Genomic DNA, 57160 nt, shown 5'->3' on the forward strand with positions numbered 1-57160 from the left:
CGACCTCTACCACTACGCCCGCTCCGCCGGCCTCGACGCCGTCGTCGCTGGCATATCATTCTATCGACTCTGATAACCCCACTGGTAAAAGCCCGCGGCATGCGTTCAGCGGTCTTTTTCTCCCAACCCTTTCAGCACTTCTGCTGTCGCTGCCAGAAGGATCATCACGGCACCCCCTGCCTGCATCGGACCAAAAGGCTCGTCGAGAAACAGGACACCGGATAGGACGCCTGAAAGGATCTCGGCGGTCAGCAGAAATGAAATCGTCGCCGGTGGCAGACGTTGTGCACTCCAGAGCGTCAGAACCATGATCGGCAACACATAGACCACACCTGCCAGCGCCCCGATGCTGCTGCCCCAAGTGGTCGCATTGCCGGAAAATACCGTGCCGGCGCCCAGCACGATAAAGCCCGCGCCGATCAGCGTGGCGCTCAGACATGTCACCAGCGTCAGCACCGAGGGGCTGGCGCGGTCACCGGTGAAAATCAACGCAGCGCCGCCAGCCCAGGTCATCCCCGAGAGCACCGCCAGAAAATCTCCGGCACCTATGCCCGACAGCGACAATTCCCCGCCCAGCACGAGCCAAGCCCCAATGAGCGAAGCTGCGACGGTGAAGGTTGAGGCCCAGTGCCAGCCTCGCCCCATGAAGGCCCATTCGATGATCTTGCCCCAGCCTGGCGCCAGGTAGAAAAGCAGGATCACCCGCACCACATCGGCCATGGTGATCGCCACCGAATAGGTCGAGACCGCGACGCCGACCAGCGCCGCCCCAAGTAAGCCGCTCAGGCCAATCTGGAATGTTGAGCGGGTGATAAGCACCCAGAGGATGGCAAAGAGCGCCGCACCGACGTTCATCGCCACACTGCCCCACGCCCCGTCCATGCCGAGGGTTTCCAGATAGCGTATCGGGATCCACCAGATGCCCCAAAGTGCCGCCGCCAGAAAGGCCATGATGACGGGTGTCATTGGCCGTTCGGCAATCGTGGTCATAGGCCGAGCGCCTGCCGGCGTTCCTCGGCAAAGCCCTGCACCAGACGGTCGGCCACGAGCGCCAGAATGGCCATGGCCGCGCCCGAGGCGATGCCAAGGCCAACATCCGCCTGTGCCAGTGCACCATAGATCGACTGCCCGAGCCCGGTGGTGCCGATGAGCGCAGCGATCACCAGCATGGCGAAGGCGTAGAGGATGGTCTGGTTGAGGCCCAGCAGGATCGTGGGCGCGGCATAGGGCGCGCGCACCTCGACCATCGTCTGCCATTCGGTCGCTCCGGACGACACAGCTGCCTCGATCATTTCTTCGGGCGTATTGATCAGCCCGTGCCTTGTGTACCGGATCATCGGCACAATGGCGTAGAGGCAAATGGCAAGGAAGGCAGAAAATTCTCCAATCTGGAAGAACATCAAGACCGGGATCAGAAAGACGAAGAGCGGGATGGTTTGCAGCATGTCGCAGATCGGCAGCACGAAGCGCCATGCCAGCGGGCTGACGGCACAGAGCAGCCCGATCCCGCCGCCGACGATAGCGCAGGTAAAGACCGCCGCGCCGGACATATAAAGCGACAGGAGCGCCCGTTCCCAGAGACCGCTGAAAAGCACAAGCGCCAGCATGACAACCGCAAAGGTCGCCAGTTTGCGTCCGCCCGACACCCAGCCGATAGCGCCTGCGCCCACCAGCACGAAAGGCCAGGGTAACTCGGCCAGGCCGGTTTCGATAATGCCCACCACGATCACCAGCACGATGCCCAGCGTCGCCTTACCGCGCAGCGCCAACGCAAGGCCCGCAGCAGCGGCGGTCGCGTAGAGCGCCGTGCTCATGCCGCCCGTCCATTGGAACCCCCAGGTGAACGGTAACACCGCGCCGTCAAGGCCGATCTTGAGCGGCAGAAGACCATAAAACATTGCCCCATTTTTGAGCCCATCCAGCCCGGCGCCGTTTTCGCGCAGAAACCCGGTGAGACCCGCATCCAGCCAATCCGAGACCGGATCAAGCAGCGTAATCGCCGACGGATCAGGCAAGGACTGCCACGAGGCCACGGCCACGATCACACCGATCATGGCAATCGCGACCGCAACGCGCAGGCTGTGACGTATGCGGTCCGAGGCCAGTTTGCTGGAATAGCGGTCGATGATCATGGCGAAGATCACGATCACCATGCCCGCCATCAGGCTGGGACCGAAATAGGCCTTGCGCATGGTCAGCAGAACCTCCCAACCGATATCCTTGAACCCGCCGATCACCGCGGCGATGATCACCATGCTGAGCGCCGCCATCAGGCATTGGTTCACACCAACCATGATCTGGGTCTTGGCCGAGGGGATCTCGATCAGGAAAAGTTGTTGCAAGCGAGTCCCACCCGACATCACGGCTGCCTCCTTGATGTCGCTTTCAACCCGTTCCAGCCCCAGGATCATATTGCGCGCCATCGGCGGTGCGGCATAGATCGCACTGGCGATCAAGCCCACCACCGGGCCAAAGCCGAACAGGAACAAAAGCGGCGTGAGATAAGCAAATGTCGGTACCGTCTGCATCACGTCGAGCACGGTCTGAATGGCGGATTTGAAGCGCGGAAACTCGTTAGCCAGAATGCCGATTGCCGCTCCCATGAACAACGCCAGGGGGACCGATACCGCCACCAGCGCCAGTGTGGCCATGCCTTCCAACCAGTATCCTGTCGCCAGCACGAACCCCAGCCCGACAAGACCCAGCGCCGCCATTGGCAACCCGCCGATATACCAGCCCAGCGCCGTGACGAAGCCGATCATCAGCGGCCAGGGCATACCGGTAAAGAGCGTGTTGGCCGAATCCATCGGATAGGCCATCAGGGCTGAGAATACCCGCATCGCGGGTTTGATCAGGTCCAGAAACCAGGTGAGCGAGATACCGATCCACTCCGCCGCCGGTAACGCCCAGGCATCGGGAAATTTGACCAGCCAGGGCACCAGCGGGGTTAGCGCAATGCACACCGCTCCGGTCAAAAGCGCGATCAGCGCAGCCGTTGCGCCGGTGCTGAGCGCGATCCCGCCGCGAGCGGTGGGCAGTTCGCTGTCGGCTATCATGTCTCTTCCGCCTGAAGGGCTGCGGCCAGATCGGCGGGATCAACTACGCCAACCACATGCCCCTCACCGCACAAAACCGGCACGGGGTCGTAATGCGAAATGCACGACGCAAGCGCCGCCTCCAGCGTCATGTCCTGCCTGAGGCCCGGACCGCTTGAGTTGACGCCCTCGGCGGGTTTCATCACCGAGGCGACCTTGGCATGGCGCCCCTTGACGACATCCTTGGAAAACTCGCGCACGTAGTCGTCGACCGGCTTCAGCACGATCTCGGTCGGAGTCCCGATCTGCACGATCTTGCCGTCGCGCATGATCGCGATGCGGTCGGCTATCTTCAAAGCTTCGGCAATGTCATGGGTGATGAACACGATGGATTTCTTCAGCGTTGCCTGAATGTTGATGAACTCGTCCTGCAACTGGCGGCGAATGAGCGGATCTAGCGCTGAAAACGGTTCATCCAGAAACCAGATATCGGGGTTCACCGCCAGGGATCGCGCGATCCCCACCCGCTGACGCTGCCCGCCCGACATCTCGCGCGGGAAGCTGTCTTCGCGGCCCTTGAGGCCCACCAGATCGATCACCTCAAGCGCGCGTTTCATCCGTTCGGCTTTGCCCTGCCCCTGCATTTTCAGCGGGAAGGCCACGTTTTCAGTGACCGTCATGTGGGGAAACAGGCCGAAATGCTGGAATACCATGCCTAGCTTGCGACGCCTAAGTTCGATCAGCCGTGCCTTGGAGGCGTCGACAAGGTTCTCGCCTTCGATCAGAATTTCACCACCAGTCGCCTGCAACAACTGCGATATACAGCGCACGATGGTGGATTTACCGGAACCCGACAGCCCCATGATCACGAACAATTCGCCGGGATGGACATCGAAGGTCGCGTCCTGCACGGCGGGGATCAGCCCCTGATCGCGCAGATCACGGGCGGCGGCATCGCTGTCGCCGCCCGCTTTGGCCAGTGCATCGGCCAGTTTGGTTTTCGCATTGGGGCCAAAGACCTGCCAGACATTCCGGCAACTGATGGCTGGCTCCCCCGAGCCTGTCTGAGAGGTCATTGCTGCGCCCGACGCTTAGTTGGTGGCCGCGTCGACGACGGGTTTCCAGGTGGCCTCATTCTCGGCCATCCATGCGGCGACAACCTCTTCCACCGACATGCCATCAACATCGACTTTGCCCATCAGCGGCTGCTGATCTTCGACCGACAGTTGGTAGTTGGTCAGGATCTCGGTTGCGGCAGGCCATTTGTCGGCCATGCCGGACCAGCCGGCCTTGAAGATGCGGGTCGGCGCGAAATCGCAGTCGTTGACAGCGTTCGGGTTCGGACCCCAAGCCGGGTCTTCGAAACAGGCGGCCTCGCCTACCGGAAGATCAACGAACTGCACGTCATAGGCCGACATCGCCCAATGCGGTTGCCAGAAGGTAATCAGCAGCGGCGATTTCTTGTCTGTTGAGGCGCGTAATTCGGCAATCAATGCGCCCTCGGAACCCGCTGGCACCGCCTTGAACGGCAGCTCCAGGCCGGTCATGCGGTCGGCGCCCGGCGTGCCCCAGTCTGCGGGATAGTCCACCAAACGACCCGCTGGCAGAGTTTCAGCCGTGGCGAAATTCTGGGCGCAGTCTTTCAGCGCTTCCCAGGCCGGCAGGCCCGGGCACATCTCGGCCACATGGGCGGGATAAGCGATGCCTTCCTTGGCATCGAGGCCCAGATCGCCCAGTTCGGCCACGCCGCCAGCCTCGACCTGCTTGGCGTACTCGTCCGAGACATTCGAAGACCAGATTTCCATCGCGCCGTGGATCTCGCCATCTGCCATCGCCTGGTACATGTTCATGTATCCGGCGGTCACATATTCCACCTTGTAGCCTGCGGCCTTGAGCATTTCGCCCGCGATATGCGTGCTGACATGCTGACCGGTCCATTCATTCACCGCCAGCTTGATCGGCTCATCGACGGCGCCCATTTCGGCGGCGCCAGCGATACCTGCCATACATGCAAAGGCCACGCCTAATGCTGTTGATTTCATGTTAGTCTCTCCCTGGTTTTTTATTGACTGGAGAGTCAATATAATCTTCGCACTCAAAGCGCAACAGATTTTGAGGATATCCGCGTCCTGCAAATCAGCCTGTCAAAACCTCTGCAGAAGATCAAACACAAGTCGTGTCATCTTGCCACTGACATGTCCCACTTGCGCGCCGATGCGGCCTGGGTTTAGGTGGCAGCAATCAGCCCGCGACCAAAGGCATTCCTATGTCCACTCCACAAAGAATCATCGTCATCGGCGCAGGTATTAACGGCGTTTCAACCGCAATCTGGTTGCGCCGCGCCGGACATGAGGTGACGTTGCTGGATAAGGACGGTCCCGGTGCAGGCGCGTCCTTTGGTAATGCCGGGTTGCTGGCGCAATGGGCGATCATACCGGTCAACACGCCGGGGCTGATGAAGACCGGGCTAAAGTACCTGCTGAACCCGAAATCACCACTGTTCCTGCAGTGGAGCTATGCTCCGCGCCTGCTGCCCTGGCTGATAAAGTTCCTGTCCAATGCAAACGAAGATGGTGCACGCCACATGATCGAGGGCCTAGCCCCGATCCTCACCGACAGCGTCACCCAGCATCAGGCCCTGACCCGTGGGACCAGCGCCGCCGACTTCATAGGGCTGAGCGATTTCAGCTATGCCTACGAGACCCGCGCGGCGTTCGACGCGGACAGCTATGGCTGGCAATTCCGCAGCGCCACCGGCATGGCGCCTGAACTGATCGAAGGGCCCGCCGTGCGTGAGGCCGAGCCGATCCTTGGGCGCCGCATTCAATGTCTGGCCGTTACAAAAGACCACGGACATATCCTTAATCCCGGCGGGTATCTCAAGGCGCTGGCACAGGTGTTTATCGAGGAGGGCGGCACGCTGAGGCGGGCTGATGTCTGGGATCTGACCCTCGCAGACGGGCGCATTACGAGTGTTGAAACCGATCAGGGGAGTCTGCCTTGTGATCAGGCCGTATTGGCGGCGGGTATCTGGTCTAAGCCGCTGATGCGAAAACTGGGACTGAACGTGCCGATGGAGGCCGAACGCGGGCATCACCTGCATCTGAAAAACCCGTCGCAGATGCCCCGTAATCCGCTGATGGTCACCACCGGGAAATTCGGGGTGACGCCGATGAATGACGGTCTGCGCTGCGCCGGAACGGTCGAGCTGGGCAGCATAGAAAAAGGCCCCTCGCGCAAACCGCTGGAGCTGATCCGGCACTATATTGCCCAGACATTCCCAGACCTTACCTATGATAGCGCCGAGGAATGGCTGGGCTTTCGGCCCTCGACACCGGACAGCCTGCCGCTGATTGGTGAGATCGGCCAGACAGGCGTACACGCGGCGTTTGGCCATCAGCATATAGGGCTGACTGCAGGGCCCAAGACCGGTCGCTTGGTAGCAGACATGATCGCGGGCCGCCGCCCGAATATCGACATGGCGCCCTACAACGCCAACCGGTTCCACTAACCCAAGCGTGTAAGTGGTACTGACCAAGCTGATTAGCCGTCCAAAAGGCGCATTAGCTGCCTGCGATCCACTTTAGACCTGTGGCGCCTGTCTAACGGTATTTTCTGCACGGATATAACCCGCGGAACGCCAATGTCGCGCGCAAGCTTCTCCCAGGTGGGCTGATATTCCGGGTCGCCCTGAATGCATAACGCCGGATGACCATTGAGCCTCACAAGGGCACTCTGCTCGATGCCCGGCCAATGTCTTGCAGTTACTTCCACGGTGAAGGGGAAGATGCGGCCGCTGTCGCTCGTCACATCGCTGCCCAAACGCCCCCAGAGCCAGAGCCGTCCCTGATCATCGAGTGCACCCGCATCACCAGTTCGGTGCCACGTGGTCGGTCCATCGATTATCTTGTTGTCCTTCGCGTGGGCAGGATCAAGATATCCGTCATTTACATGCGGCCCGGCCACCTGCACCTCGTCGTCGAGGATACGCAATTTGATCTGCGGCACAGGATGTCCAACCAAAAGTCCCTTACCTACCTTCATCCAGTGCTGATCCTCAACCGATATGTCGCGTGCATCAAGATGGGCAATCGGCTCTGCTTCCGTCGATCCATAAACGCAGATCACGTCCAGATCAGTTTTGCGTCGCAGCTTATCGACCAGATCGGGAAAGACCGGACCGCCGCCCGTAAAAACGGTGTGCAAGGGCTCAGTTTGACCGCACAAGGCCAGTTTTTCGCACAGGGAGGGCGGAATAAGCAGCCGCGTGGCCTTTTGTTGTGTAATCCACGCCGAAAGCAGAGCGGGTGCAAGTTTGTGAAGCCTGGTCATTTTCCAGTTAGGCAATATGGTCGTGCGCCCGGCGGCAAGGTTGATCAACGTAAAAACCGGAAACGCCACCAGATCACGCTCGGCCTCGGTGCTGTCAAGAAGCGGAGCAATCGCATCATGTTGCGCCATGAGGAACCCGTGACTGCGCGGAATGGCTTTGGGCAGACCAGTAGTGCCGGATGTAAACGAGATCAGAGCGGTATCATTATCCCGCACGGTTTTCACCGGCTGGTCAACCCGCGCACCGCGGGGTAACAACAAGCGCAGCGCCCAAAGTTCCGGCACCAAAAACTTGAGCGGGGCATAAACGCCTGATGCACAAAACGCCTTTGGCCGGGTCACTCGCGCCGCATGGCGCAATCCGGCAAGCCCCATTGCCGGTTCTGGCAGCACCACCGTCGCCCCCAAAGACCATAGGGCGGCCAGGCTTGCGTAAAGATCCGCGTTGACCGGCATCGCCAGCAAGACGCGATCACCCGGTCTGATCCCTTTATCGTGCCACTTAGCGGCAAATCCCTGCGCGCGTTTTTGCAACTGCTTGAAACTGATTTCGCGACCCTTGCCGTCAACGATTGCGATCCTGTCAGGATGCCTATCGACAGCGGTCGCGAATTGGTCCAGCAGGTTAGCCATCCGGCCGCAGCCCCAACAGACTATACCGCCGGAACACGGTTGCGCCTTCTGCCGTGCTGCGATCAGCGGATTGGTTATCGTCATGTATCAGCGCATGGATCGCATCATCGAATCCAAGGTCCAGCGCGGATTTGTGAAACATGCTGGCCAGATGCCGGCCCGCTCCACGCTCCAGACTTGCATAGGTCTTGAGGATGGCCGTTTTCGTTTTCGGTCCCTCGGCATAGTTGGGAATGCCAAACAGGAAGCCTGCCAACGTGCCATCCGGACGACGGGCGAAAAAGATCAACTCCTTTTTGATCATCGGCACCATTGGCATATACATGGCTAGGAAATCCGCTTCGGAAATAGGTTTGTAAAAGGCATTTCCGGCAAAGGCCTGAACTGACATGTCGAAAACCTGCTGGAACAGCCTTTCGGGTTCTCTACCATCCCATGTTTCGATCACAAAAGCATCGGTCGGAGGCGGCGCAGATTTTGCAGCGTGAACCAGTGGCACACGAGCCGAAAAATAACGACTGATCTCGGAAAACCCAGCTGAGTAAAAAACCTCGGGTTCATGGGATTTGTTTGTAGGCTCCATCAGGAAGGACGCTGATCCATCGCTTTCCGACACAAACCGGTATTTGTGCCAAGTGTCGCCCGACATCGGTCCGATGATCCGGTCAACACCTGAACGCCGAACCCATTCGATGGCCTCCGCCAGAATTTCCGCTCCCGCATCGGGCGTCTTGCACGAAAAGTCACCGAATGCCGCGGCCGGTACTCCGTCCCACTCCGGGCCGTTCGGATAGACCGTCAGTTTGGCATTTTCGGTTTTGAATATCTTTGTCGTCATGACGTGGCTCCAGCGGCAAGTCGTTCCCCCCAGGACCCTGCCACGGACCACAGATAGTACGCCAGTGGAAGCGCCAATGCCACCAGCGTCAATCTGAGCACTCTGTCCTTGATGAACAGCTGCGGTGCAAATTGCGGCAGACCGGCGGTGACCGTTAGCGTCAGGGCCGACAAGACCATCAATGGTTCGGCCCAGTTAGACGCCTCGGGATTCAGATTAACTACCCAGGACCGGATCGCGAACAGGGCACCCGCGATAACAGCCACGATAAGCAGGTTACCGCGCCAAGCCAGAACGCTGAGCCCCATCGCCAGCCCCATCGCGCTGATCCCGTAAAACGACACCGCGTTCCAGCCGGTCGCGTTTCCCAATGCCAGCCAGCCAAAACTGAATAGGCCCAAGGAAGCGACGATATCCAGATCGGAATACTTGCTATCACAGGGATTTGCCGTGCGCGCCCATATGTGTGCAGCAAGGACCATCATCGGCAGAACGGCGTTGTGAATGGCCGCGACGGCCATCACCAGAAAGATAGCAACAACATAAACGCGCGCGGCATGCCGGGTCAGCCCCAGCTTTGGTCCGAGCTTACGAAAGCTGACAATAGCGGCAAAGAACGTAACCGCCAGCAGCACCAATTCCGTCAGTGAGCTGGTGCTGTGTACGAACAAAAAAATCAACAGACCCAGCGGCAGGAAGAGGTTATCAAAACCGCGCCAGCTTTGCGCCTCGACCAATGTCCCGAAGGCCGCGACCATCAAGCAAAGCACCAGCATGTTAATCGGTGGCAGATCCGACATCACAAGGAAACAGGTGATCGCAATCAGCAGCGTGACCACGAAAAATACCACCGATCCTTCGACACTTTTTTCGCCATCCTCCACCACGAAATGCTTGGTGCCATAGGCAGTACCGGCAAGTGCGGCCGCGGCGTCGGCCAATGTAAGTACCGCGATTGGCAGGACGTAAAACAGCGTCACCTCACCCGCCAGCAGGAAACAAAGGCCAACGGACAGCGCCAAAAGGAAATCGCCATAGGATTTGCGTTCGACCCCATGCAGGGTTGCTCCAAGACCGTTGGAAAACCGGGGCAGACGCAGAATGAGCATGACGATCAATGTCACCGCAATCAGCATGTACACAGGCCAGCGATCGGGAAAAAGCCAGGGTAGCAGCAATGCGTATAGGCCGGTGCCTACATGGATGAGCTTTCGCTGCACCTCGGCGTTCAAACCAACCGTTTTGGCCAAACTTCTGACGATCATCACCAGTCCCAGCAACACCAGAACTGACCCAAAGGCGAGCACGATCTGAAGCGGAACGCTCACGCCCGCACCTGTTCGACCACGAAATCCGAGTAGAAAAACGCCATGTCCCTGGTTTTCAAACGGGTTTCGATGTCGGTCAGGGTTTTCATTCGTTCCTTGTTCTGTTCGGGCACCCTTCGCGGCACCATCATGTTCCAGTAGACCAGTCTCGCCCCGGGGGCGGCGGCGGACAGGATCGAGCCATAGACCTGCGCAAAAACCTCGGGCGACATGTATTCGAAAATGTCGGAAAGATTGAAACCATCGGCTTTTTCACCCGTCGATACGAACGCTTCCAGTGATCCGGGGCGAATATCAAGGCGATCCAACCGTGACACTATCGTGTCATAATGCTCGGCGCGCCAGGCCATTGGCAGCGCATTTCCATGCGTGCCTTTCAGAATCCAATGCAGATAGGGGTTCTGCGACGGATCGGTATCCACGCCCGCGTGGCGGATGCGACGGGCCACATGCTGCGCCGGGCTGCCCTCGACATGATCGAAGAACGCCTTGTCGCGGCCCATGCGGCCCATGACAAAACGTGAAAAAAACACGTTCAGCAGCAGGCGCCACCGGAACGTGTTAAACCGTGTATCAAAGAAGGCCTCGCGCGCGTGCGGGTCTCGCGACACGAACACGTCGTCTATAGTTCGGCGCGAATGCACCAGCGGCAAAAGCCAGGTCCGGAATATTCGGAAATACCGCTCGAATTTCCCGACACCTCCGATACCATACCGATCCACATCCGGGGCCAGCGCATTCCAGAATGCGCGCGTCTCGGCGTCGGTTTCTTCCAGCGCGCGGGACAGAAGCGAGAGGCGGCGTTTGCAGCTGCGCGATCCGGTGAGTTCGATGAATTCCGGATGAGAAAGCGTTCGGTACGCTGCGATCCGCAGTTTGAGGCAGGCAATCTGCGCGGGTGACAGATCGACGACCACGACCTTGGCCGGATCAAGGGTCAGCATGGCCAGCGCATTGTCCCCGGCAGAGCAGATCGACACCAAAGTTCCTCCGGCACAGGCGCCCAGGGCGTCAGTCAGAACATCCGCATCCTCCCATAGCTGCGCATATCGGATGTGATCAAAATCTGCCTTTGCCTCGATTTCGCTGCTAGGCATCGCATCGTTCCACTGCACCGCTCGCGCCGTCAACCGACAGCATCTCACCGTCCTTGATCCATTGCGTGGCACCTTTCAGCCCCACCACACAGGGAATGCCCAGCTCACGCGCGACGATGGCCGAGTGCGACAAAAGTGAGCCGCGTTCCACCACTATGGCGGACGCGTTCGAAAACACCGCAATCCAGCCGGGGTCGGTATGGCGCGCCACCAGAATATCACCCGGGTCCAATGCCTCGGTCCGGGGATCGCGGATGACCCGCGCGCGGGCGGTGACCTGCCCGGCCGAACAGCCGGTCGCTGTTTTCATTCTTGCATCGTCGGGTTTGGCATCCGTGGCCTCCGCCCAAACGGGCGCAATGGCCGGGCCGCGTATTTCAATACGCTCTGGCGGGTCCGGACGCCGGGAGGATGCTGCATCTTCGCCTTGGCGCTGCGCCACGATCCCCTTGAGATCAGGTGACAGGCTAAAGCCTTCCACCGCGCCAAGCACCTCGTGGGTCGTCAGGTGAAACACGTCACGTGGCTCACTCAACAACCCACGCGCGGCAAACTCGCGCCCGATGCCCAGAAAAACGCGGCGGGCATGGCCAAATATCCTTGTCCGCTCAAACCTCAGGTTTTCGCGGTCGCGCACGCGCGCCTTGGTCCAGCCAATGATCCATTTTGCCAGATAGCGTTTCATCGGGTTGGTGGGAAACAGCACTTTCCAGTCAGGTTCGATAACCTCGTGCTGGGCACCTTCTGGGCGCGCAGCACTTGCCGCAACAGCCATCAGCAGGCTTGTCGGGTCATCCCGCAACGAGATGCTTTCAAGCTTCAGCTCCTCAACACACCGATCCCCGAACCTGTCCAGATAGGCATCTACTTCGGCCTCGATTTCCCGATGTCCTGCGAGGGTTGGCATTTGAGGGTCTGCGCGCAACTGATCCGCCATCCCTGCATCGCGCACCATGCGGCCCATCCGGGCAATCCGCTGCGCGGGTTCCGCCGAAACAATATCACCTTGCCCGATCATCACATCGTTATGCAGCAGCACCCCGTCGTCACCCAGCCATTTCTTCAGCAGATTGAGCGAGCCACCGAAGGCGATCATGCACAGGAAATCATTGATCAGCGGCGCATCCCAACGATCCAGAAGCGTGCTTTCGATATGCCGGTATTCAGCAGCAAGCTCGGTCGCGTTGGCTGCATCGATATCCAGCCTGCTGACCAGCACATCGTTCAGCCTTGCATAGAAATTGCGCCGTGTGCGCGGTAGGCTGGCGGCCTGCCAGATCAGACCCCCTGCGACTTTTGCCAGCTTTGCGTATTCCAGCCCCTTGCGCATCCCCTTGGCTGGGGGCGGGCCAATGGCATCCGTGATCTCTCGCGGCATCGGTTCGGAAACGCCCATCATCGTTTCCATATATTCCCGGTTAAGTGAAAATCCCGGTAGCAACGCCAGAGCACGATACCAGTTGACCAGATTATAGTAGACGCGCCCGTCAATCCGGCCGAGCATATTGTCAAAGAGTGCTGCGTTCTGCCCGATCGTTTTATCGGACACGCCCAAAAGCCGCACGAAGGCACGATACACCCGGGAATACACGTGCAGCGCAAAGGAATAGGTCAGTGGGCTGACCATGCCGGGATAGCTTTCAACGATGTTGGAGTTATCAAAAATGGTCAACGCCGTATCGGGCATGGCCACAGGGCGCAGTGCGGTGGTGATCGGCCGCGCCTGAAGGATGTGCAGACCGTCGGCATCAAAGGCCCATTCGATGTCCTGCGGTGCCCCAAACGCAACTTCTGCCTTGCGCGCAAGGCTGGCAATCTGCCGAGCGGCGTCCGGCGTCAACACCTTCGGCGTTTCAGGCGCGTTTTTGGGCGTGCCGTTTTGATCAATAACCCAGTCTTCGCCATCGGCCTCACCCGAAACCAAGGCCTCGCCCAGCCCCGCGATGGCCGAGATGACCGTGACACCGCGTTGCCCACTGACCGGGTCGGCAGAGAAGGCGACACCTGCCGCCGTTGCGTCGATCATACGTTGCACGATGATCGAAGGAGCCTCGGCCTCGCCACGCGACGTAACCGCGCGATAAGCCTCAACCGTGTCCGAAAACCCGGATTGCCAGACCTGCTTTGCGGCCTGCAAGACATCGTTACGCGCGACATTCAGAACCGTGTCAAACTGCCCGGCATGGCTATGTTCGACCCCATCTTCGGCCCGGCCCGAACTGCGCACGGCATAAGGCCCCGGCCCCAGGGCGTTAAGTGCCGCGGTCAGCGCGGATTTCAAACCCTTGGTTGCAACAGGGCCGGATTTTCCCATCCGGAACGCGCTGTCGGTGATGACGAAAAAAGCAGGAGGTTCGAACCCGAAACCGGCAAGCTGTGCCAGTGCCGCCGCCTTGCCGCCGACCACAGCTATATCGGTCGCGTCGGATTGAGGGACAATGAGGCTCATGTGAGGGCTCCGATCAACAGCGGCAAAAAGCCTGCCGTGGCATAGCAGAAAAACACCCACAACCCCGAAATCGTATCCATCCGCTCCTGCGCTTCGGCGGTGGGCGCCCGCACGTAGCTTTGCGCCCCAAGCATACACGGGACAAGGACAAAAGCCCCGATCGACATGCTGATCCAGCCGACACCGGTTGCGAAAGCAGTGCCAACCAGCAGCGCATAGGACAGCAAAAGACAACATAGCCAGATGGTCGTTGCCTTGCGCGGCCCCCAAAGCGCCGAATAAGTATCGACACCTTCTATTTCATTCTCAGGCGCCCAGAGCTTGCGACCGATCTCAAGCACACACCCGTTTACAAACGACAGCGCCAGAAACAACCAGAGCTGCGAAGGAGCTCCCCCTGCCGGGAGCCATTCGATACTGGTGAGCAATAGGTCAATCAACGGCATGATCGCCATATGGCTGAGCAGATAGAGGATGGGCCGCGTCTTGAGCCAGGATGGCATCCCGAATTCGGCCGTCATGGCCGAAAGCCACACCCAGACGATCAGCAGACACCACAGGACCGGCGGGTACCACAACCAAGCAGCGGCGACCGCAATTGGCAGTGTCAGCAAGCCCAGCCCCAGCACCTCAGCCGGGGAAACCAGGCCGCGGGGAATGGGGCGTTCCGGCCTATAGCGGCGATCATCCTCGGCGTCTTTGAATTCGTCACAGACTCGCATCTGGAAAAACAGGCACATGGCAAGCACAAAACCCACAACAAAGGCAGGCCAGTCCGGCAACGGGCGCTCGGCAAGACGTGCTGAAACGCAGATGCTTGCTGCTGAGAAAACCAGCAGTAACGGGACGGTCTTTTTCAGCGGGAAGCGTTCAGACTGGTAGATCCAGAACCGGTTCATAAGACTCATCTGTGACGTGCCAGGCTTTCATGGGCGCGGGTGAAATGGCCCGCCGCGATTGCCGCAACGATGGATATTTCGCCGCACAGACAGGTGGCCGCAGCAACTTCGGCCAGGGCGGTGCCATGCCCATTACCTTTCAGGCCCAGAATATTCAGGGCAGCGGTCTGGCTTGGCAAGCCGGTGCCACCCCCCACCGATCCGACAAGGATATTGGGCAGCGTCACGGAGCAGAAAATGTCCTCGCCTCGCGACTCCATTCTTGTCACGCCCATAGCGCTTTCGGCCACGCAGGCCGCATCCTGCCCGGTCGCGATGTAAAACGCCGCCAGACCATTGGCGTAATGTGCCTGCGCGCCCAATTGGCCCGAAAGATGCGCGCCAAGATTGGCAACCTGACCATAGGCCAGCATGGCATCAACCGTGGTGCCCAGTGTTTTCTCGACGATTTTCGCAGACAGAATAACCGAGGCGCTGACCTTGCGCCCGCGCCCCGTCACCAGACCAAGCGCCGATGCCTTTTTATCGCCCGAGAAGTTGCCCTCGATATACCAGTTCTCGATCGGGATAGGGCAGTCGTCGGCAATGGCGCGACACAGCGCATCGGTGGCGATCGTCACCATATTCTGACCGGCGGCATCCCCGGTCGTATATCGACAGATCAGAAACACCACATTCGTGTCGATGAACGGCTCTAGCGAGACAAGTTCACCATGCCTCGTCGTCGACTCGGCTGCGGCTTTGAGCATGTCGATATTGCTGACAACCCAATCCACAAATTGCCCGGCTTGCAGCAGGCTTTCGAACACGAAGGCTGGCGTACGAAGCACCCCTTCGTAGAGCACGGCGGTGCTGATACCGCCTGACTGCGTCGCAGCATAGGCGCCCCGCCCGTAAGACGCGACCAACGCGGCCTCGGTCGTCGCAAGTGGCACATGAAAATCGCCATTGGCGTTCATGCCGTTCAACCGCAGGGGCCCGATGATGCCCACCGGCAGTTTGACGGTACCGATGAAATTTTCGATGTTGGCGCCATAGATTTCGGCCACCTGAACGGTCGCTGGATCGGCTATCTGCAATTGATCCGCTTCGCTTGCCCTTGGCTTCAATCGCTCCCAAAACCGGGCGACCGTCTCAGGACTCGCCTTGCGCGATGGGCGCGTCGCCGTAAAGTCATCGTCACTCGGCGCCAGTTGTTGCGGCGTCTTTTCGGCATCGTACCGGAGTTTGATGCGGCGCAGCATTTCCCGAACGTGAAATGGAATAATCAAGAAATCCTGCTCCGTGTATGCTCTTTACGAAACATAGTGTAATTAGCCTTTAACCTGATCACACACACGCAAAATAGCAAGAGATATCCTGTGCAGCGCCCGCCGCGCCGCCAGCGTTTGCTTTGCATCCTACAGGTTTTGTAGTGCGGCTCCCAAGCGCAATTGCCCCCTCGCCCCGGACCGTGCTACCCTGCGCCCCAATGAGGCAGAGCAGGCCCGCAACTCGATGACGGCACTCGAAAAATATCAGCGGCTCGAGGCGACCGGCCTTTGGCGCGCGACGCCCGATGCACAGCGCAGCGAGGTGATCGTGTCGATTGGTGACGCCACTCTGATCATCACCGATTTGCAGGAAAGACCGCTGGCGCATTGGTCAATTCCGGCGATCGAGCGCCTTAACCCGGGTCGACGGCCCGCGATATATCACCCCGATGGCGATCCCGGCGAAACGCTGGAACTCCCTGAAACTGAGCGGGAAATGGTCACCGCGCTCGAAAAACTTCGTGGCGCGGTCGAGCGACGACGCCCGCATCCGGGACGCCTGCGGCTGGTGCTGTTTCTTGCGTCGATGGCAGCGGTTGTGGTGCTCTTGCTGTTCTGGTTGCCCACGGCGATACGCACCCACGCTGTGTCAGTTGTACCCGAGGTCAAACGTGCTGAAACCGGACAGTCGCTGCTTGACATCATGCAGCGTATCACCGGCCCTTCCTGCGACGAGGCCGACGGGTCTGCGGCGTTGGTGCGGCTGGCAAACCGCCTGCCAGCCCCCGAAGGCCCCGGCCGGATCCTGGTTGTGCGCAGCGGTGTCCTCCGCGCCACACACCTGCCTGGCGGCACCGTCCTCATCAACCGTGCCCTTGTCGAAGACCACGAGGCGCCGGATGTCGTGGCTGGCTACATCGTCGCCGAACGATTGCGTGCAGAAATGCAGGACCCGCTGGGCAAACTCCTGAAACACGGAGGATTTTGGGCCAGCTTCAGCCTGTTGACGACCGGCACGGTAAAGCGGGATGTCCTGCATTCCTACGCCCGCCATCTGCTGACCGAGCCGAGAGAGCCTCTACCGGAGAGCACCTTGTTGGCCGGTTTCAGATCGTGGTCGGTCAGCTCCACCCCATACGCCTACGCTCTCGATATCTCCGGTGAAACAACACTTGGCCTGATCGAGGCCGATCCGTTTTCGGGCAGGTCACCCACGCCGGTATTGAGCGACGCCAACTGGCTTAGATTGCAGGGAATTTGCGGCGGCTAAGGAGCCCCGTCAGTTATTTCCGCAGGCGCGGTTCCCGGTATCCTGCGGCCCGGACGCGGCGCACCGCATCGTCAAGCTGGGCCTGGGTCGAAAACGGTCCGGCAAGCACCGAAAGATATCCCCGGCCTTTATGCCGGACTTTGGCCATGCTTGCAGGAAGGCCCGCTTTGGCGATACGCTTTGCAGCAGCCCGGGCTTTGGCATCGGTCGAAAACAAACCTGCCTGAACGTAGCGATGGCTGGCGGTCGTCGCCCCGGCTGTCGTTGAACGAGTCGACAGTACCACCGATGTTCCGGAGGAATTGGCGGCGACATAGGGTGTCGAGCCGGTATGCCCCGTCGCTTGGCCCACCGGACGGATGATCAGTTTGCGTGGCACCGTGTTTGTCCACACCTGCTCCATCTGCGCCTTGCCGGTCAAAGTCTGATGCGCACGACTCGGATTCAGCCGGTCGTCATTCCAGGATGGTTCATACCCTTTCGGCATACTAATGCCCTGCCTACTGGCGACCTGGTTTTCATAGACATGGCGCGGCACAACACGCGGCTCGGCAACGCGGGCGGTTCCACGATATTTGCCCTGTGCGCCTCGGTCATCATCACGGCGGATATAGGCGGCAAACGAGCCTTTTTGCGGGCCACAGCGCACGTTTTGGCCAACCCGTCCAACATATTGCTGGGACACCGCGTTCGCTCCGCGACATGCCGCTTGACCCCCGCTGGCGGCAGGCTCGGCTGGTTGAGAGACCACTGATCTTACCGCAGTGCGCCTTACTGGTTTGGCTTTCGAGGCCGGCACCTTCGCCGTAGCGGCAGGGGCCGTCACGGGCTGCGCTGCGGCATTACCAGCAGGTGCCTTTCGGGCGAAAGTGGGCTGGAACCCGCAGATCACCTTGCGGCTTCGGGTCACGCGTGGCACCCACGTGACGTTGCCGTCGATCCCGGCGCGGATAAAGACGCACCCCTGACTGTCGACATATTGTCGCCCCTGATATGACCCGGGCGGAAATTCGGCCGGAACCAGGCTATCTGACAATCCCTGCGCCTCGGCGCCACTAAAGCTGAAAGTTGCGGCGATGGCAGCGGCCGCAAACACTCTCGATAGGCTCATTTTATCCCCGCAACAATTGAGGAAAGAATGCCCTACTTTACCGATCTAGTAAACAGTATATAGCTTATTTAGTGCCAAACATTCGATCACCCGCATCACCTAGTCCCGGCAGGATATATCCAACATCGTTCAGTTTCTCGTCCAGAGCGGCGGTGACAATGGGAACATCAGGATGCGCTTCCTTCATCCGGGCCACGCCTTCGGGCGCGGCCAGAAGGCAGAGGAAGCGGATGTTGCGGGCACCTGCCTGTTTCATCAGGTCAATCGCCGCGGCGGAGGAATTGCCCGTTGCCAGCATCGGGTCGACAACAATGACCATACGCTCTTCAAGATGGTCCGGCACCTTGAAATAGTACTGGACCGGCTTCAAGGTTTCTTCATCCCGGTAAAGTCCAACAAAGCCGACCCGGGCAGATGGGATAAGCTCCAGCATCCCGTCCAACAATCCGTTACCCGCCCGCAGAATCGAAATCAGCGCCAGCTTGCGCCCAGCAAGCACTGGCGCATCCATCTCCTTCAGCGGGGTCTCGATGCGACGCGTCGTCATTGGTAGCTTATCTGTGACCTCATATGCCAATAGCTGGCTGATCTCGCGCAGCAATTGTCGGAAAACAGCGGTCGAGGTGCTCTGCTCCCGCATCAGGGTCAGCTTGTGCTGAATCAACGGATGGTTCACCACTGTCAGATGCTGGGTCATGGTATCTCCTGTCTTTACGGATGCGCGGCAGCTTTCCTGTCTTCCCAGAAAGTACGGATAAGAGCAATGCCCAAGCGTCCCGCCGAGACAATTCCCGATTGCGCCTGCAAGCCCCTATATGCAAGCTTGTCCGGACACACTCGCAAAATATGTCGATTTCACATTGGCGAGAAATAGTTTAATACTAAACTAAATAACGGGAGAGTGATATGAACGACAGCCAGAAGGAAACCCTACGCCAGGCATCGCTGCTCTATCACGAATTCCCCAAGCCCGGAAAACTCGAAATCCGGGCCACGAAACCGCTGGCCAACGGTCGCGACCTGTCCCGCGCCTATTCGCCGGGCGTGGCCGAAGCCTGCCTGGAAATCAAAGCCAACCCCGCGGATGCCAGTCGCTATACGACCCGCGGAAATCTCGTGGGGGTTGTCACCAATGGCACTGCGGTTCTGGGGCTTGGCAATATCGGCGCGCTGGCCAGTAAGCCGGTGATGGAAGGCAAGGCTGTCCTGTTCAAGAAATTTGCCAACATCGACTGTTTCGACATCGAGGTCGATGAAAGCGATCCCGAAAAACTGGCAGATATCGTCTGCGCCCTTGGCCCCACGTTTGGGGCGATCAATCTGGAGGACATCAAGGCGCCCGATTGCTTCATCGTCGAAAAGATCTGTCGTGAGCGCATGAGCATCCCCGTTTTCCACGACGATCAACACGGCACCGCCATCGTCGTGGGGGCAGCAGCTTACAACGCCCTCCATGTGGCGGGCAAGAAATTCGAGGATATCAAGATCGCATCGACCGGCGGCGGCGCAGCGGGGATAGCCTGCCTCAACATGCTGTTGAAACTAGGCGTCAAACGTGAAAACATCTGGCTGTGTGACATCCACGGGGTCGTCTACAAAGGCCGTACCGAGGATATGAACCCGCAGAAAGAAGCCTTTGCGCAGGATACGGACAAGCGCACGCTGGAAGAGGTGATCGAGGGCGCCGATCTGTTCCTCGGACTCTCGGGGCCCAATGTCCTGAAGCCTGAAATGGTAGCGAAAATGGCCGACCGCCCGATCATCTTCGCGCTCGCCAACCCCACACCCGAGATCATGCCGGAAGAGGCGCGCAAGGTCGCCCCGGACGCGATCATTGCCACGGGCCGCAGCGACTTTCCCAATCAGGTCAACAATGTCCTCTGCTTCCCCTTCATCTTCCGGGGTGCGCTGGATGTCGGCGCCACGCAGATCAATGACGCGATGCAGGTAGCCTGTGTCGAAGGCATCGCCGCCCTTGCCCGTGCCACGACCAGTGCCGAGGCGGCGGCCGCTTATCAAGGCGAGCAACTGACCTTCGGTGCCGACTACCTGATCCCCAAACCCTTTGATCCACGACTGTCCGGCATCGTCTCGACCGCCGTGGCGCGCGCCGCCATGGAAACCGGCGTGGCAACACGCCCGGTCGAAGACCTTGAGGCTTATAAGGAAAAGCTGGACGCTTCGGTCTACAAATCCGCGCTCTTCATGCGCCCCGTTTTCGAGGCGGCAGCACAGGTCTCACGCCGCATTGTCTTTGCCGAAGGTGAAGATGAAAGAGTGTTGCGGGCCGCGCAGGCCATCCTTGAGGAAACCCGTGAACAACCGATCCTGATCGGGCGGCCCAAGGTGATCGAACAACGCTGCGAAAAACTGGGGCTGGAAATCCGCCCGGACCGCGACTTCAGCATCGTCAACCCCGAGGATGATCCGCGTTACCGCGACTATTGGGGCAGCTATCACGAGATCATGCAGCGCCGGGGTGTCACACCTGATCTGGCGCGCGCGGTGATGCGGACAAATTCGACCGCAATTGCGGCTGTCATGGTGCATCGCGACGAAGCCGACAGTCTGATCTGCGGCACATTCGGGGAATATCGCTGGCATCTGAATTACATCACCCAAGTGCTCGGCAATGACAAATGCCACCCACAGGGCGCGCTGTCGATGATGATCCTGGAAGACGGGCCACTGTTTATCGCCGACACGCATGTACGCACCTTCCCCGACCCTGACTTTCTGACCGAGGCCGCGATCGGCGCGGCCCGGCATGTGCGGCGCTTTGGTGTTGAACCCAAGATCGCCTTCTGCTCGAAATCCCAGTTTGGCAATCAGGGCGAGGATTCGGGCAAGCGCCTGCGCGCCGCGCTGGCCCTGCTTGACAGCGAACCGCGCGATTTCTGCTACGAGGGCGAGATGAATGTCGATGCCGCGCTTGATCCTGAACTGCGGGAGCGCCTGCTGCCCGACAACCGGATGGAGGGCGCTGCGAACGTGCTGATCTTCTCGAACGCGGATGCCGCATCGGGTGTGCGCAACATTCTGAAGATGAAAGGTGGCGGGCTTGAGGTTGGCCCCATTCTGATGGGCATGGGTAACAGGGCGCATATCGTCACGCCGTCGATTACGCCGCGCGGCTTGCTGAACATGGCCGCGATCGCGGGCACCCCTGTGGCGCATTACGAATAGCATGGATATGGAATGATTCTGCCCGTGGAATTTGCATCAGAAAGTTTGCAAGTTTGCAAAACATGTGGGTATTACCCCTAAAAAGCACTGTTTCGATACGGTTTGCAAAAATATTCAGGATGCTCCTTCCGGTTTCTGCAAATATCCGCGCCAAAGCGCCGCTGCTAACGGTAACTGTCTTGCCGCCGCACCTGACGATCCCGTAACAGTGGGGCAAGGGATTACCGGAGGAGAACAGCATGGGCTACAAGGACGTCTACGAGGGGTGGAAAGCGGACCCGGAAGGGTTCTGGATGAAGGCCGCCGAGGCGGTCGATTGGATCGACAAGCCTAGCAGAGCCTTGTTCGACGAAAATGCTCCGATCTACGAGTGGTTCAGCGATGGGATGGTCAACACCTGCTATAATGCCGTGGATCGCCATGTCGAAGCCGGCCACGGAGATCGGACGGCGATCATCTATGACAGCCCGATCACCGGCCGGAAAGACAAGGTCAGCTATGCCAATCTGCAGACCCGCGTGGCCTCGCTCGCCGGGGCGCTGCGCGACAAGGGTGTGACCAAGGGCGACCGCGTAATTATCTATATGCCGATGGTACCGCAGGCGCTTGAGGCGATGCTGGCCTGTTCCCGTCTGGGCGCCATCCATTCTGTCGTGTTCGGCGGCTTTGCGGCCAATGAGCTTGCCGTGCGGATTGATGATGCGCAGCCCAAGGCGATCATCGCGGCCTCTTGCGGGTTGGAACCGGGCCGGGTGGTCGACTACAAACCCTTGCTGGATGGCGCCATTGAATTGGCCAGCCACAAACCGGATTTCTGCGTCATTTTTCAACGCGAAGAAAAACCGGCCGAGCTGATCGCAGGCCGCGATCACGATTGGTTTGCCGCGCAAGAGGGTGTCAGCCCTGCCGAATGCGTGCCGGTCGAAGGAAATCACCCGGCTTATATCCTCTATACCTCTGGCACGACCGGCGCGCCCAAGGGTGTGGTCCGCCCCACCGGCGGCCATCTGGTGGCGCTGAACTGGACGATGAAAAATATCTACAACGCCGATCCTGGCGATGTGTTCTGGGCCGCGTCGGATGTGGGTTGGGTCGTGGGACACAGCTATATTTGTTACGGGCCGCTCATTCACGGCAATACCACCATTGTGTTCGAGGGCAAACCCGTCGGTACGCCGGACGCCGGCACCTTCTGGCGGGTGATCAGCGAACATAACGTGCGCTGCTTCTTCACCGCGCCCACGGCGTTCCGCGCAATCAAGCGCGACGACCCCACGGGCGAGCTGATCAAGGAGCACGACATTTCATGCCTGCGGGCGCTCTATCTGGCAGGTGAACGCGCCGACCCGGATACCATTGAGTGGGCACAGGACGTGATGAAAGTGCCGGTCTATGACCACTGGTGGCAGACCGAAACCGGTTATACCATTGTCGGCAATCCGGCGGGGATCGAGGCACTGCCGGTCAAGATCGGCTCTCCTACCGTGCCGATGCCGGGATATGATGTGCAGATCCTGGATGAAGGCGGCAATCCGATGGGCCCCAACGAATTGGGCGCGATCGCGATCAAGCTACCCCTGCCCCCCGGCACCCTGCCAACCCTTTGGAATGCCGAGGAAAGATACCTCAAATCATACCTGAAAACCTTCCCCGGCTATTATGAAACCGGCGATGCGGGCATGATCGACGAGGACGGCTATCTTTATATCATGGCGCGCACCGACGACGTGATCAACGTGGCCGGGCACCGCCTGTCGACGGGCGCGATGGAGGAAGTTCTGGCCAGCCACCCCGAGGTTGCCGAATGCGCGGTTATCGGCGTCAGCGATCAGCTGAAAGGCCAGTTGCCGGTCGGCTTCCTGTGTCTCAACAAGGGATCCGGATCAAGCAACGAGGATGTGGTTCAGGAGTGCGTCCAGCTGATGCGCAACAAGATCGGCCCGGTCGCCGCGTTCAAATTGGCCGTTGTGGTCGACAGATTGCCCAAAACCCGGTCCGGCAAGATCTTACGCGGCACCATGGTCAGCATTGCCGACAGCAAGGACTACAAGATGCCCGCCACGATCGACGATCCGACCATTCTGGACGAGATCAAAGACTCCCTGCAAGGTATCGGGTACGCGCGCGGCTGAATTCGCGCGACAACGCGAAAATAAATACCCCCGCGCGGTAAAGCGCGGGGGTAGCTGCCCGATTTACAAGTACACGCGGCTACGGCGTGAAAAGGTCGTGCACCCCATGCAGGATAGTCTGAGACAGATTTACAGCCGTACTCTGTAAGAACTCGAACACGGAACCATGGCTGTCAGCTGCATCAGATGGTATGACCGAACTGACAAAAATCAGCACCGATAACGTCACGGCCTTTATATTATTATTCCGGCGCATCACCCCACCCATCATTTGATTCGTAGCCTAGATTTCACAATTCATCGGGTAGCAGCAGTTTGCCCGCAGCCCGCCCGGACAGACAATAACAAGGCGTTGTTATCCAATAACAACGCCTCAAGGCACTGTTTCATAACAACTATTAAAAATGGAAGCCTCTTGGACGCTCAAACAAACTGTTCGCTGATCAGACGCTCTTCAAGACCGTGGCCGGGATCGAAGAGAATTCGGTGGGCGATGCTGGGCTCGGACCTGATTTCAACCCACAGCACGTTCCTGACCGAGCGGCTATCGGCATCCGCCATCACCGGGCGCTTGTCGGAATCGATTACGTCAAAACGCACAGTCGCTGTCTTGGGCAGAAGCGCTCCGCGCCAGCGCCGCGGCCGGAATGCCGCCACCGCCGTCAGCGCCAATACGTCCGAGCCGATGGGCAGAATGGGGCCATGCGCACTGTAATTATAAGCGGTCGAACCGGCAGGGGTAGCCAACAACGCCCCGTCGCACACCAACTCTTCCAACCGTAAATGACCGTCGATCGTGATTTTTAGCTTTGCAGCCTGCGGCCCCCCTCGCAAAAGCGAGACTTCATTGATCGCCAGCGCGTCGTGCATGGTGCCATCGACACTTTTGGCGGTCATCGATAGCGGATTAATCACCTCTTCCACCGCCGCTTCCAGCCGCTCGGACAGGTCATCACTGCTAAATTCGTTCATCAGAAACCCAACCGTGCCACGGTTCATCCCGTAGACGGGCACATCCAGCCCCTGCGTCCGGTGTAACGTCTGCAACATCAGCCCATCACCACCAAGTGCGACAATAACATCCGCCTGCTCTTCCGACACGTCACCATATTGCCTGGCCAGCAGAGCCAGCGATTTTTGCGCCGACGGTACATCGCTGGCGACGAAGGCTATTTTTCTGGCCATTTATGCGTATCCTGTTTCCGAAGCGCATCGCGTGGTTCCGATCGAAGCACAAGTTGGCACCATGTGCCAGTATTGACGGACCTGCTGGCGTAAATGTCGCTTTATAGGCTTACAACCCTGCCATGTTTCCTATAGGAAATCTCGCAACCGCAACCCAATTCGGAGCTACCCCATGTCTGATTCCGGTTTTTTCACAGAATCTCTCGCCTCGCGCGACCCCGAGCTTTATGGTTCGATCACAGATGAACTTGGCCGCCAGCGCGATGAAATCGAGCTGATCGCCAGCGAAAACATCGTCTCTGCCGCTGTCATGGAAGCTCAGGGCAGCGTGATGACCAACAAATACGCCGAAGGCTATCCCGGTCGCCGTTACTATGGCGGATGCCAGTATGTGGACGTGGCCGAAAACCTGGCGATCGACCGGGCCAAGCAACTTTTCGGTTGTGATTATGTCAACGTACAGCCGAACTCGGGTTCTCAGGCGAACCAGGGTGTCATGCAGGCGCTGATCCAGCCGGGTGATACCATTTTGGGCATGAACCTGGCCTCAGGCGGGCACCTGACCCACGGCGCCGCGCCCAACCAGTCGGGCAAATGGTTCAACCCTGTGCAATACGGCGTACGTCAGCAGGACAACCTGATTGACTACGACCAGATCGAGGAGCTGGCGAAAGAACATAACCCCAAGATCATCATCGCCGGTGGCTCTGCCATTCCACGCGTCATCGATTTCGCCCGCATGCGCAAAATTGCAGATATGGTCGGCGCCTATCTGCATGTCGACATGGCACATTTTGCCGGTCTGGTTGCCGCAGGAGAGCATCCTTCACCTTTCCCACACGCGCATGTGGCCACGACCACCACCCACAAGACCCTGCGTGGCCCGCGTGGCGGCATGATCCTGACCAATGACGAGGCGATCGCCAAAAAGGTCAATTCGGCCATCTTCCCCGGCATTCAGGGCGGCCCGCTGATGCATGTGATCGCCGCCAAGGCAGTTGCCTTCGGCGAGGCGCTGCGTCCTGAATTCAAGGACTACATCAAACAGGTCAAGGCCAACGCCAACGCGCTGGCGGATCAGCTGATCAAAGGTGGGTTGGATATCGTCACCGGTGGCACCGACACTCACGTGATGCTGGTCGATCTGCGCCCCAAGAAGGTCACCGGCAACATCACCGACGCTGCCCTGGGCCGCGCGCATATTACCACCAACAAGAACGGCATCCCGTTTGACCCGGAAAAGCCGACCGTGACTTCGGGCATCCGTCTGGGCACACCTGCCGGCACCACGCGCGGCTTCAAAGAGGCCGAATTCCGCCAGATCGCGGACTGGATCGTCGAAGTAGTCGACGGTCTGGCCGCCAACGGCCCGGATAACAATGGCGCTGTCGAAGACAAGGTTCGTGGCGAGGTAGCCGCGCTTTGCGCACGCTTCCCGCTGTATCCAAACCACTGATCCAGTCAGGGCGGTTAAATAATCCCGCGCAGCCAGCCTGCGCGGGGTTTTCTTTTATCTTGCTGTAATTCCGAACGCGCGGAGTGGCCGTTTCACAAAAAAAAGTGCCGCCTCGCCCTCACACCAGGTCAGATCACGCCCTGCCAATAGAGTAGTGCAATGACAGCGCCCATTAACAAGATCAGGTTGAACACCATGCCCCCCAGCAGACCCAGCACCTTGCCTCTGCGCCGGTCGGCCGGGTCGATGGTTTTCAGGAAGGTCGCCACATCGGCAAACGCGGCGTCCAGGGTGCTTGGGTCATAAAGCCGCGCCAGCCGTGGATTTGCCACGGCACTCTCAGCCTCGGCGATAATCCGTCCGGCCTTGCGAATGCGCTTGGGTAACAGCCGCCCAGCCCGCTTGAAACGCGCCGAGACGGACTTGCCACGCACCCCCAGCTTTGCCTGCATCAAGGTGTCCAGCGTCTCAACCTGGTTGCGAAATTTTTCGATTTCAATCACTTGGCAATCTCCCGTCGGCCAGTCTACCTGCTTGCGAAAGTAGCCTCAATGGGGCTGGTGATTGACGTACCCGGGCGCTATCTATTCCCCATGTTGAACATGATCACACATGGGAGCCCGACCGACAAACCGGGGCTTCTTATCGCTCACGGGCTCTATGGGTCAGCGCGCAATTGGGGTGTGATCGCCAAGCGATTGTCGGACGACCGTCAGGTTGTCGCCGTCGACATGCGCAACCACGGCCAAAGCGATTGGAAAAAAACCCATTCCTATCATGATCTTGCCGATGACATGGCAGAGGTGCTCATCCATCTGGGCGGTCCCTTTGACGTGATGGGCCATTCAATGGGTGGCAAGGCCTCGATGCTCTTGGCAATCGACCAACCACAGTTAGTCAATCGTCTGATCGTGGCGGATATCGCGCCCATTGGGTACAGCCACACCCAGGCCCAGCATATCGAAGCCATGCGATCCGTTGACCTGAGCCGCGTCGAAAAACGTTCGGACGCAAGCGACTTACTGTCGCCGCTGGTGGGGGATTCACAACTGGTGTCGTTTTTCCTTCAATCCCTCGATGTGAAGAACCGGCGATGGATCCTCAATCTGGATGTGCTGGAAAAGGAAATGGCCAGGATCATCGGCTTTCCGGATATCGCGGGCCAGTATGACGGGCGCACCCTGTTTCTGTCGGGGGCTGCCTCGGATTATGTCAAACGCGAGCACCGGCCGGAAATCAAGCGCCTCTTCCCCCACGCCCAGTTCGCAAAAATCCCTGGCGCGGAACACTGGCTCCATGCCCAAAAACCCCGAGAGTTCGAGGCCGCGGTTCGAACCTGGCTGGCCTGAGACCAATCGCGGACTGGCGTTACCCCTGCCACAGCTTGCGGGCGACGGCCCAGCTAACCGGAAACGCCGCGAGGAAACCCAGGGCGGCGGCGATTAGGATCGGAAACAATGTGTCATGTCCCGACGCAAGCGCGGCAATGACAGCCGACCCTGAGAGGGTTGACCCGATGAACACATGCAGGATCAGGGCAAGACGGAACATGGAACCTCCTGGATATCCAAGCGCGCATTTCACGTTGAAGTTTATCCGCCGCGCGTCGCCGCTACCTTGATCTAGGTCAGGCTCGTCGGCGCTGTGCCTTACACGCCACTAGTTGTAGACAGATCGCATCTATCTTGCGGAAGCTACCAAATATACCGCGACATATTGTTGATTTACAGCGCTGCGACGTGTAGGACTGGACCCACAGGTGCATAGACGCGGTAGCATCCACTGACGGCGGGGTCCGGTTTGCCAATGGCAGCGGGCCCCGTTTGCTGTTGCGGTGATGCGGATGAAAAACCACCGGAATCGGATAAGGCGCCAGGTGCTCAGACGCGGTCCTTGCATTGAGGCCGAAACCCCACCCTGACGCCTACCCGAACATGCCAGCCCCGAGGGACGGCAGCCCGTGAAGAGGTAAACCCGAAGGCCCACCCTGCCTCACCAAATCCGAAGAGTTGGATCGGCAAACCTCCCCTTGCCCGAAAGCTTGGTTCGGCGACCCTTTCCATGCCCGAAAGCCTGGATCGGGGTGCTTCGACCCGGAAGTATCAGGTGCATTCCGCCACCCCGAAGGACAACCAAATCCGACCTGATCCCGCCTGGACCCCGACGAAAGGGCGATAGTCCGAAGACCCGCATCCCACCGCCAGTGCCCCGAGGGGCCGTTGCGTATCGCGCTGGTTTGTGAAAACCGTTGCGATGGATTTAAGGTGATCCAGCGATGCCCGCCGCGCAAGAAAAAACTGCGGCGCCTCGCAAATTTCTTGGGGATAAGATATTGGATTAATTGGGGAAATCCATGTGGATAAGTCGATTTTCCGGTGCGTTTCGGCGCAGTTACGTGAGTGGTGGATAAAACCCGCACACACGCACCGGAAATCGGGCTTTCAGGGCTCTGACACCCCTGCGACAGCGCGGTCAACGGCGCGCGGCCAGCATTTCACGCGGTCATTCGGGCCCTTCTGGCCGTCACGATTCGGTTACCTGATCAGGATTGATCCAGGTAATAGACGATCCGCGCACGTTTCGGTTTGAGCGTAGCTTCATCCAGGTGCGGCGCCATTTCAGGTTGATCCATTCCGGGAAGGGAGGGCTGGCGCCGGTCTGCATTCAGCGCCAGAAGACGGCGCTCGCGTGCGAGCGCAAAATAGTCAACATTCATAATCGTTACATGTCCCAGTAATAAGTACGTTTACAGCCGGGACAGTTTGTGTCGAAATTGCGGCAAATATAATAGACTTTGTTTGAAACTATGCGTTTCCCGATCTGAATAAATCACCAGATCTGGAAAAGTTTTCAAATAAAAACAAACCATTACCAAACCAAGAAATAATCGGCGACGACGCTCCCCGCGACACCGGGTACCCGGATAACTCGGAAAACCCCGAAATGTGGCAAGAATGTGGTATCATCAGATAGCTTTTTCAGCAGGGCGTTATCGCCTTTCGACAGGCGGCGCGACTGTGTTATGAGCATCAAAGTGACACGAAATAAGGAGAGCGCCATGATCCGTTTACTGACTATCCTGTCGCTGTTTGCGCTTACCGCCTGCGAAACGGTCGAGGGCTTTGGCCGCGATCTCAAGAAGGCGGGGGACAAGATCGAAGAAGAAGCGTCAGAAGGGTAACAACCCCTGCCGTTAACAATAGACTATCGAGGAGAGCTTTTATGACATCGAAAATCTGGATCGCCCTGGGCGTTCTCATTGCATCCATCGGCCTGTCGGGCTGTGCGCCGGTGGTGCTTGCAGGCGCGGGTGCTGCCGCTGTGGTCGCGGTCGACAAAGCCGCCGAAGAAGACGGCGACGACGGAATATTCTAAAGCAACCCAAACGGTGGGGTAACACCCCACGCTATCTGCATTCACAACCGCCCAGAGTCAGTCCGGGCGGTTGTCATCACGCGTCTTATTCCAGCCCAAGCATCCCCTTGGCCCTGGCCAATATCTCGACCGAAGCGGCGTGATCGCCACTCTCGTGCAGGCTTTCGCCCTCGTCGCGCAGCGCCTTGACCTCGGCCACTTCCGCGTCCGACAGCGACGTACCCGCCGCCAATGCTGCGTCGATTGCGGCCATGTCAGCCGGGCATTGCGCGGCCATCGCGGGCGCGGCGGCAAGCAGGAATGCAAGGGTCAGAGAAAGTAGTTTCATGGATCAATCCTCCTGTTGAAATACACGGGATGATAGCATGAGGGATGAATCTCTCGCAGGGGTATTGCGCGGGGGTGGCGATAGGGAGCGGTTGTTTGCTCAGGCATGCTGTGGGTTGGTACCAACCCTGCGCTAGCTTGCTGCGAAATTTGACACCCCTAAAAACCCGAATGCCAAGGTCTCTTATTACGGTAACCTAGTTCAACAATTGGCTCGGAGAAACGCTCGTCCATTTCTTGCATGACTTCCCTAACTGGATCGGGAATAGAAAATGTACAAGACATCACGCTAACCTGCTGACCTGGCCTTGCGAGCATTTTTATGAACCCCCTATTGTAGAGCGTTGACGCGAGATCGCCATCCACCGAGGCAACAAAGGTCTTCTCTTTATTTTGGTAAAGATACGCAAGGATTTCCCATTCTTTTTCTACCAAGAATGGAACGTAGTCCCGAAAAATCTGCCTTTGTTCTTCGGCTTTTTTTTCTTTGTTGGCTTCCAGAACTCTTTTTTGATTCCAAGATTGAATTCGTTTTGCAAGGGCTTCTGCTGCAGAAACCAGCGCCAAAGCGAACGTGACGAGAATGGCTAACGGTAAGCCATACACTATTAGCGGGAGATCTATTTTTGGTAGAAACTCAAACTGAAGTAGCAGCCAGAAGCCCGTAAGAGCAATGCTGATTGCAAATAGCTGCCAACCACTGGCTTTAAGAACCTCGAGCCAACGCGGGTCCATTACTCACCCATCCATCTTCAGCGCTGAGATAAACGCCTCCTGAGGAATATCGACCTTGCCAAACTGGCGCATTTTTTTCTTCCCGGCCTTCTGCTTCTCCAGCAGTTTCTTCTTCCGGGTAGCGTCGCCGCCGTAGCATTTGGCGGTCACGTCCTTGCGCATCGCACTCAGCGTCTCGCGGGCGATGACCTTGCCGCCGATGGCCGCTTGGATCGGGATCTTGAACATGTGGCGCGGGATCAGGTCTTTGAGCTTTTCGACCATCGCCCGGCCGCGCGCCTCGGCCCGGTCGCGGTGGACCATCATGGAAAGCGCATCGACGGGCTCTTCGTTCACCAGCACCGACATCTTGACCAGATTATCCTCGCGATAGCCGGTCAGTTGGTAATCAAACGACGCATAGCCCTTGGTGACCGATTTCAGGCGGTCGTAGAAATCGAACACCACCTCGTTCAGGGGCAGGTCATAGACCGCCATCGCGCGGCTGCCCGCATAGGTCAGGTCAAGCTGGATTCCGCGACGGTCCTGGCAGAGTTTCAGCACGTCGCCGAGGAATTCGTCGGGCACAAGGATGGTGGCCTTGATCCGGGGTTCTTCGAGATGGTCGACGATGCTCAGGTCGGGCATGTCGGCGGGGTTATGCAGCTCGATCTGCGAACCGTCGCGCATATAGACGTGATAGACCACGCTGGGCGCGGTAGTGATCAGCTCGATATCGTATTCGCGTTCGATCCGGTCGCGGATAACCTCGAGGTGCAAGAGGCCAAGGAAACCGCAGCGGAAGCCAAAGCCAAGCGCGGCGGAGGTTTCCATTTCATAGGAAAAGCTGGCGTCATTGAGGGCTAACTTGTCGATGGCATCGCGCAGGTCTTCGAATTCGGCGCTGTCCACGGGAAAGAGACCGCAGAACACGACGGGTTGTGAGGGGTTGAAGCCCGGCAGCGCCTCGATCGCGCCCTTCTTTTCGTGGGTAATGGTATCGCCCACGCGGGTGTCACGCACCTGCTTGATCGAGGCGGTCAGAAAGCCGATTTCGCCGGGGCCAAGCTCGGCAATGTCGGCGCGTTCAGGTTTGAAGACGCCGATGCGGTCGACATGGTGCACGGTGCCGTTCGACATCATCTTGACCCGGTCGCCCTTTTTCAGGACGCCGTCCATGATCCGGACAAGGACGATCACGCCAAGGTAGGCGTCATACCAGCTGTCAACCAGCATCGCCTTGAGCGGCGCGTCACGCTCGCCCTTGGGCGCGGGGAGTTCGTTGACAATCGCCTCCAGCGTTTCGTGGATGCCGACGCCGGTCTTCGCGCTGACCTGAATGGCGCCGGTGGCGTCGATGCCGATCACGTCCTCGATCTGCTCGGCCACGCGGTCGCAATCGCTGGCGGGCAGGTCGATCTTGTTCAGGACCGGCACGATGTCATGATCGGCGTCGATGGCCTGATAGACATTGGCGAGCGTCTGCGCCTCGACCCCTTGGGTGCTGTCCACCACCAGCAACGAGCCTTCGACCGCGCGCATAGAGCGGCTGACTTCGTAGGCGAAATCCACATGGCCGGGCGTGTCGATGAGGTTGAGCACATATTTCTCGCCGTTGTCGGCGGTATAGTCGATCCGGACGGTGTTGGCCTTGATGGTAATGCCGCGCTCGCGCTCGATATCCATGCTGTCGAGCAACTGCTCTTTCATGTCCCGATCCGCCACCGTGTTGGTGGACTGGATCAGGCGGTCAGCCAGCGTAGATTTCCCGTGGTCGATATGCGCCACGATCGAGAAATTGCGGATATGAGTGAGGTCTGTCATGGGTTGGGGATATGTCTGGGAAATGGGGGTTGGTCAAGGTGGGTTGAAGGGGTTGGTGCGGCAGCTATGCTGATACAAATTTAGTGAGAGAAGTGCTTTGCCGGCTGATACACCTGAAGAACTTGAGAGCTGGCTAAAACGAACGCCGCATAAAACCGCTGTGTTTTTCTTGGCGCGGACGGCACTAAGGGTATTTCCGCTCATAACGGCGGGATCGGGCAGAAATGATACTATCGCGGCCTCACACAGGATCGTGGCTGCAAGGGCAATTCTGACCGCAATAGTGGCAAACAGAGTATCAAGTAGCGAGGTTGATGCAGCCATACGAAGGGCAGCTTCTGCCTTGGAAGCCGCATCCTGGGATCCACATTGCGCCCATGCCTGTTCTGTTGCCGCCTATCGCATCGACGCCGCGCAGCTAAGAGATGCAGTTGTCGCCTATCGCACCTCAGAAAATGCCTTTATCGACGATGCCCATGTTGCACTTGATAGTGATGATAGTCGCCACCGAGTTGACGACGAATCAATGCGCTCGACCACGGCGATGTCAGCTGATGTTGGAATCAATTCAACAAATTTGGCCCTTACTCCACTTTGGCATGATCGAGGCGAGCCTGATTGGTACCCTTTTCCAAACGCGACGCAACACAACCTTCGGGACTACAATGACGAATGGTCTTTCTGGCGCGAGTGGTATCAGGGGTTTCTGGACGGCAATCCCATGAACTGGGAACTCCAACGGCGAGTGGCGTTGATTGACAATGCTATCTGGAAGGCCGGTCCCGACGCGGTAGCTGAAGAAATTGAGCGGATCAGGGCACATTACGCGCTTGAACTGGAGATCGCAGAACTAAAGGAAAAGTTGCGCAAATCCGAGGTGCTCCAAGCGTCGGCGCAGCGGCTCCACAATCAGCCTCCAGAAGCGATTGAGAACCAGGCCGCAGCCATTCGACAGGAAATTACGCTGGTCTGGGACGAACTCGTGGAGCTTGAGGCGGAAATCGCCAAGCCAAAGCCGTCACCGTCCAAACTCAACAAAATTGCCCAAGCACTCTGGGATATTTCTGTACGCATCGGCAAATACTGCGGGTCCAAGGTCGACTTAGCTCTGGATGAATCCGCCAAAGTCATTGGCAAAACCGGAACACAGGTAGCAATCGCGTATGTTACCACCACAACTGCCGCGCAGAATGAAGGCATTCAATCAGTGGTCAAGGCGGTCTGGGAGTTTGTGAAGACGTTGCCACCGGGGTGACCCTACCCTCCGGAAAGGTGCGAAAGCCACGCGGTGGCCTGACCGCGGGGTGGCGAGCCAACGTGAGTGAATGGCAGGTTATCTCCGTTAAATACCTGTGATTTCGATAGCTTGCACTACCTCTCTAAATCGCCAGCCATCGCGCCAAAGGTGCGCCACTCATGGTTGGCACGCCTCTGGCGTGACCGGGCGGTCTGGTAATCGCGCGGCGGCCTTCGACCTTGATTCTGCGCGGGGAGCTTGAACGGTCAGGGAAATACGAAAAATAACCTGTTTGGCGAGTTCCAGTTATGGTTTTCTCGCAAAGTCGAAGGTTTTTGACGCCAAACGTACGACATGCTTACCTATGTTACGCGAAATTGGCACCGGGGCCCGACATGGACGATTTTCACCACAAGCTGACGCAGATGCGGCACGCCTTTCACCGCGACCCCGAATTGGGGTTTCAGGAGGTGCGGACCAAGGCGAAGGTCGCGGCTGCCTTACGCGATCTGGGCCTTGAAGTGCATGAAGGTGCGGGCGTAGTGGGGGTTCTGCGCGCGGGCGGTGGCAATCGGGCGATCGGGCTTCGTGCCGATATGGACGCATTGCCGATCACCGAGGCCAGCAGCCACGGTTACGTCTCGGAAAATCCCGGCGTGATGCATGCCTGCGGCCATGACGGCCATACCACGATGCTTTTGGGCGCTGCCGAGACCCTCACCAGGAACCCGGATTTCGACGGCACGGTCGTGTTCCTGTTTCAGCCCAACGAAGAACACGGGCTGGGCGCGCGGGCGATGATCGACGAAGGCGTGCTGGAGCAATTTCCGATCGACGAGGTCTATGCCATTCACAACCTTCCGGGCGCGCCGGTAGGGCAGGTCTCGACCCGGGTGGGACAGATCTGCGCCAGCGAAAGCCTGTTTGAAATCGAGATCGCCGGTCAGGGCGGCCATGCGTCGATGCCGCATGTCGGGGTGGACGCAATCACGGTGGGCGCCGAGATGGTGCTGGCCTTGCAAACCATCGTCTCGCGCAAGATGGCGCCCAGTTGCGGGACCGTCGTTTCAGTCACAGAATTCCTGACCGACGGGCAGCGCAATGTACTGCCGGGCCACGCGGTGCTGAAGGGTGATGCCCGGTCGCGCGAACCCGAAGACCGGCAGGCAGTCGAAAAATTCATGCGCCAGATCGTGAACGGCATTGCGGCAGCCCACGGGGTAAGCGCGAAGGTGAGTTTCAATACCGAGTTTATCGAGGTGATCAATTCTGCCGCCCCAACAGACGCGGCGGCGCGCGTAGCCCGGACTGAGGGGCTTGAGACCCTGCCAAACCGCCCACCGATGAGCTTTTCCGAGGATTTCGCGCATTTCTGCGCGGCGGTGCCGGGCTGTTTCCTGCTGCTTGGAAACGGCGAAACCGGCCCGCACAGCCAACCGCTGCATGCGGCGGATTACGATTTCAACGATGCGCTTTTGCCCATCGGTGCTGCCTTCTGGGCGGCGCTGGTGCGTGATCGCCTTCCAGCCAGACAGGATACATGATGACAAACCTTCTTCCCCCTGCCCGTCTCGGGCATATTGCCGCCAATCGGGCGACCGGCGACGCCGCGTACCGGGTCTTGCCGCCTGAGGATTTCGCGATTGCCAGAACCGAGATTACCGCGTGGGATGGCTATGCCGAAACGCCGCTGGAGTCGCTGGCAGCGCTTGCGGGCCACATCGGGGTAGGTGAAGTCCTCTACAAAGATGAAGGCCCGCGTTTTGGCCTTGGCAGTTTCAAGGCTCTGGGCGGATCTTACGCCGCGCAACGGGTGTTACAGCGCGAAGTGTCAAAGGCGGTCGGGGCATGTGTCACGCTCGCTGATATCCGCACCGGAAAATACGCTGATGAATGCGCCAGGATCACGCTGGTGTCGGCCACAGACGGCAATCACGGCCGGTCGCTGGCCTGGGGTTGCCAGCGTTTCGGTGCCCCCTGCCGGATCTACATCCATGCCGAGGTCAGCGAAGGCCGCGCCCAGGCGATGCGCGATCTCGGCGCCGAGGTGATCCGGATCGAAGGTGACTATGACGAGTCGGTACGACTGGCCAAAAGCGAGGCCGAAGAAAACGGCTGGTTCGTCGTCTCCGACACGTCATGGCCCGGCTATTCGCTGCCGCCGCGCGACGTAATGTCGGGCTATGGGGTCATGACGCAGGAGATTAACGAGGCGCTGGACCGTGCCCCAACCCATGTCTTCCTGCAGGGCGGCGTGGGCGGGTTGGCCGCTGGCGTGGTTGCCGGGCTTCGGCAATATTGGGGCGACGCTATGCCCCGCGTGATCGTGGTTGAACCCGAACTGGCGGCCTGCCTGTTTGAGAGCGCCAAGACCGGGACCGCAACAACCGTCGCGATCGACGAAGAAACCCTGATGGCGGGCCTGTCTTGTGGCGAGCCATCGGAACTTGCCTGGGAAATACTGGCGGAAGGGGTCAGCGACTTTCTTACCATCCCCGAAGCCATAGTCGCCCCCAGCGTCCGCCTGCTGGCCCGTCCGCTGGATGGTGACATGGCGATCGAGGCAGGCGAAAGCGCCATTGCCGGGCTGGCAGCACTGATCGCTATCCGGCAGGATGCAGTGCTGTCGCAAAAGCTTGGCATAGACGGGCAATCCCGGATCCTTCTTATCGGCTCGGAAGGCGTTACTGACCCCGAAATATTCGCCACGATTATGCGCGAAGAAGTTGCCGCCTGAAATCGCCAGAGCGCCGTTCGTGACCTGCGTAACATGAACGGCGCCCAACGCTCCCGACCTTGTGCAATTTTCTCGCTTTTCTCTCTTTGACAAAGAGGTAGGCGATAAATTTTGTTGTACATTGCAAAAATTGCGACTTTTATCGGATCATGGATGATAAAGACCTGCAGATTCTGAAACTCGTGCAGTCGAATGCCCGCCTGACCGCCGATGCGCTCAGCCTTGAGGTTGGGTTGTCACCGCCCGCCATCCAGAAACGGCTGCGAAAGCTGCGGGATACCGGCGTTATCGAAAACGAAATTGCCGTATTGTCGCCCGCGAAGCTGGGGCGCGAGTTGACGGTGATCGTCCAGGTGGTGCTAGAGCGTGAGAACCGGATGTATCTGGACACCTTCAAGCGCACGATGCGCAACGCGCCGCAGGTTCAGCAGTGTTACTATACCACCGGTGAGGCGGATTTCGTTCTGGTGATGACGGTCAAGAACATCAAGGAATACGAGGAATTCACCCAAGAGTATTTCTTCGATCAGTCGAATGTCAGCCGCTTCACGACCTCGGTGGTCATGGACCGGGTAAAGGTGTCACTGGATATTCTCTGATCAGGGTCTGCTTATGCATCCTAGAACAGACGCAGGAACAGCACCACGAAAACAACCGGCACCAGCAGAGCGTGCAACACGTGGTCGAACCAATTGCTGCTGCCCCATCCCAGAACCCACAGCGCCTGACCCAACACCGCCAGCAGAGGGATGAAAAGACTACCGGTCAGCCACCCGTAGGCGCATAGCATCAGCACCATGATCGCCACAGGCACCGGCGCATAGCCGAAACGATACATATCGACCGGGATCACACCCATCGAGGCGGCCAGAAAGGCGATATAGACCAGCAGGAACACCAGCAATTCGACCGAACCGAACGGATTAACCGGCACCCCTGCCGCCGCTGCCATGTGGCGCAGCGCCAAAAGCGGCAGAACAAGGCTCATCGGGCCGAGAACGGCCACGAAACCATGAAACGCCATGGTATCTCTTAGTAGAAACACGCTGATGAACCCGTTCAGGCAGGCCGCGATCAAAGCCACCGAGGCCGGAAGAAAAAGCCCCGCCAGCGCATAGGTAACCCATCCCAGCAGGATCGCAACCGACGCATAGGTAACAACCCCGATCATTGCGTCGCCACCCAGGCATCATTCAGCACATAAGCCCGGATGCCTCGTTTCGTGCTGTGCGAATAGGTCAGCAGAATGCCACCCGATGGCAGTCGCCGCAGCATCGGATAACGCGCATCACCGGCATCGTCCTCGAACCGGTGGATCATCCGCCAGCTCGCGCCGCCATCCTCAGACACTGACATGCGCAGTTCGTGCCGGCGCTCTGCATCATCATTCATCACCGCAAGGATGCGATCCCCTCCCAGCGACAACGCCGCCACCGGGGCACTTGAATTGGGAATGTCAGTCGGTTCCACTTCGGACCAATCCCGCCCGCCATTGCCGGTGCGGCTGATCCAGAGCTTCCAGCTTGGGTCGAAATCGCGAAGGAACGCCACTGCGCGGTTTTCATCCAGCGGCACGATCATCGGCTGGATCGCCTTGACGTTCGTCGCTGGCATCCTGCGCGTCTCGGTCACGCGGCCCTGTTCATCCAGGCGCGCCAACAACGAATAGGCGCTGCCCATTTCGAAATAGACGGGCAACGCGTGGCTACCATCGGCGTATTCAACCATCGGCGACTTCACCAGATGCGATCGGCCCAGAAGCGGTGACAGGTTAAGCTTGCGCGCCGACGCCGGACCATCTCTGCCCATCCGCACATCCGCGACCGAAGCCATTGCCCATCCGCCAATCGACACCACCGTGGCATAGAGCGCCTTCGGCGCCGCCTCGTTCTGGATCGTATTACCAAGCGTGACCACTAGCTGGGGCGGGTCGAATGCCGATCCCAGACCGTGGCGGGTCGCGTAGGGCGCGGGATCCGATATGTCCCAACCATCCCCCCGCCGGGTAAAATGAGCAGCGTGGATATCGACATCGGCCTGCGCCTCTTGCGATCCTTCGAACCAGACCAGTGAGAAATCTTCGCCTGCGCTTACGATACCAGGGGCATGCGCCTGTCCGGTCTCGGCGGTATAATCGAACAAGAGTTCGAAGAGCGGCGCCGCATCGGTGACCGGTATGTCCGGCACCGCAAATTGCCAGTTCAACGTTTCGTGGCGCAGGATCGCAACGGCGCTGAGACCAATGCTGATAAGGGCGAGGGCAAGGATGAGAAACTGCATCGGCGTCTCAGGCGACCTTCAGGACAATCTTGCCGATATGACCGCTGCCCTCCATCCGGGCATGGGCCTGCGCCGCATCGGTCAGCGCGTATTCACTGTCCATCACCGGTGCGATCCTGCCCGCCTCCAGCATTGGCCAGACCTGCTCGCGCAGCGCCTCGGCAATCGTGGCTTTGGCCAGATCGCTTTGAGGCCGCAACGTGCTGCCGGTGATGGTCAACCGCCGCATCATGATCTGAGCGAAATTTAACTCCACCTTCGGGCCTTGCAAAAACGCGATCTGTATCAGCCGGCCTTCATCGGCCAGGGATTTGACGTTGCGTGGCAGGTAGTCGCCGCCGACCATGTCGAGGATCAGGTTGGCGCCGCCCTCGGCGCGCATCGCCTCGACGAAATCCGCCTCCCGGTAGTTGATCGCCTGTTCGGCGCCGAGATCGCGGCAGACCGCGCATTTCTCATCCGACCCGGCGGTGGTGAACACCCGGGCACCGAAAGCATGGGCAAGCTGAATTGCCGTCGTCCCAATGCCGCTTGACCCGCCATGCACCAGAAACCGCTCACCCGCCTTTAGCCCGCCACGCATAAAAACGTTGGACCAGACGGTAAAGAACGTCTCGGGCAGGCACGCCGCCTGATCCAGCGACAGGCCCGCGGGCACGGGTAGGCAATGGGCGGCAGGCGTGGCGACATATTCGGCATAGCCGCCACCCGGTAAAAGCGCGCAGACCTGATCTCCGATCTGCCAGTCGCTGACGCCCTCCCCCAACGCTACAACCTCTCCGGCACCTTCCAGCCCCGGCAGGTCACTGGCGGTCGGCGGTGGCGCATAAAGGCCCGCGCGTTGCAGCGCATCGGGGCGATTGACCCCCGCGTAGGATAGTCGAATCACCACTTCGCCCTGGCCCGGGGACGGTCTCGGGCGCTCGGTCAGTTGCAGCACATCCGGCCCGCCGGACTCGGTGATTTCCACAGCCTTCATCATATCACCCATCGCCTCACTCCTTATTGCTGCCCTTGATCAGGGTCTTGTCCATCGGCCCGGCATCCCGGCCTGTTGCCCACCCTGCGGCGCTTTTATTCTGCCCACAAAGGCCAGCGGCCCCGCCATCAGGCCGCTCAGCAGCTTGTTCTCCCGCATCTGCGCCTTGAATTTCTCGATCTGCATCACATCCTCAATCCGCCGATCAAGAAACTCGTTCGTCGCCTGATGACCGGGGCTGTCATCGCCCAACCAGTAGAGCACCGTCGCACTGTAAACCCCCGACAGCGTCATGCGTTTGGTGTACCAGTTGATATCGTTCGAGCTATCGCCAAGCGCCACCCAGATTCGATCGCAGGTTTTCCAGATCAGATGCGCACCATCCGCCGCGTAGACCGGTAGCGAAAACAGCGCCATTCCCCGGCGGACAAGCTCCTTGTCCTCAACCGCATCAAGCCGCGCACGCACGGCAAAGGTAATCCGGTCACGGAATTTCATCTCGGTCAGATCGGCGGCCCCGATCACTGCCAGCATGGCCTGATCGCCTGCTTCATGATAGGCCAGCGCCAGGTCGACCGCGCCGCGCGGACAGACCGCGCGGGCCACGCCAAGCTCAATCCCGGCCTCATCGATGGCGGCGCGAAAGGTCGCCTCGCCCCAGCCGTCAAAGGGCACGTGATTCTTCGCCGCTTCGAGCAGTTTAGCCTTGATTTCATGGTTCGACATCACGTCCTCCTGCTATTGGCGCCACCCTAGACAAAAGAAAAGCGCTTTGCTATACGGCCACTTCCTGCAATCTCTTGCAACTTTAACTTAGGAAGGTGGTGACACCACATGCAGGTTAGTGTTCGCGACAATAATGTCGATCAGGCGCTTCGTGCCCTGAAGAAAAAGCTGCAGCGCGAAGGCGTGTTCCGTGAAATGAAGCTCAAGCAACATTTTGAGAAACCGTCCGAGAAAAAAGCGCGCGAAAAAGCTGAAGCGATCCGCCGTGCCCGTAAACTGGCCCGGAAGAAAGCCCAGCGCGAAGGGATGCTTTAAGCACCCGTCGTCAGCTTTGGAAACACTTGAAAATTGATGACCCCCGAGGCCCTGCCGCGGGGGTTTGTCTTTTCTACCGCCCAAGCATTCATGCGACTGAGCCAAAGATCTATTTGTTGATTTGAGGCGGCAGATGACCGGTTTGATGTCCAGACCTACAGTTACGAATGGCCTGAAGTTCCTTCTACAGGTGAGGCATCGCTATCCACCAGATATTGCCACATGGGTCCTTGATACCGGCCATTCGCTCCCCATGCGGACGATTGTTTGGCTCCATCAGAGTGGTAGCACCCAATTGCAACGCCAATTGGTACGCGTTGTCCGCATCTTCCACGTATATGTGCATCTGGGAAATATTAGCCGGGTATTCGTCAGTACTTTCATTTAGCATGATCAAGGAGTTACCAATCAGCAAGCGTGCGTGCTGAATGCTTTTGTCATCGTATCTGCTTTCTTTGACCAGGGTTGCGTCGAATGCAGCGACCAGAAAAGTCATTAGCCGGTCTGCGCCTTCAACTGTGAAATAGGGCGTGATCGTATGTTGCCCCGTATTAGCAATGCCTTCGCTGCCCACCAGAAAATCCTTCGCGCTTTTGGAGCAAGGTGACAGACACATTCAGAGTCTGCAATGTCCGCTTAGCCGACATCGGCGCAAGTGTAGACATCACGGACATGGCCTGAAAAGTGCTTGCGCCGCCCAATGCGATCGCGTGATGTAATGCCAGCACCGACAGGAGGACTTCGATGGCCGAACATGACTATTGCGCCCGTGTGGTCTGGACCGGGAACCGGGGTCAGGGCACCGTGACCTACAAGGGTTATGATCGGACGTGGAACGTGGAAACCCCGGACAAAGCCGTCATCCATTGCTCCAACGATCCGTTGCTGGGCGGTGATCCGACGCTGCATAACCCCGAGGATTTGCTTATCGCGAGCCTGAGCGCCTGCCACATGCTGTGGTATCTGCATCTGGCAAGCGATGCAGGGATCGCCGTGCAGGCTTATTGCGATGATCCGCTGGCCGTGGGTGAGACTGATCGTGCGGGTGCCAGCCGCTTTCTGCGCGCCACACTGCGTCCAAAGATCACTGTGCCTGCAGGCACCGATCTGGCCCGCGCCGACGCTATCCACCACGAGATTCACAAGACCTGTTTCATCGCGCGGTCGGTGAATTTCCCGGTGAGCTATGATGCTACATACGAAGACGCATGATCACTCGCGTGGGAAGGTCTACTGGGCCGGGTCGCCTGTTGGCACAGGCAAATAGTCCGACATCAAGCGCCGAGAGACACCCATAAAATCTTGGCATCTTCTTCACTGGTCGAAATGCAACCATGACCCATGCTGCTGTCGTAATACACGGAATCTCCGGCCTGCATTTGCAGTGGTCTGTAATGCTCAGTAAACAAGGTGACGGCGCCACTGATAACATACATGAATTCTTCCCCATGATGGCGTACCCATGAATCAAATTCGGCAACGTCACGTGCTTTGATCGTGCTGATATAGGGCAGCATCCGCTTGCTTGTGAGCTCAGTGCATAAGAGCTCGTGATTGTAAGTCCGGGTTGCCTGCTGTTCCCCGTCGCCCGACCGGGTGTAGTCCCTGCGACCGGAAATATCGCTTTTGGCCGATTGAACAAAGAGTTGCGGCGTTTCCAGTTCCAGCGTCTGCATCAGTCGGCGAATGATCTCGAAGCTGGGCCGTGTTTGGTTGTTTTCGATCTTAGAAAGGGTCGAGCGGCCGATCGCGGCGGCCTTGGCCGCCTCTTCCAGGGTAAGCCCCTTTTCCTTGCGCGCATCACGAATCATTTTTCCCAGAGTTTCACCATCCGGCGCTTCTGCAGCCTCAGCTGCGATCCCCGTTTCTTCTGCCTGAATGGGTTCCATGGGCAAAATTCTCCTTTTCTTTGCAGAGTTTAACCGGTGTATGATTTGGGGTCAAAGTTTCAATTAAAACTCAACTGTTGATTTTAAGAGAAAAGTTTCCTATAGGCGTCATAAGGTGCGCACTACGGTATACATTTTCAACAAAACCCCAGAATAACCCGGAGGAAACAATGTCCGATTATGACCTCATCGTTGTTGGTGGCGGGCCAGGTGGCTATGTTGCCGCAATTCGGGCGGCCCAATTGGGCATGAATGTTGCCTGCGTCGAAGGGCGCGGTTCATTGGGGGGCACCTGCCTGAACGTGGGCTGTATCCCCTCGAAAGCGCTGCTGACCTCATCCGCGAAATATGCGGAGCTTTCGCATCTGGCCGGGCACGGAATTTCCGTTGGCGAACAACTTCTGGATATCTCCGGAATGATGGCGCGCAAAGACAAGATCGTAACCGATCTGACCAAGGGCATCGGGTTTTTGTTTTCCAAAAACAATATCGACCTGATCGAAGGTTGGGCCAGCATTCCGGCGCCGGGCCAGGTGCAGGTTGGCGATCAGACCCTGAATACCAAGAACATTCTGATCGCCACCGGATCTGAACCAACACCGCTGCCGGGTATCGAATTCGACGAGGTCGATGTGCTGAGCAGCACCGGCGCTTTGGCGTTGACTGACGTTCCAGAGCATCTGGTGGTGATCGGCGCAGGTGTTATCGGGCTGGAACTGGGTCAGGTCTGGTCCAGGTTGGGGGCCAAGGTAACGGTCGTGGAATATCTCGATCGCATTCTACCGGGCATTGATGGTGATATTGCCAAACTGGCGCAACGCGCCCTGTCCAAACGTGGATTGAAATTTCAGCTGGGTCGGGCGCTGCAATCAGTCAGCAAGACGGAAAGCGGCCTGAAACTCTCTCTGAACCGCGTGGCGAAGGATACCGAAGAAGAGCTTGAAGCCAATAAGGTTCTGATCGCGGTTGGCCGCCGCCCGGTAACGGGCGGGCTGGGGCTCGACAAGCTGGGCGTCACCGTGGATAGGCGCGGCTTTATCGAGGTGGATGGCGCGTTCCAGACATCCGTACCGGGCATCTTCGCGATCGGGGATTGCGTGCCGGGTCCGATGCTGGCGCACAAGGCCGAAGAAGACGGCGTGGCCTGTGTCGAAACCCTTGCCGGGCTTGAGGGTCATGTCGACTACAACACCGTCCCGGGTGTCGTTTATACCGATCCCGAAGTCGCCTCCGTTGGCGCGACGGAAGAGGCACTGAAGGAAGCAGGCGTATCCTACACGGTCGGCAAATTTGCCTTCATGGCAAACTCGCGCGCGCGATCATCGGGTGAAACCGACGGCGCGGTAAAGGTATTGGTAGGGTCCGACGGCACCTTCTTTGGCGCACACATCTGCGGCGCTCACGGCGGCGATCTGATCGCCGAACTGGTTCTGGCTATGACCAAAGGAGCCACCGTTGAGGAGGTCGCACGCACCTGTCATGCCCATCCTGCGATGGGCGAAGCAGTCAAAGAGGCCTGCCTGGATGCGCTTGGCCGCGCGATCCACGCGTAAGGAGCAGGTCGTATGACGATTCAACTTCGCCCCCGCCATCCGGAAAAGGCAAAAAAGGCCGATAGTGCGATCCCGCGCAAACCCAAATGGATTCGCCGGAAGAAGATCGAAAGCGAAACCTATTACGAGACACGCCGCCTGATGCGAGAGCATGATCTGGTGACGGTCTGCGAAGAGGCCGCCTGCCCCAACATAGGTGAATGCTGGTCGAAACAGCACGCCACCATGATGATCATGGGCGAGGTCTGTACCCGGGGATGTTCATTCTGCAATGTCACCACCGGGCGGCCAGACGCGCTGGACGCGTTCGAGCCGGGCCGCGTTGCGGCAGCTGTCAAAAAGCTGGACCTGCGGCATGTAGTGATCACCAGCGTGGACCGCGACGACCTGAACGACGGCGGCGCGAGCCATATCGCCCAGACCATTCGCGCCATCCGGCATCAAACGCCCGAGACCACAGTCGAAGTGCTGACACCGGATTTTCTAGGCAAGGGAAGTGCGGCGCAACAGGTTTTCGACGCTGCGCCGGATGTGTTCAATCACAACCTTGAAACGGTGCCGCATCTCTATCCGACCGTGCGCCCGGGCGCACGGTATTATACCTCGTTACGGCTTCTAGATGACGCCAAACGGGCAAGACCGGAAATTTTTACCAAGTCCGGATTGATGGTAGGATTGGGGGAGACGCTTAGCGATGTACGCCAGGTGATGGATGACCTGCGGGCGGCTGGTGTCGATTTTCTGACGGTTGGACAATATCTTCAACCCACCCCGAAACACCATCCGATTGACCGCTTCTGGTCGCCTGAAGAGTTCGCTCAGCTTGAGCAAATCGCACGCAGTAAGGGGTTCTTGCACGTTTCGGCAACACCAATGACACGTTCGTCTTTTCATGCAGACGAAGACTTTACCGCCCTCAAAACGGCTCGCCAGCAGGCATTGGCCACAGGGGCTTAACCAGACGCAATTGGGAGGAACACCATGGAAGCGTTAACGAACATTGTGGGACAGATAAATGGGGTCGTTTGGGGACCCATGATGCTGGTCCTGATCCTGGGAGTAGGATTCTTCCTGCAGGCCGGATTGAAATTCATGCCTATCCTGAAGCTGGGGACCGGCTTCAGGCTTTTGTTCAGCGGCCGTGAGGAACAGGGCGATGGACAGATCAGCCCGTTCAACGCGCTGATGACCTCGCTGTCGGCGACCATCGGTACCGGCAACATCGCCGGTGTGGCAACCGCCGTCTTCCTGGGCGGACCGGGTGCCTTGTTCTGGATGTGGATGACAGCCCTTGTCGGTATGGCCACGAAATACGCCGAGGCCGTCTGTGCCGTAAAATACCGCGAGACAGACGAGTTGGGCAACTTCGTCGGTGGCCCGATGTATTACATCAAAAACGGCCTCAGCAAAAAATGGTACTGGCTTGCCCCCGCATTTGCGCTCTTCGGTGCCATCGCGGCGTTTGGCATCGGTAACGGTGTTCAGGCCAATGGTGTTGCCAGCGTTCTGGAATCGAACTTTGGCGTCAACACATCGGTAACCGGCGTCATCCTGATGGTCCTGACCGCCGCAGTTATCCTGGGCGGTATCAGCCGGATCGGTGCTGTCGCCGGTAAGCTGGTGCCGTTCATGGCTGTGGCCTATATCATCGCCGGTCTGCTGGTTCTGCTGATCAATATCGGCGGCATTGGCAACGCGCTGAACCTGGTCTTCACCCATGCCTTCACCCCGTCCGCCGCCGAAGGTGGCTTCGCCGGTGCAGCAGTATGGGCCGCGATCCGGTTTGGTGTGGCGCGTGGCGTCTTTTCGAACGAAGCCGGCCTTGGCTCGGCCCCGATCGCGCACGCTGCTGCGTCGACCAAAGGCCCGGTCAACCAGGGTCTGGTTGCGATGCTGGGTACGTTCATCGACACGATCATCGTCTGCTCGATCACCGGACTGGCGATCATTGCATCTGGTGCCTGGACGTCAGGTGAATCCGGTGCCGCGCTGACCGCGCATGCGTTCGAGCTGTCATTGCCTGGCCTCGGTGGCTCGCTGATCGCGGTGGCCCTGTCGATCTTTGCCTTCACCACGATCCTCGGCTGGTCGTTCTACGGTGAGAAATGTGTTGGCTTCTTCTTCGGCGCCAAGGCCCTGATGCCCTACCGCATCCTGTGGATCGCGATGATCTATTTCGGTGCAACCGCCGATCTGGGCTTCATCTGGCTGCTGGCGGATACGCTGAACGCTATGATGGCAATCCCGAACCTGATCGCACTGGCGTTGCTCAGCCCGATCGTCTTCAAGCTGACCCGCGAGTTCTTTGCCTCGGGCGGAAAGACGGAAGAGCCCGGCGGAGCTACTGAGTAAGCTGGAACAGGGGGCCAAAACGGCCCCCTGACGTCCCGTTCAAAAAACACTCTTCTAGGAGATTAAGAAGATGGCAACGAAAATTCTTTTGCCGATCGACCACACCGATGAGAAGTCGTGGAAACTGGCGCTTCCCATGGCACTGGATCAGGCAAAATTCTATGGTGCCGACCTGCATGTGGTCTCGGTCATTCCGGAGATTATCAAACTGCCAAATCTGCCGGAAAACTACGGCGCTGGCGCCAGAGATCACGTCCGCGGCGCCATTCAGCAGATACTGGATGACAACGGCGGAACGGGTCTCGAAGTGCATATCGAAGAAGGCAGCGTATACCGCGAGGTATTAAAGCTGGCCCATAAAGACAGCTTCGACATGATCGTCATGGCATCCTCAAAGGGGAGCTTCCCGAACTACGAAATCGGCCCCAACCTGGCCCGCGTTGTGCGCAACGCGCATTGCACGGTTGTGGTGGTACGGGAATAATCAGCAATCGCGCTGGATCAAGGGCAGTTTTTCGACTGCCAACCGCCAAAAACATCAAAGCCACCACTCATGGCGGGAATCTGTTTCAGCGCGAATACCTTCACTATGTTGTCCCTTCTGATGGCATGTAATTGCGACCCTAGAGCATTGTCATGCGCGTGCGTTTTACCCGCTCTACCAGCTCTTTCGAATGGTAGCTGTCTAACCCGCGAAACCCTAATCACTTTTTGCGTTTAAGGCGCAGCCGAAAGGCGGCGAGCAAGCGAAACAAGTTTAAGGCTCGGTACTTTAGACAAGCCCGCGAATGGTCTCGACAAGCTCGGCATTGATCGACCGCGGGCCGGTATCAAGGCGATTAACATGTCGCCGAGCGCCGGGCACCCGCACGCCGTCAAGGCCGGTCAGGCGATCCATAAAACCTTCGACATGCGCCTCCCAGCCGTCACCGGCGATCAGTGCAGGCGAAAGCGCAATCACCATTTCCCCGCCCCGAGGCGGTCCACCGTCATGGTTGTCACTTTCCGCTGCCTCGTAGCTGAAGCTCTCGCCGGTCAGCCCGGCCGCCAGCAGTTCCACCATCAACGCGATTGCCGACCCCTTGTAGCCGCCAAAGGGCAGCAATACGCCCTCGGCAATTGCGGCCGGGTCGGTGGTCTCATTGCCTTCCGCGTCCAACCCGGTGCCTAAGGGCACTGATTTGCCATCACGGGCGGCGATCTGTACGTCACCCATTGCCATCGCCGCCGTCGCCATATCATAGCAGACCGGAGGCTTGCCCGGGCGCGGCCACGCGAATGAGATCGGGTTGGTGCCGAAAAGTTTTTCCTTCGATCCCGCCGGAGCCACCATCGGCATGTAGGCGGTGCAGGCGATGCCGACCAATCCTCGATCGGCCAGGAACTCGGTCTCAGGCCAGAGCGCCGCGAAGTGGTGGATATTGGTCAGCGACAGCGCCGCCACGCCGGTCTCGGCCGCCGTCTCGGCCAGAACGGGCAGCCCGACCGCCTGTGCCAGCGGGGCAAAGCAGCCACCCCCGTCCACATGCACCACCGCCCCGGCCTTTTTCGAGACCTTGGGTTTTGCCTTGCCATTCACCTTGCCGCTGCGCAGCGCCTTCACATATCCCGGCACCCGGAAAAGGCCGTGCGAATGCGAGCCATCCCGTTCGGCCCGCGTGACGATGTCCGCCAGCGCCGAGGCGTTGGCGTCGTCACAACCATTGGCCAGCATCGTATCCAAGGCAAGTGAGTGGATTTCTTCAAGGGAAAGACTGAGTGTGCTCATGTCGTGTGCTTGCCTTTCGTGCCGCTTCGGCCGCCGGTTTTCGCCCCGTCCCGGCATCATCGCCGCCGCCTTGCCATGTCAGAAATATAGACGCGCCGATCACCTGACAATCGCGAACCGTACACCCTGTACGTTTTGTGCGTACAGCATGTACGGGATGTACATAATATCTAACCCGCAAGCGTGTCCATTTTTCGCGCCAGTTTCACATCAAGCGCGCTCAGCCCGTTCACATCATGGGTGGTCAGGGTCACGTCGACCCGATTGTAGACATTGAACCATTCCGGATGATGGTTCCATTTCTCGGCCCAGATCGCCGCGCGTGTCATGAACCCCATCGCATCGGCGAAATCCTTGAACTTGAATTCTTTTTTGATCGCGTCGCGCGTTTCATCCAGCACCCAGCCGGTTTCCAGTAGCGGCTCAAGCGTGGTTTTGCGGGCGGTATCGCTCAGGCGTTCACTCATTCGTGCTCCTCCATGACCTCATTGCGAAAAGGTCCATACTTAGTAAGAATTTCGATGTCTTTCGCAACCGCGCGCTGCTCTGCCTCAAGATATTGCGCAATAGCGTCGGCAAATCCGGCATCCCTAATCCAATGCAGCGAATGGGTTGTGACCGGCAGATAACCCCGTGCCAGTTTGTGCTCCCCCTGCGCGCCGGCCTCAACCCTTTGTAATCCCTCACGAATAGCATAGTCGATGGCTTGATAGTAGCACAGTTCGAAATGCAGACAGGGATAATCCTCGATACAGCCCCAATACCGGCCGTACAGCGCCGAGGCGCCGACCATGTTCATCGCGCCCGCCACCGGGCTGCCGTCGCGCATTGCCAGTATCAGCATGATATCATCGCGTAATTCCGCATGTGCACTCTCGAAAAACGCGCGTGTCAGATAGGGCGTCCCCCATTTGCGCGCGCCGGTGTCCTGATAGAAACGCCAGATCGCATCCCAATGTTCCGCCTCAATGGCGTCACCGGTTAAAACCTTGATTTCACCCCCGAAATTTTGGGCCTGCTGGCGTTCCTTGCGGATATTCTTGCGCTTGCGCGAACTCAGCGAAGCCAGAAACCCGTCGAAATCCGTGTAATCCGCATTAACCCAGTGAAATTGCTGACTGGTCCGCGCCAGCAATCCCATCCCGCCACCCGCCCGGGCCTCGCCCTCGGTGCAAAAGGTGACATGCAGCGACGAGATCTCATTGTTATCTGCGACTTGAACCGCACCTTGCACCAATGCGGATTGACCCATCTCTTCATATCCCGGCCGCACAAGAAACCGTCGTCCGGTAACGGGCGTGAACGGCACCGCCATTTGCAGTTTCGGGTAATAACGTCCCCCCGCACGCTCATAGGCATGCGCCCAGTTATGATCGAAAATATATTCGCCCTGACTGTGTGACTTGGCAAAGAGAGGTGCGCAGGCAATGGTTTGCCCGTCCAGTTCTGCCGTCAGGTAATGCGGTTGCCAACCGGTGCCAGGTCCGACCGATCCGCTGTCTTCCAGCGCCTTCAGAAACCGGTAGGTGGTGAACGGGTCTTCGGGGCGCGCGCCACCTGCTGCCTCGGGACAGGCGCAAGCGTCCCAATCCACGGCGCTGATCTGCGCGAGGCTGTCATGCAGGGTGATGGTAATCTGTTGCTCGCTCATGTCTTCCCCAATCTGTGCCTTTGCAGGCAGGGGTCAAGACGGCATCTTGGCCAGATACTTCTCAAATGTGATGTTATCAGCGGTTTTGCGGGCCTCAGCCTCTTGCTCTTCCGACCGTACTGTCCAGCACAGGATATCCGCGCCCTGCGCCCTGAGCTCCGCCAGACGCGGGTTGTGCAGATCCTTAACCGAATGGCTGACAAATGACGCCCCGGCGCGTTCATAATCGGGGATTGAGCGCAGATGCGCGCGGGTTTCTGGCTTAAGCAACGGCCATGTCTCGGCAGGGAACTGTTCGGTCACGATCCCGCGCGGAAGCTCTGACACAAGATCGGCAAGTGCTACCACCGAATTTGGATTGAATGACATCAGCCCGACGGGTCCAGCATAGCCCTGAATATCTGCCGCCACGGCGTGCTCCAACCGCCCATCGGTCACCCCCATCTGGCCATGCTGATCCTTGAGCTCGATAAGCAACGGCACCTTGCTCGCGACCAGCTCCAGCACTTCTGAGAGCGTCGGGATGCCCTCATCACCGCCCAGCAGGGCGATCTGTGACAGATCTGTCGCGTCGCGCTGCTGGATGACGCCTTTGACGCCGGTCAGACGGGTCAGGTCATAGTCGTGAAACACCATCGCCCGGCCATCGCGGCTGAGCTGCAGATCAATCTCGATCCCATAGCCCGCGGCCATCGCCGCGCGTATAGCCGCCCGCGAGTTTTCCGGTCTTCCGTCACTGACATCATGCAATGCCCGATGCGCGAGCGGAATGCGCCGGAAATCGGCATGTAGCTTCGTCATTTGATCTGGAATACACCGTCGATTTCAACCGCCACCCCCAAGGGCAGTGACGGTGAGGACACCGCTGCGCGCGCGTGTTTTCCGGCATCACCCAACGCTTCCCCGATCAGATTGGAGGCGCCGTTGATCACGACCGGCTGGTCGGTGAAGTCCGGCGTCGAGTTGACGAAACCACCCAGCTTGACCACGCGCACCAGACGATCCAGATCGCCACCACAGGCCGCCTTGACCTGCGCCAGCAGGTTGATCGCGCAAACCTTGGCCGCCTCGGCCCCAGCCTCGGCATCCATGTCGTCGCCCAGCTTGCCCTTGATCGGCCCGTCCGGCCCAAGCGAAATCTGGCCCGAGACATAAAGCATGTCACCCACCTGCACATAAGGCACATAGTTTGCCACCGGTACAGGGGCTTCGGGCAGGGTCACGCCCATCTCGGCCAGTTTGCTTTCGAATTGTCCCATCTGATCGGTCCTCCAGGCATCGTTTCAATCGCGCGCGACGCTAGCCGCTTGCCCATCTGAATGAAATCCCAAAAAGTGCTGAAGGTGCATCCGAATGGACAAAAACCGCAAACCCGCCCAGGATGCAGCGAGGAACGACGCAAAAGGGCGCCGATGAAAATCAGCCAGATCAACCTCTATCAGGTCAGCTTGCCGCTGAAGGAGGGGGCCTATGCCTGGTCAAACCAGAGCTTTGCCGCCTTTGACAGCACCGTAGTCGAGATCAGGACCGATGAGGGCGTGACCGGCGTGGGCGAGATTTGCCCGCTTGGCCCCGCGTACCTGCCCGCCTATGCCGAAGGCGCCCGCACCGGCATCGCCACGATCGCGCCCGGCCTGATCGGACAGGATGCGACGAATATCGGCGCGATCAACCTCAGGATGGACCAGCTTCTGAAAGGGCATCCTTACGTCAAATCTGCCGTTGATGTGGCCTGCTGGGATATTCTGGGCAAGGCCACCGGGCGGCCCGTCTGCGACCTACTGGGTGGACGGTTGCAGGACAAGGTGCGGCTCTTCAAGGTGGTGTCACGCGCAGAACCACAGGCGATGGCCGAGAAACTGATCGCCTATCAGGAACAGGGGTTTTCGCAGTTCCAGATGAAGGTGGGGGCGGATGCCGATACGGACATCACCCGCATCAGGCGGGTCGCGGATGTGCTGAAATCCGGCAACAAGCTGGCGGCGGACGCAAATTGCGGCTGGCGGCAACATGACGCGGTGCGCGTGGTCACGGCCGTATCGGATATGAGCCTTTATATTGAACAGCCCTGCGAAACCTATGAAGAGTGCCGGGTGGTGCGCGATCACTCACCCCATCCGATGATTTTGGACGAATGTATGGATAGCCTGCAAGCGGTCCTGCGCGGCCACTCTGAGCGGGCGATGGATGTGATCAACCTCAAGATCAGCCGCATGGGCGGACTCAGCAAGTCGCGCATTATCCGCGATGTCTGCCTGCAACTTGGCATTATCATGACCATCGAGGACACCTGGGGCGGTGAGATCGGCGATGCCGCGATTGCGCATCTGGCGCATTCAACCCCGTCTGATTTCCACTTTCAGTCCTCGGCCTTCCACGAATACGCCACCCATCCGATTGCCAGCGGCGGCCCGGTGATCAGGGACGGTTTCATGGCGATGTCCGACGCGCCTGGCCTCGGGGTCGAACCCGACTGGAATCTGCTGGGCAAACCCATTGCCTCGATCAGCGGCTAGGCGTTACTCGCGGAACGCCTTGGTGAAGTAATCCGTCAACGGCTTGGTCAGATAGGCCAGCGGCGTGCGATCCTCGGTGCGGATGAACGCTTCGACCGGCATGCCCGGGATTAGCACCGCATCTTCCGGTAGCCGCGCCTGCTCACCCTCGCTCAGCGCGATCTCGGCGCGGTAGAACGACACCTGAGACCGCTCGTCCTCGAACGCATCGGCGGATATCTGAACCACCTCGCCATTCAGTTCAGGGGTTGTACGCTGGTCCAGCGCCGAAAACCGAAGTACCACCTCCTGGCCGATCAGAACCTTGTCGATATGGATGGGTTCGATCCTGGCATTGATGATCAACGGGCGATCCTGTGGCACGAGGTAAAGCACCGGATCGGCGGCGCGAATAACCGAGCGCAGGGCAAATACCTGCAAATCATAGACCACGCCGGATACCGATGCCGAGATGTCCAGCCGGTTCAGCCGTTCGATCAGGGCAAGGCGCTGTTCGCGCAGCTCCAGCTCGCGGTACTGCAGGTCACGCAGCTGGGTGATCGCCTCCTCGCGCCGCCCGCTGCCCAGTTTGAGAATCTCGATATCAATCTCGGTGATCCGGCCGCCCGCCTCGGCCTTTTGCGCCTCAAGATCGCCCATCGTACCACTCAGGCTCGCCTCTTCGCGCTGCAGGCTTAACACCCGCGCTGCCTGCGCCAGACCTTGATCCAGCAACCTCTGCTGATCTTTTAGTTCTTTCGAAATCAACTCAAGCTGGGTCGTGAGCGAATTCTGTTGCGCGACGATACCCTCGATCTGATTGGCGATCTGCCCGCGTCGCTTTTCCAATTGCGATATCTCGTTGGTGGTCGATTCCGCCCGTGCCGTCATCAGACGTCTTTGACCAGCAATCAGATCGGGCACGTCAGCATTGATCTCGGCCGTCTCCAGCAAAAGCGGATCGAAAGTGATTTCGCTTCTCCCGTCACGCTCGGCCTCCAGCCGTCCGCGTCGTGCCATGAGCTCGAACAGTTGGCCTTCGTTAATGGCCAGCTGCGATTTCAATTCCGTGTCATCCAGCCGAACCAGCACGTCACCGATACTGACCGCATCGCCCTCATCAACCAGAATTTCGGCCACGACCCCACCATCGGGGTGCTGCACCACCTGCCGGTTCTGATCCACCTCGATCCGGCCATTGGCGATAATCGCGCCAGAGATATTGGTCATCACCGCCCAGGTGCCAAATCCTCCGACCAGCAGCAACAGGCCCAGCAAACCAACGGTCATGGGTCCGCGTGCGGACCATCCGGCGTTTGTGTCTTGTGTCATTGCACACCTCCAGGACCGGCAGATTTGCTGATCTCGGAGTGATTTTTCACCACATCCTTCAAGACTTGCTCCTTGGGTCCGTAGGCACGTAGTGCGCCGTGGTCCAGCATCAACAGCATGTCGCATTCCTTAATCGCCGCCGGGCGGTGCGCCATGATCAAAATGGCCTTGCCATCAGCTTTCATGCCCCTGATCGCGGTATTCACAGCCTCGCTGCCTTCGTTATCCAGATTCGAGTTGGGCTCGTCCAATACCAGTACGACCGGGTCACCATACATCGCCCTTGCCAGACCGATCCGCTGCATCTGACCACCTGACAGCCGTCCACCCGAGGCACTGACGCGGGTATCATATCCATCGGGCAGTTTCAGGATCATGTCATGGGCGTCGGCTTTCTTGGCCGCGATGACGACCTGTTCAGCATCCGGAGATTGCGAAAGCTTGGCAATGTTTTCGGCTATTGTTCCATCGAAGAGCTGCACCCGCTGTGGCAGATAGCCAATATGCTGACCCAGTACCGCCGGATCGTATTGCTCCAGCGCAGCACCATCCAGCCTGATCTTGCCAGCCGCGACGCGCCATGCACCGGTCAGGGCGCGCGCCAGCGTTGATTTACCCGCGCCGGACGCACCGATCACCCCGACCGCCTGCCCGGGCTGCACCGTGAAGGTCACCCCTTTCAAAGCGGCCTGTCGTTCACCGGGTGGGACAACAGAGGCTTGCTGAACTTCCAGAAGGGCTCGGGGTTTGGGCAGCGCCGTGCGCGGATTTTCTACCGGCACCTGCCCCAGCAGCCCTGCCAGGGTTTCCCATCCCTTGATCGCCCGCTGTACCAGGGGCCATTGCCCGATGGATTGCTCGATCGGTGCAAGGGCGCGGCCCAGCAGAATCGACCCGGCGATCATCGCGCCGGGCGTCAACTCGTTCTGCAGCACCAGATAAGCCCCCAAGCCCAGCATCGCCGATTGCAGAAACAAGCGGAATGTCTTGGTCGACGTGGTGAATGTGCCACCAAGATCAGCCGAGCGTATCTGCTCCTGCAACGCCTGTTGGCGCGCGACCTGCCAGCGGTCGAAGGCGGCATCGCGCATCCCCATTGCCTGCACCATCTCGGCTTCGGTGCCGATCTGGTTGGAAATCGCTTCGGCCCCGACGGCTGCCGAATTCGCCTTGGCCAGCGGTTGCCGTGTTACCATTTGGTTGATCAGCGTAACGGCAATCAAAATCGCTCCGCCCACAAGCGCCAGCACGCCCAGCATAGGGTGGAAAATCCAGATACCCGCCAGAAAAAACGGGGTCCAGGGAATATCAAACATCGCCGTCAGAACGGGTGAGCTCATCAGCCGCTGAATCGCTTCCAGATCGCGTAACCCGGTGGCCGTGCTTGCATCTGGCGCCACCGCGGATTTGCGAATCACCGCATCAAACACGCGGCGATCCAGCCGCGCCTGAAACCGGGCACCGACACGCGCCATGATTCGGCCGCGCGCATAATCGAGCAGCCCCATCATGCCGTAAAGAAACAGCACCAGAACCGACAGCGCGATCAGTGTTTCGATCGACCGGCTGCCCAGCACCCGATCATAGACCTGCAGCATATAGAGCGGCCCGGTGAGCATCAGAAGATTGGCAAAAAAGCCAAAAATTCCTACGAACCAATATAATCCACGGCTTTCCCGGCGAGCTGCCCGCAACTCGTCCTTACCGGCCTCGATTGCTCTCTTATCCATTCAGTTGTATCCGCCCGATTGCCTGCTGGATGGTGTTTGCCCATCCGCTTTGCTTGCCTTACAGGAATTGTCACCATTCTGCCACATCGTGGTGCTGATTTCATTGTCTGGTCTGGGCAATATCATGTAGTAGGCTAAATACAGCGCGTAACCTTTAGGACAAATTAAATTGCTGCCTTCAATCAATATCAGTCTGCGGTCACTCCGCCCTGCGGTTGTCGTAGCGTGCCTTGGTCTTCTGGTGGCATGCGGTCAGCCAGATCAATCCGTCACACGCAACACCCCGCCCGATCCGCACGAGAAGTTCAACCGCAAGGTTCACAACTTCAATCGCGGACTTGACCGGGCGATTATCCGCCCGGCAGGCAAGGGCTACAGTTCTGCAATTCCTGATGACATCGAAACCATGATTGGCCGATTTGCCTTCAACCTGTCCATCCCGAGTGCGGTGGTGAACAATATCCTGCAGGGCAACATGCGCGGCGCCTTTCAGGACACGGCGCGTTTTGCGGTCAACACCACCGTGGGTCTGGGTGGCTTTTTCGACCCGGCGAGCGAATTGAGTATGCCGTCACCCACCGATGCCGATTTCGGCCAGACGCTCTATGTCTGGGGTGTACCCACAGGCAATTACGGCGAAGTTCCCTTTCTCGGCCCCGGCACCGACCGGCGCATGGCAGGCAGGCTGGTCGATCTCTTCACAAATCCGCTCAGCTACGTTCTGCCGGACCCAGAGAGATATTATGGTACGGGCGCCGCGTTGGGCGCACGGCTAAGTGACCGCGCTCGCTATTCCGACACCATCGATTCGGTGCTATATGAAAGCGAAGACAGCTATGCAGCGACACGCTCGTTGTATCTGCAAAATCGCCGCTTCAGGCTGGATGGGGGCAGAAGTGATAGTTATCAGGACCCCTATGACGAGCTTTACGGTGTAACGAGTGAGGAAACCAACAATGCAGCAAGTGACCAATAGGCTGAATCGTCGCCACTTCATCGCAACGGGGCTTTCCGCCGCTACGGCCATCGCGTTGCCGGCCCCTGTGCTTGCCCTAACAGACGCGGGCGCGCGGGCGCTGGTCGACCGGGTGGTGAACGACATCAACAAGGTCATCGCGTCGGGTAAATCGCAATCAGCGATGATCTCGGATTTTGAACGGATATTCGGCCGCTATGCCGATGTGAACATCATCGCCCAGTCCACGCTGGGAGCGGATTCCCGCCGTGCCAGCAGCAGCCAGCTACGCGCCTTTTCGACCGTCTTCCGCGGCTATATCGCCCGCAAATACGGCAAGAGGTTCCGCGAATTTGTCGGCGGAAAGATTGATGTTACCGGCGTGCGGAAGGTAAAGTCCTGGCACGAGGTGAAATCCACTGTGCAACTGCGCGGCTCGGCCCCGTTCGATGTGCGTTTTCTGGTTTCGGACCGGTCCGGCAAAGACCTGTTTTTCGATATGATCATCGAAGGCGTCAGCCTGCGACTTAGCGAACGCACGGAAATCGGTGCCATGCTGGATCGCCGCAACGGTAATATTGATGCCTTGATCACCGATCTGAAGACGGCGGGCTGAACGGCTTCTTCCCGATCTGATTGCACAAGTTCAGCGATGGCTTCAATGCGGACAAAGAGAGCCTTCTCCTTACTCGCATCAATGTCTGGTTACAGCGGACT

55 protein-coding genes are annotated in these 57160 nt (G+C 58.8%); 21 read left to right on the forward strand and 34 right to left on the reverse strand.

What is annotated here, in order from left to right:
* Window positions 1-105 precede the first annotated feature (105 nt).
* The 4 genes from LC334_RS20115 to LC334_RS20130 are packed head-to-tail and all read right to left on the reverse strand — an operon-like array spanning window position 106 to window position 5077.
* On the reverse strand, window positions 106-990 hold the full coding sequence (locus LC334_RS20115; RefSeq protein ID WP_085802213.1) for a DMT family transporter: 885 nt from the start codon (window positions 988-990) through the stop codon (window positions 106-108).
* Window positions 987-3056 carry an ABC transporter permease gene (locus LC334_RS20120; RefSeq protein ID WP_085802212.1) on the reverse strand — a complete coding sequence of 690 codons (2070 nt, stop codon included), beginning with the start codon at window positions 3054-3056 and terminating at the stop codon, window positions 987-989. Before LC334_RS20120 ends, LC334_RS20115 begins: the two co-directional genes overlap by 4 nt.
* A complete protein-coding gene (locus LC334_RS20125; RefSeq protein ID WP_085802211.1) occupies window positions 3053-4111 on the reverse strand; it encodes a quaternary amine ABC transporter ATP-binding protein in 1059 nt (352 codons plus the stop codon). Before LC334_RS20125 ends, LC334_RS20120 begins: the two co-directional genes overlap by 4 nt.
* A 15-nt stretch (window positions 4112-4126) precedes the next feature.
* Complete coding sequence (locus tag LC334_RS20130) at window positions 4127-5077, reverse strand: ABC transporter substrate-binding protein (protein WP_085802210.1); 951 nt, start codon at window positions 5075-5077, stop codon at window positions 4127-4129.
* 224 nt (window positions 5078-5301) lie between these two features.
* Here LC334_RS20130 and LC334_RS20135 point away from each other — a divergent pair, with 224 nt between their 5' ends.
* Window positions 5302-6546 carry an NAD(P)/FAD-dependent oxidoreductase gene (locus LC334_RS20135; protein WP_085802209.1) on the forward strand — a complete coding sequence of 415 codons (1245 nt, stop codon included), beginning with the start codon at window positions 5302-5304 and terminating at the stop codon, window positions 6544-6546.
* 32 nt (window positions 6547-6578) lie between these two features.
* Here LC334_RS20135 and LC334_RS20140 read toward each other — a convergent pair whose 3' ends face one another.
* The 7 genes from LC334_RS20140 to LC334_RS20170 are packed head-to-tail and all read right to left on the reverse strand — an operon-like array spanning window position 6579 to window position 15882.
* Window positions 6579-8000 (reverse strand): AMP-binding protein, encoded by a 1422-nt coding sequence (locus LC334_RS20140; protein WP_176237776.1) that lies wholly within the window; start codon window positions 7998-8000, stop codon window positions 6579-6581.
* Window positions 7993-8838, reverse strand: a complete 846-nt coding sequence (locus tag LC334_RS20145) for a hypothetical protein (protein ID WP_085802207.1) — start codon at window positions 8836-8838, stop codon at window positions 7993-7995. Before LC334_RS20145 ends, LC334_RS20140 begins: the two co-directional genes overlap by 8 nt.
* The gene (locus LC334_RS20150; RefSeq protein ID WP_085802206.1) at window positions 8835-10166 is read right to left on the reverse strand and encodes a hypothetical protein; all 1332 of its coding nucleotides are present in this window, start codon (window positions 10164-10166) and stop codon (window positions 8835-8837) included. Before LC334_RS20150 ends, LC334_RS20145 begins: the two co-directional genes overlap by 4 nt.
* The gene (locus tag LC334_RS20155; protein WP_085802205.1) at window positions 10163-11263 is read right to left on the reverse strand and encodes a DUF3419 family protein; all 1101 of its coding nucleotides are present in this window, start codon (window positions 11261-11263) and stop codon (window positions 10163-10165) included. The genes LC334_RS20150 and LC334_RS20155 overlap by 4 nt, the downstream gene beginning before the upstream one ends.
* Window positions 11256-13712: a PEP/pyruvate-binding domain-containing protein gene (locus tag LC334_RS20160; RefSeq protein WP_085802204.1), complete on the reverse strand. Its 2457-nt coding sequence runs from the start codon at window positions 13710-13712 to the stop codon at window positions 11256-11258. Before LC334_RS20160 ends, LC334_RS20155 begins: the two co-directional genes overlap by 8 nt.
* Window positions 13709-14620: a UbiA family prenyltransferase gene (locus LC334_RS20165; protein WP_085802203.1), complete on the reverse strand. Its 912-nt coding sequence runs from the start codon at window positions 14618-14620 to the stop codon at window positions 13709-13711. The genes LC334_RS20160 and LC334_RS20165 overlap by 4 nt, the downstream gene beginning before the upstream one ends.
* Window positions 14617-15882 carry a hydroxymethylglutaryl-CoA reductase gene (locus LC334_RS20170; RefSeq protein ID WP_139836520.1) on the reverse strand — a complete coding sequence of 422 codons (1266 nt, stop codon included), beginning with the start codon at window positions 15880-15882 and terminating at the stop codon, window positions 14617-14619. Before LC334_RS20170 ends, LC334_RS20165 begins: the two co-directional genes overlap by 4 nt.
* Window positions 15883-16108: 226 nt before the next feature.
* Here LC334_RS20170 and LC334_RS20175 point away from each other — a divergent pair, with 226 nt between their 5' ends.
* The gene (locus LC334_RS20175) at window positions 16109-17134 is read left to right on the forward strand and encodes a hypothetical protein (protein ID WP_085802201.1); all 1026 of its coding nucleotides are present in this window, start codon (window positions 16109-16111) and stop codon (window positions 17132-17134) included.
* A gap of 13 nt (window positions 17135-17147) precedes the next feature.
* Here the strand turns inward: LC334_RS20175 and LC334_RS20180 are convergent, their stop codons facing one another.
* Window positions 17148-18245 carry an SPOR domain-containing protein gene (locus tag LC334_RS20180; RefSeq protein ID WP_085802200.1) on the reverse strand — a complete coding sequence of 366 codons (1098 nt, stop codon included), beginning with the start codon at window positions 18243-18245 and terminating at the stop codon, window positions 17148-17150.
* Between the two features lie 64 nt (window positions 18246-18309).
* The gene (upp, locus tag LC334_RS20185; protein ID WP_085802199.1) at window positions 18310-18942 is read right to left on the reverse strand and encodes a uracil phosphoribosyltransferase; all 633 of its coding nucleotides are present in this window, start codon (window positions 18940-18942) and stop codon (window positions 18310-18312) included.
* A 209-nt stretch (window positions 18943-19151) separates the two neighbouring features.
* Here upp and LC334_RS20190 point away from each other — a divergent pair, with 209 nt between their 5' ends.
* Entirely contained in the window at window positions 19152-21431 is a 2280-nt protein-coding gene (locus LC334_RS20190; protein ID WP_085802198.1) for an NADP-dependent malic enzyme, read from the forward strand.
* Window positions 21432-21670: 239 nt separating this feature from the next.
* A complete protein-coding gene (locus LC334_RS20195; protein WP_085802197.1) occupies window positions 21671-23563 on the forward strand; it encodes a propionyl-CoA synthetase in 1893 nt (630 codons plus the stop codon).
* A gap of 423 nt (window positions 23564-23986) precedes the next feature.
* Here the strand turns inward: LC334_RS20195 and LC334_RS20200 are convergent, their stop codons facing one another.
* Window positions 23987-24748 (reverse strand): NAD kinase, encoded by a 762-nt coding sequence (locus LC334_RS20200; RefSeq protein WP_085802195.1) that lies wholly within the window; start codon window positions 24746-24748, stop codon window positions 23987-23989.
* Window positions 24749-24920: 172 nt separating this feature from the next.
* Between LC334_RS20200 and glyA the strand changes: the two genes are divergently transcribed.
* A complete protein-coding gene (gene glyA / locus LC334_RS20205) occupies window positions 24921-26204 on the forward strand; it encodes a serine hydroxymethyltransferase (RefSeq protein WP_085802194.1) in 1284 nt (427 codons plus the stop codon).
* Window positions 26205-26332: 128 nt separating this feature from the next.
* Here glyA and LC334_RS20210 read toward each other — a convergent pair whose 3' ends face one another.
* Window positions 26333-26707, reverse strand: coding sequence for a hypothetical protein (locus LC334_RS20210; protein WP_085802193.1), 375 nt, complete (start codon window positions 26705-26707; stop codon window positions 26333-26335).
* 90 nt (window positions 26708-26797) lie between these two features.
* On the opposite strand from LC334_RS20210, the gene LC334_RS20215 reads away from it, so the two are divergent.
* Window positions 26798-27553: an alpha/beta fold hydrolase gene (locus LC334_RS20215; protein ID WP_085802219.1), complete on the forward strand. Its 756-nt coding sequence runs from the start codon at window positions 26798-26800 to the stop codon at window positions 27551-27553.
* Between the two features lie 19 nt (window positions 27554-27572).
* Here the strand turns inward: LC334_RS20215 and LC334_RS20220 are convergent, their stop codons facing one another.
* Both LC334_RS20220 and LC334_RS20225 read right to left on the reverse strand, forming a co-directional pair.
* Window positions 27573-27755 carry a CTP synthetase gene (locus LC334_RS20220; RefSeq protein WP_085802192.1) on the reverse strand — a complete coding sequence of 61 codons (183 nt, stop codon included), beginning with the start codon at window positions 27753-27755 and terminating at the stop codon, window positions 27573-27575.
* A gap of 991 nt (window positions 27756-28746) precedes the next feature.
* Entirely contained in the window at window positions 28747-28920 is a 174-nt protein-coding gene (locus LC334_RS20225) for a hypothetical protein (protein WP_176237775.1), read from the reverse strand.
* 342 nt (window positions 28921-29262) lie between these two features.
* Between LC334_RS20225 and LC334_RS20230 the strand changes: the two genes are divergently transcribed.
* Together LC334_RS20230 and LC334_RS20235 are read left to right on the forward strand one after the other, a co-directional pair.
* A complete protein-coding gene (locus tag LC334_RS20230) occupies window positions 29263-29385 on the forward strand; it encodes an entericidin A/B family lipoprotein (RefSeq protein ID WP_176237774.1) in 123 nt (40 codons plus the stop codon).
* Window positions 29386-29426: 41 nt separating this feature from the next.
* Window positions 29427-29579 carry a hypothetical protein gene (locus LC334_RS20235; protein ID WP_176237773.1) on the forward strand — a complete coding sequence of 51 codons (153 nt, stop codon included), beginning with the start codon at window positions 29427-29429 and terminating at the stop codon, window positions 29577-29579.
* Window positions 29580-29664: 85 nt separating this feature from the next.
* Here the strand turns inward: LC334_RS20235 and LC334_RS20240 are convergent, their stop codons facing one another.
* The 4 genes from LC334_RS20240 to LC334_RS20255 form a co-directional block, all read right to left on the reverse strand.
* Window positions 29665-29907 (reverse strand): hypothetical protein, encoded by a 243-nt coding sequence (locus tag LC334_RS20240; RefSeq protein ID WP_085802190.1) that lies wholly within the window; start codon window positions 29905-29907, stop codon window positions 29665-29667.
* Between the two features lie 158 nt (window positions 29908-30065).
* A complete protein-coding gene (locus tag LC334_RS20245; RefSeq protein ID WP_085802189.1) occupies window positions 30066-30641 on the reverse strand; it encodes a hypothetical protein in 576 nt (191 codons plus the stop codon).
* A gap of 3 nt (window positions 30642-30644) precedes the next feature.
* Window positions 30645-32444 carry a translation elongation factor 4 gene (gene lepA / locus LC334_RS20250; RefSeq protein WP_085802188.1) on the reverse strand — a complete coding sequence of 600 codons (1800 nt, stop codon included), beginning with the start codon at window positions 32442-32444 and terminating at the stop codon, window positions 30645-30647.
* A gap of 33 nt (window positions 32445-32477) precedes the next feature.
* The gene (locus LC334_RS20255) at window positions 32478-32768 is read right to left on the reverse strand and encodes a hypothetical protein (RefSeq protein WP_223413097.1); all 291 of its coding nucleotides are present in this window, start codon (window positions 32766-32768) and stop codon (window positions 32478-32480) included.
* A 19-nt stretch (window positions 32769-32787) separates the two neighbouring features.
* On the opposite strand from LC334_RS20255, the gene LC334_RS20260 reads away from it, so the two are divergent.
* From LC334_RS20260 to LC334_RS20275, 4 genes are all read left to right on the forward strand, one after another.
* The gene (locus LC334_RS20260) at window positions 32788-33699 is read left to right on the forward strand and encodes a hypothetical protein (RefSeq protein ID WP_085802187.1); all 912 of its coding nucleotides are present in this window, start codon (window positions 32788-32790) and stop codon (window positions 33697-33699) included.
* A gap of 377 nt (window positions 33700-34076) precedes the next feature.
* The gene (locus tag LC334_RS20265; protein ID WP_085802186.1) at window positions 34077-35225 is read left to right on the forward strand and encodes an amidohydrolase; all 1149 of its coding nucleotides are present in this window, start codon (window positions 34077-34079) and stop codon (window positions 35223-35225) included.
* On the forward strand, window positions 35225-36418 hold the full coding sequence (locus LC334_RS20270) for a diaminopropionate ammonia-lyase (RefSeq protein WP_085802218.1): 1194 nt from the start codon (window positions 35225-35227) through the stop codon (window positions 36416-36418). The genes LC334_RS20265 and LC334_RS20270 overlap by 1 nt, the downstream gene beginning before the upstream one ends.
* A 149-nt stretch (window positions 36419-36567) precedes the next feature.
* A complete protein-coding gene (locus LC334_RS20275; RefSeq protein WP_085802185.1) occupies window positions 36568-37017 on the forward strand; it encodes an Lrp/AsnC family transcriptional regulator in 450 nt (149 codons plus the stop codon).
* A gap of 20 nt (window positions 37018-37037) precedes the next feature.
* Here the strand turns inward: LC334_RS20275 and LC334_RS20280 are convergent, their stop codons facing one another.
* Genes LC334_RS20280 through LC334_RS20295 form a run of 4 tightly spaced genes read right to left on the reverse strand, consistent with a single transcriptional unit; the run spans window position 37038 to window position 40403 of the window.
* Entirely contained in the window at window positions 37038-37589 is a 552-nt protein-coding gene (locus LC334_RS20280; protein ID WP_085802184.1) for a hypothetical protein, read from the reverse strand.
* Entirely contained in the window at window positions 37586-38698 is a 1113-nt protein-coding gene (locus LC334_RS20285; protein ID WP_085802183.1) for an exo-alpha-sialidase, read from the reverse strand. The genes LC334_RS20280 and LC334_RS20285 overlap by 4 nt, the downstream gene beginning before the upstream one ends.
* A 7-nt stretch (window positions 38699-38705) precedes the next feature.
* Complete coding sequence (locus tag LC334_RS20290) at window positions 38706-39689, reverse strand: NAD(P)H-quinone oxidoreductase (RefSeq protein ID WP_085802182.1); 984 nt, start codon at window positions 39687-39689, stop codon at window positions 38706-38708.
* A gap of 27 nt (window positions 39690-39716) precedes the next feature.
* Window positions 39717-40403: a COQ9 family protein gene (locus tag LC334_RS20295; RefSeq protein ID WP_085802181.1), complete on the reverse strand. Its 687-nt coding sequence runs from the start codon at window positions 40401-40403 to the stop codon at window positions 39717-39719.
* A gap of 108 nt (window positions 40404-40511) precedes the next feature.
* Between LC334_RS20295 and rpsU the strand changes: the two genes are divergently transcribed.
* Window positions 40512-40718: a 30S ribosomal protein S21 gene (gene rpsU / locus LC334_RS20300; protein WP_008207378.1), complete on the forward strand. Its 207-nt coding sequence runs from the start codon at window positions 40512-40514 to the stop codon at window positions 40716-40718.
* Between the two features lie 184 nt (window positions 40719-40902).
* On the opposite strand, the gene LC334_RS20305 is transcribed toward rpsU, so the two are convergent.
* Entirely contained in the window at window positions 40903-41292 is a 390-nt protein-coding gene (locus LC334_RS20305) for a VOC family protein (RefSeq protein ID WP_223413098.1), read from the reverse strand.
* Between the two features lie 170 nt (window positions 41293-41462).
* On the opposite strand from LC334_RS20305, the gene LC334_RS20310 reads away from it, so the two are divergent.
* Window positions 41463-41930: an OsmC family protein gene (locus LC334_RS20310; RefSeq protein WP_085802180.1), complete on the forward strand. Its 468-nt coding sequence runs from the start codon at window positions 41463-41465 to the stop codon at window positions 41928-41930.
* Between the two features lie 62 nt (window positions 41931-41992).
* Here LC334_RS20310 and LC334_RS20315 read toward each other — a convergent pair whose 3' ends face one another.
* Window positions 41993-42607 (reverse strand): helix-turn-helix domain-containing protein, encoded by a 615-nt coding sequence (locus tag LC334_RS20315; RefSeq protein ID WP_085802179.1) that lies wholly within the window; start codon window positions 42605-42607, stop codon window positions 41993-41995.
* 170 nt (window positions 42608-42777) lie between these two features.
* Here LC334_RS20315 and lpdA point away from each other — a divergent pair, with 170 nt between their 5' ends.
* From lpdA to LC334_RS20335, 4 genes are all read left to right on the forward strand, one after another.
* Window positions 42778-44160, forward strand: coding sequence for a dihydrolipoyl dehydrogenase (lpdA, locus tag LC334_RS20320; protein ID WP_085802178.1), 1383 nt, complete (start codon window positions 42778-42780; stop codon window positions 44158-44160).
* 12 nt (window positions 44161-44172) lie between these two features.
* Window positions 44173-45117 (forward strand): lipoyl synthase, encoded by a 945-nt coding sequence (gene lipA / locus LC334_RS20325; RefSeq protein ID WP_085802177.1) that lies wholly within the window; start codon window positions 44173-44175, stop codon window positions 45115-45117.
* Window positions 45118-45141: 24 nt separating this feature from the next.
* Window positions 45142-46512, forward strand: a complete 1371-nt coding sequence (locus LC334_RS20330; protein WP_085802176.1) for an alanine/glycine:cation symporter family protein — start codon at window positions 45142-45144, stop codon at window positions 46510-46512.
* A 70-nt stretch (window positions 46513-46582) separates the two neighbouring features.
* The gene (locus LC334_RS20335; protein WP_085802175.1) at window positions 46583-46996 is read left to right on the forward strand and encodes a universal stress protein; all 414 of its coding nucleotides are present in this window, start codon (window positions 46583-46585) and stop codon (window positions 46994-46996) included.
* A gap of 288 nt (window positions 46997-47284) precedes the next feature.
* Here LC334_RS20335 and LC334_RS20340 read toward each other — a convergent pair whose 3' ends face one another.
* The 5 genes from LC334_RS20340 to LC334_RS20360 all read right to left on the reverse strand — a co-directional run bounded on the left by LC334_RS20340 (window position 47285) and on the right by LC334_RS20360 (window position 51190).
* Window positions 47285-48280 carry an Ldh family oxidoreductase gene (locus tag LC334_RS20340; protein ID WP_085802216.1) on the reverse strand — a complete coding sequence of 332 codons (996 nt, stop codon included), beginning with the start codon at window positions 48278-48280 and terminating at the stop codon, window positions 47285-47287.
* Window positions 48281-48450: 170 nt separating this feature from the next.
* Window positions 48451-48747 (reverse strand): 4a-hydroxytetrahydrobiopterin dehydratase, encoded by a 297-nt coding sequence (locus LC334_RS20345; RefSeq protein WP_085802174.1) that lies wholly within the window; start codon window positions 48745-48747, stop codon window positions 48451-48453.
* Complete coding sequence (locus tag LC334_RS20350) at window positions 48744-49931, reverse strand: GNAT family N-acetyltransferase (RefSeq protein WP_085802173.1); 1188 nt, start codon at window positions 49929-49931, stop codon at window positions 48744-48746. Before LC334_RS20350 ends, LC334_RS20345 begins: the two co-directional genes overlap by 4 nt.
* Window positions 49932-49964: 33 nt before the next feature.
* A complete protein-coding gene (locus tag LC334_RS20355; RefSeq protein ID WP_085802172.1) occupies window positions 49965-50732 on the reverse strand; it encodes a glycerophosphodiester phosphodiesterase family protein in 768 nt (255 codons plus the stop codon).
* Window positions 50729-51190 carry a RidA family protein gene (locus LC334_RS20360; protein ID WP_085802171.1) on the reverse strand — a complete coding sequence of 154 codons (462 nt, stop codon included), beginning with the start codon at window positions 51188-51190 and terminating at the stop codon, window positions 50729-50731. The genes LC334_RS20355 and LC334_RS20360 overlap by 4 nt, the downstream gene beginning before the upstream one ends.
* A 153-nt stretch (window positions 51191-51343) precedes the next feature.
* Here LC334_RS20360 and LC334_RS20365 point away from each other — a divergent pair, with 153 nt between their 5' ends.
* On the forward strand, window positions 51344-52447 hold the full coding sequence (locus LC334_RS20365; RefSeq protein ID WP_085802215.1) for a cis-3-hydroxy-L-proline dehydratase: 1104 nt from the start codon (window positions 51344-51346) through the stop codon (window positions 52445-52447).
* A 3-nt stretch (window positions 52448-52450) separates the two neighbouring features.
* Here LC334_RS20365 and LC334_RS20370 read toward each other — a convergent pair whose 3' ends face one another.
* Both LC334_RS20370 and LC334_RS20375 read right to left on the reverse strand, forming a co-directional pair.
* The gene (locus LC334_RS20370) at window positions 52451-53758 is read right to left on the reverse strand and encodes an HlyD family type I secretion periplasmic adaptor subunit (RefSeq protein ID WP_085802170.1); all 1308 of its coding nucleotides are present in this window, start codon (window positions 53756-53758) and stop codon (window positions 52451-52453) included.
* Entirely contained in the window at window positions 53755-55488 is a 1734-nt protein-coding gene (locus tag LC334_RS20375) for a type I secretion system permease/ATPase (RefSeq protein WP_085802169.1), read from the reverse strand. Before LC334_RS20375 ends, LC334_RS20370 begins: the two co-directional genes overlap by 4 nt.
* 169 nt (window positions 55489-55657) lie before the next feature.
* Between LC334_RS20375 and LC334_RS20380 the strand changes: the two genes are divergently transcribed.
* Window positions 55658-56464, forward strand: a complete 807-nt coding sequence (locus LC334_RS20380) for an MlaA family lipoprotein (RefSeq protein WP_223413099.1) — start codon at window positions 55658-55660, stop codon at window positions 56462-56464.
* Entirely contained in the window at window positions 56445-57059 is a 615-nt protein-coding gene (locus LC334_RS20385) for an MlaC/ttg2D family ABC transporter substrate-binding protein (RefSeq protein WP_085802168.1), read from the forward strand. Before LC334_RS20380 ends, LC334_RS20385 begins: the two co-directional genes overlap by 20 nt.
* The last annotated feature ends 101 nt before the right edge of the window (window positions 57060-57160 follow it).

Source organism: Roseovarius aestuarii (genome assembly GCF_019966515.1).
GTDB classification, from domain to species: Bacteria; Pseudomonadota; Alphaproteobacteria; order Rhodobacterales; family Rhodobacteraceae; genus Roseovarius; species Roseovarius aestuarii.

Bases quoted from the DNA above. Each gene is read 5' to 3' on its own strand.
- LC334_RS20125 (WP_085802211.1), bottom strand. From the start codon at position 4,111: ATGACCTCTCAGACAGGCTCGGGGGAGCCAGCCATCAGTTGCCGGAAT.
- lipA (WP_085802177.1), top strand. From the start codon at position 44,173: ATGACGATTCAACTTCGCCCCCGCCATCCGGAAAAGGCAAAAAAGGCC.
- LC334_RS20175 (WP_085802201.1), top strand. From the start codon at position 16,109: ATGACGGCACTCGAAAAATATCAGCGGCTCGAGGCGACCGGCCTTTGG.
- LC334_RS20195 (WP_085802197.1), top strand. From the start codon at position 21,671: ATGGGCTACAAGGACGTCTACGAGGGGTGGAAAGCGGACCCGGAAGGG.
- LC334_RS20330 (WP_085802176.1), top strand. From the start codon at position 45,142: ATGGAAGCGTTAACGAACATTGTGGGACAGATAAATGGGGTCGTTTGG.
- LC334_RS20265 (WP_085802186.1), top strand. From the start codon at position 34,077: ATGGACGATTTTCACCACAAGCTGACGCAGATGCGGCACGCCTTTCAC.
- LC334_RS20140 (WP_176237776.1), bottom strand. From the start codon at position 8,000: ATGGCTAACCTGCTGGACCAATTCGCGACCGCTGTCGATAGGCATCCT.
- LC334_RS20360 (WP_085802171.1), bottom strand. From the start codon at position 51,190: ATGGGACAATTCGAAAGCAAACTGGCCGAGATGGGCGTGACCCTGCCC.
- LC334_RS20120 (WP_085802212.1), bottom strand. From the start codon at position 3,056: ATGATAGCCGACAGCGAACTGCCCACCGCTCGCGGCGGGATCGCGCTC.
- LC334_RS20335 (WP_085802175.1), top strand. From the start codon at position 46,583: ATGGCAACGAAAATTCTTTTGCCGATCGACCACACCGATGAGAAGTCG.
- LC334_RS20235 (WP_176237773.1), top strand. From the start codon at position 29,427: ATGACATCGAAAATCTGGATCGCCCTGGGCGTTCTCATTGCATCCATC.
- LC334_RS20350 (WP_085802173.1), bottom strand. From the start codon at position 49,931: ATGAGCGAGCAACAGATTACCATCACCCTGCATGACAGCCTCGCGCAG.
- LC334_RS20295 (WP_085802181.1), bottom strand. From the start codon at position 40,403: ATGTCGAACCATGAAATCAAGGCTAAACTGCTCGAAGCGGCGAAGAAT.
- LC334_RS20145 (WP_085802207.1), bottom strand. From the start codon at position 8,838: ATGACGACAAAGATATTCAAAACCGAAAATGCCAAACTGACGGTCTAT.
- LC334_RS20375 (WP_085802169.1), bottom strand. From the start codon at position 55,488: ATGGATAAGAGAGCAATCGAGGCCGGTAAGGACGAGTTGCGGGCAGCT.
- LC334_RS20165 (WP_085802203.1), bottom strand. From the start codon at position 14,620: ATGAGTCTTATGAACCGGTTCTGGATCTACCAGTCTGAACGCTTCCCG.
- LC334_RS20315 (WP_085802179.1), bottom strand. From the start codon at position 42,607: ATGGAACCCATTCAGGCAGAAGAAACGGGGATCGCAGCTGAGGCTGCA.
- LC334_RS20370 (WP_085802170.1), bottom strand. From the start codon at position 53,758: ATGACACAAGACACAAACGCCGGATGGTCCGCACGCGGACCCATGACC.
- rpsU (WP_008207378.1), top strand. From the start codon at position 40,512: ATGCAGGTTAGTGTTCGCGACAATAATGTCGATCAGGCGCTTCGTGCC.
- upp (WP_085802199.1), bottom strand. From the start codon at position 18,942: ATGACCCAGCATCTGACAGTGGTGAACCATCCGTTGATTCAGCACAAG.
- LC334_RS20225 (WP_176237775.1), bottom strand. From the start codon at position 28,920: ATGAATGTTGACTATTTTGCGCTCGCACGCGAGCGCCGTCTTCTGGCG.
- LC334_RS20135 (WP_085802209.1), top strand. From the start codon at position 5,302: ATGTCCACTCCACAAAGAATCATCGTCATCGGCGCAGGTATTAACGGC.
- lpdA (WP_085802178.1), top strand. From the start codon at position 42,778: ATGTCCGATTATGACCTCATCGTTGTTGGTGGCGGGCCAGGTGGCTAT.
- LC334_RS20190 (WP_085802198.1), top strand. From the start codon at position 19,152: ATGAACGACAGCCAGAAGGAAACCCTACGCCAGGCATCGCTGCTCTAT.
- LC334_RS20255 (WP_223413097.1), bottom strand. From the start codon at position 32,768: ATGGCTGCATCAACCTCGCTACTTGATACTCTGTTTGCCACTATTGCG.
- LC334_RS20240 (WP_085802190.1), bottom strand. From the start codon at position 29,907: ATGAAACTACTTTCTCTGACCCTTGCATTCCTGCTTGCCGCCGCGCCC.
- LC334_RS20275 (WP_085802185.1), top strand. From the start codon at position 36,568: ATGGATGATAAAGACCTGCAGATTCTGAAACTCGTGCAGTCGAATGCC.
- LC334_RS20230 (WP_176237774.1), top strand. From the start codon at position 29,263: ATGATCCGTTTACTGACTATCCTGTCGCTGTTTGCGCTTACCGCCTGC.
- LC334_RS20215 (WP_085802219.1), top strand. From the start codon at position 26,798: ATGTTGAACATGATCACACATGGGAGCCCGACCGACAAACCGGGGCTT.
- LC334_RS20355 (WP_085802172.1), bottom strand. From the start codon at position 50,732: ATGACGAAGCTACATGCCGATTTCCGGCGCATTCCGCTCGCGCATCGG.
- LC334_RS20115 (WP_085802213.1), bottom strand. From the start codon at position 990: ATGACCACGATTGCCGAACGGCCAATGACACCCGTCATCATGGCCTTT.
- glyA (WP_085802194.1), top strand. From the start codon at position 24,921: ATGTCTGATTCCGGTTTTTTCACAGAATCTCTCGCCTCGCGCGACCCC.
- LC334_RS20270 (WP_085802218.1), top strand. From the start codon at position 35,225: ATGACAAACCTTCTTCCCCCTGCCCGTCTCGGGCATATTGCCGCCAAT.
- LC334_RS20345 (WP_085802174.1), bottom strand. From the start codon at position 48,747: ATGAGTGAACGCCTGAGCGATACCGCCCGCAAAACCACGCTTGAGCCG.
- LC334_RS20290 (WP_085802182.1), bottom strand. From the start codon at position 39,689: ATGGGTGATATGATGAAGGCTGTGGAAATCACCGAGTCCGGCGGGCCG.
- LC334_RS20310 (WP_085802180.1), top strand. From the start codon at position 41,463: ATGGCCGAACATGACTATTGCGCCCGTGTGGTCTGGACCGGGAACCGG.
- LC334_RS20160 (WP_085802204.1), bottom strand. From the start codon at position 13,712: ATGAGCCTCATTGTCCCTCAATCCGACGCGACCGATATAGCTGTGGTC.
- LC334_RS20245 (WP_085802189.1), bottom strand. From the start codon at position 30,641: ATGGACCCGCGTTGGCTCGAGGTTCTTAAAGCCAGTGGTTGGCAGCTA.
- LC334_RS20200 (WP_085802195.1), bottom strand. From the start codon at position 24,748: ATGGCCAGAAAAATAGCCTTCGTCGCCAGCGATGTACCGTCGGCGCAA.
- LC334_RS20385 (WP_085802168.1), top strand. From the start codon at position 56,445: ATGCAGCAAGTGACCAATAGGCTGAATCGTCGCCACTTCATCGCAACG.
- LC334_RS20340 (WP_085802216.1), bottom strand. From the start codon at position 48,280: ATGAGCACACTCAGTCTTTCCCTTGAAGAAATCCACTCACTTGCCTTG.
- LC334_RS20285 (WP_085802183.1), bottom strand. From the start codon at position 38,698: ATGCAGTTTCTCATCCTTGCCCTCGCCCTTATCAGCATTGGTCTCAGC.
- LC334_RS20280 (WP_085802184.1), bottom strand. From the start codon at position 37,589: ATGATCGGGGTTGTTACCTATGCGTCGGTTGCGATCCTGCTGGGATGG.
- LC334_RS20180 (WP_085802200.1), bottom strand. From the start codon at position 18,245: ATGAGCCTATCGAGAGTGTTTGCGGCCGCTGCCATCGCCGCAACTTTC.
- LC334_RS20130 (WP_085802210.1), bottom strand. From the start codon at position 5,077: ATGAAATCAACAGCATTAGGCGTGGCCTTTGCATGTATGGCAGGTATC.
- LC334_RS20365 (WP_085802215.1), top strand. From the start codon at position 51,344: ATGAAAATCAGCCAGATCAACCTCTATCAGGTCAGCTTGCCGCTGAAG.
- LC334_RS20155 (WP_085802205.1), bottom strand. From the start codon at position 11,263: ATGCCTAGCAGCGAAATCGAGGCAAAGGCAGATTTTGATCACATCCGA.
- LC334_RS20220 (WP_085802192.1), bottom strand. From the start codon at position 27,755: ATGTTCCGTCTTGCCCTGATCCTGCATGTGTTCATCGGGTCAACCCTC.
- lepA (WP_085802188.1), bottom strand. From the start codon at position 32,444: ATGACAGACCTCACTCATATCCGCAATTTCTCGATCGTGGCGCATATC.